Here is a 57,671-nt window from a genome sequence, read left to right on the forward strand (position 1 = left end):
CCCGGCAGGACGATGCCGTTCGGGCCCAGTACGGCCCCCGCGTCCAGTGTCACCTCGTCCATGCTCATCACACGATCATGGAACAGGTGGGTCTGCACCACACAACCGCGGTTCACCGTCGCGCCGTCGCCGAGGCGGACCAGGTCGTACTCGGGCAGCCAGTAGGTCTCCAACCAGACGCCCCGGCCGATCTTCGCACCGAGCGTGCGCAGCCACGCCGTGAGCAGCGGCGTGCCGGTCGCGAAACGGACCAGCCACGGCGCGGCCAGAACCTCGACGAACGTGTCGGCGAGCTCGTTGCGCCACACGAAGGAGGTCCACAGCGCGCGCTCGGCGACCCGGAAGCGTCCGACCAGCAGCCACTTCGCGGCCGTCGCGACGGCGGCTGCGGCGATCGCCGCACCCAGCAGCACCGGCCCGGCGGCGGCCGCCGCAGCCCACCAACCGGCAGCCCGCCAGATGAACACGAGTACGGCCAGGACACCGACCGCCAGGGCACCGGCGCACATCACCGGAACGATCCGGCACAGCTCGATCGCAGCCCGGGCCACCTTCAGCCGAACCGGCGGGTCGAAGGTGCGGCTGGTGTCGGCCGCCTCGACGGTCCGGCGGAGCGGCATCGGCGGCGCGCCGAGCCACGAGGAGCCCTTCTTCGCCTTGAACGGCGCCGACGACAACACCCCGACAAGCCCCCGCTTGGGCACCGAACGCCCGGGAGCCGCCATTCCGGAGTTGCCGAGGAATGCCTGCTTACCGATGCGGGCCGGGGCGACCCGCAGCCATCCATGGCTCAGCTCGTACGTGGCGACCATGGTGTCGTCGGCCAGGAAGGCCCCGTCGGCGACGGTGGTCATCGCCGGCACCGCGAGGACGGTGGACGCCTCCACCCCGCGCCCCACCTTCGCGCCCAGCAGCCGCAACCACACGGGCGTGAAGAGGCTGGCGTAGAGCGGGAACAACCCGACCCGGGCCATCCCCATCAGCCGTTCGGTTGCCCAGACCTGCCACGCCACCCGCCCCTGCACAGGGTGGTACCCGGCGCGCAGGCCGATGCTGAGCGCCCGGACGGCCCCGAGCACCAGTAGCGCGTAGCCCACGACGTAGGCGACAGCCGCTACCGCGACGGCGGCCAGCGCAGCGCCGAACGTCGGTCGGACGGCAAGCGTCCAGCCGAGCGGGGCGAGCGCCCCCAGCGCGGCGACGACCGGAACCAGCACCAGCAGTTGGGCTGTCACACCGTACGCGAGCGGCCAGAGGCGAGCCCTCATCCGTGATCGGAGGGGGCGCTGCCCGGGCCACTCGCTCGAGTCCTTGGCAGCGGCAGCGGCTGCGGCCGGTGAGCCGGCCCAGTGTTGGTTCGCCGGTACGGCTCCGGTCACCGTCGAGCCTGCGGCGACACGGGCGCCCTTGCCGATCCGAGCGCCCGGCATCAGGGTGCTGCGGGACCCGACCCGGGCGTCGGCACCGACACGAACCCTGCCGATGCGGACAACATCGCCGTCGACCCAGTGACCGGACAGGTCGACCTCCGGCTCGATGGCCGCCCCGCGGCCGAGCTTCAGCAGACCCGTCACCGGGGGCGCCGAGTGCAGGTCGACGTCGGCCCCGACCTGCGCGCCGAGGGCCCTGGCGTACGTGATCATCCAGGAGGCTCCGGCGACGCTGGTGGCGCCGGTCAGCTCGGCGAGGCGTTCGGCGGCCCACAGCCGCAGGTGCACGCCGCCACCGCGCGGGTAGCTGCCCGGGCGTACGCCGCGCAGCAGCAGTCGCGCTCCACCGGCGGCGACGGCGATCCGACCCAGTGGGCTGAACAGCACAAGCCAGCCCAGCACCACCCACCACCAGGACACAGTCGGTGCCCACGGTGCCGCAGCGAGTGGGGCAAAGACGTTGCCCAGGGCGGCCACGACGGTCAACCAGCGGAGCCCGACCAACGCGAGCATCGGCACCAGCATCGCGGCCTGGATCAGTCCGGAGCGCCTCGGCGTCGGGCGAACCTCCCGGCGCGTCGTCGCCGTCGTGTCGAGCGCGTCGAGCACCGCCGCGAGCCGCGACAGTTGTGGGTGGAGGTAGATGTCGGCCACCGAGACCCCGGGGTGCCGGCGCCGGATCCACGCGACCAGTTGCGCCGCGTTCAGGCTGCCACCGCCATGGGTGAAGAAGTCCGCGTCCGCCTCGGCGGGGCGTACGCCCAGGATCTCCGCCCAACCGCCGGCGAGCCATTCTTCCGTCGCGGTCAGCTGACCCGCGGCCTCCTCGACGGTGGCCAGTGGCCAGGGCAGCGCGGCGCGGTCCACCTTGCCGGACGTCCGGGTCGGCAGCGCGTCCACCACGGCCAGCAGCGGCACGAGCGCGGCGGGCAACTGCTCACGGATCAGCAGCGCCGCCGTCGCGGCATCGAAGGTGACGCCGTCGTGCGGAACCACGTAGCCCACGAGCAGTTGGTTACCGGCGGGAGTGCGCTGCACCGCCGCGGCGGCACCGGCGACGTCGGGCAACGCCTGCAGCGCGGCGTCGATCTCGCCCAGCTCGATCCGACGTCCGCCGAGCTTCACCTGTTCGTCGCCGCGGCCGACAAACAGCAGACCTTCCGGCTCCGCCCGGACGATGTCACCGCTGCGGTACGCCCGCTGCCAGCCGAGCGCCGGCAGCGGCGCGAACTTCTCGGCGTCCTTCCCCGGGTCCAGATAGCGGGCGAGTCCCACCCCGCCGATCACCAGTTCCCCGGTCTCGCCCATCGCCACCGGAGCGCCGGAGGCGTCGACCACGGCGAGTTCCCAGCCAGCCAGCGGCAGCCCGATGCGTACGGGTTCCTCGCCGGTCAATCGTGCGGCGCAGGCGACCACGGTCGCCTCGGTGGGTCCGTACGTGTTCCAGACCTCCCGGCCCTCGACGGCCAGGCGCTGTGCGAGCTCCGGCGGGCAGGCCTCCCCGCCAAAGATCAGCAGCCGGACCTCCTCCAGCGCCTCGACCGGCCACAGCGCAGCGAGCGTCGGCACCGTCGACACCACCGAGATCCGCTGCTCGGCCAACCACGGACCCAGGTCGACGCCACTGCGCACGAGCGACCGCGCCGCCGGCACCAGACATGCGCCGTGCCGCCACGCCAGCCACATCTCCTCGCACGACGCGTCGAACGCCACCGACAGGCCCGCCAGGACCCGATCCTGCGGACCGATCGACTCGCTGGCCTCGTCGACGAGGAACAACTGCGCCTCGGCGTCCACGAAAGCCGCCCCAGCGCCGTGGCTGACCGCGACGCCCTTCGGGGTGCCCGTCGAGCCGGAGGTGAAGATGATCCAGGCGTCGTCGTCCGGGCCGGGCCGACCGGTCCGACCGGTGGGCGTACGGCGCAGCGACACCGCCAGCCCGTCACCCAGGACCGCGACGACCCCCGCCTCGGCGAACACGAGCTCAATGCGTTCCTCAGGATCGTCCGCGTCGACCGGCACGTAGGCGGCCCCTGCGGCGAGAACGCCGAGGATCGCCAGGTACAGCTCGGCAGTGCCGGATGAAATCCGGACGCCCACTCGGTCGCCGACACCGATCCCATGTCCAGCAAGCGACATCCGTACGACCTCGACCGCGTCGGCCAGTTCGCGGTACGTCATAGTCGTGGCACCGTTGTCGAGAGCTGCGGCTTCGCCGTGCGCGCGCACGGAGTCGTCGAGAATGTCGATCAGCGTGCGGCGGGACGGGGCCGACGAGGAGCGGAACACCGCAGGGGCGACCGCCTCCGGCGAAATCGCATCCAGCTGTGGGTCAGTCAGCACAGGCACCGAGCGTTCACCATCTTCACCTAGCGGATCAGCGTCAACCAGGCGTGCGGCATGCGGATCCGCCCTGGGCGGCCCTCAACGCTACGTCGCAGCGGGCCGAAAGTGCGGGCGCAGCAAGGGATTCGTGTCCGCCGCCACAGCCATCGGGACTCGTGGCTATGGGGCCGTGTCGTCACTGCGGATCTGAACATCCCCACCGTTGTCGCGCAGATCCTCCGTGACGCGCTTCTCGGTCAGGGCGACGGCATCGGCGACGCGGTCGGCGAGTTCCTCCAGCGCGAACAGCGCGACGCGGATCCTGAGGTCCTGCGAGCAAATCCGGCCGTGAGGGCGCGGCCGAGGCAACGCTCAGCTCGGACGTGTGCGCGTCATGGTGCGGCGCCAGGCCGACTCGGAAGCCTGGCCGCGCGCGGCCACGGCGGACTAGCCCGCGGATTCGGTCGACCGACGCTCGGCAGTGATCCGGAGAAGTCCTTCGACGCCGCGAAGGAAGGTCTCGGACACCAACGCGGGGTCGAAGAGGCATCCGGCTGCCATGGCACCGTCGCGGAGCATGACGAAGTGACGCGCGGCGGACTCTGCCGTCTCCTCGTGGACCTGTGCCATCAGCGTGGTGAGCGTGTCCAGGAACCATTGCCGGTGGGCGATGATCTCCTGACGTACGGGATGTTCCGTGTCGGGATACTCCGCCGCAGCGTTGAGAAATGCGCATCCACGGAACCCCGGGGACTGGATGCGCTCGGCGATGGAGTTGGCAATGGCCAGGAGCGGGGCGACCGGTGGTGAATCGGTGGTGATGACCGCGTCGACCGCGCCGCGATCGATCTCATGGACCTCACGCAGGTAGGCGAGGATGAGATCGTCCTTGCTGGGGAAGTGCCGGTAGAAGGTGGCCCGGGTCACCTTCGCCTCGGCGATGATCCGATCGACGCCGACGGAATGGATGCCCTCCGAGTAGAAGATCCTCGTTGCCGTGCCAAGGAGCCGTTGGCGCGCCTCCGAGGGGCGGGCACCGGGTGTGGTCGTCGTCATACCCCCCATTCTAGCGGATAGAACGTTCGGTCTTAGGTAGATAGAACGTTCGGTATTGACGATTCGAGCCGAGCCTGTCATGCTCGACCAGACAGAACGATCGGTCTCTTCGTCCCCTCCGCTGAAAGGGTCACCCGTGACCACCATTGCTGCTTCGCCCGGCATCTCCCAGACTGCGGCCGCACTGCGGCGGCTGTACTTCGTCCGCTTCGCGTTCGCCATCGTGTGGGCACTCGTGACGATCGCCACCGCCAAGGAGATCGGTCCGCTCGCGGTGACGCTGTTCGTGCTCTACCCGCTGTTCGACGTGGGTGCCGCCATCTACGACCTTCGTTCGTCGCGGACCACCGGCTCGCCGGCCCTGCTGTACGTGAACGTCGTGGTGAGTCTGGTCGCGGCGGTCGGACTGGGAGTCGCAGGCGCGTCCGGTATCCCCGCCGTTCTGCGGGTGTGGGGCGCCTGGGCGATCGTCGCCGGTCTGGTCCAGTTGGTCGTCGGTGTCACCCGTCGGAAGATGGGCGGCCAGTGGCCGATGATCATCAGCGGCGGCATCTCGGTTCTGGCTGGTGGGTCCTTCATCGTCGGCGCTGCCGCGGATCACCCGTCGCTCACCAACGCTGCCGGCTACGCCATTCCCGGCGCCATCTTCTTCCTCATCGCGGCCATCCGTCTCGGCCGTACGGCCAAGGGCAACTGACATGACCGCCATCGAGTACGACGTTGTTGTGATCGGTGCCGGTCCGGTCGGGGAGAACGTTGCCGATCGGGTCGTCCGGGGCGGGCTGACCGCCGCGATTGTCGAGCGCGAGTTGGTCGGCGGTGAATGCTCGTACTGGGCCTGCATGCCGACCAAGGCGTTGCTGCGCAGCGCATCCGCGTTGCGGGCCGCTCGCCAACTGCCGGGTGCGCGAGAGGCGGTGACGGGAGACCTGGACGCGGCTGCGGTGCTGGGCCGGCGGGACTCCTTCGCGTCGCACTGGCAGGACGACGGGCAGGTGTCCTGGCTGGAGTCGGCTGGCATCGCACTGCACCGCGGTCAGGGGCGGATCAGTTCCGCCCGGGTCGTCGAGGTGACCGGCGTCGACGGTGTCACCACGACGCTGACCGCGCGGCACGCCGTGGTCGTCACGACCGGCAGCAGCGCCCTGTTGCCGGACATCCCGGGGCTGCGCGAGTCGGCGCCGTGGTCCAGCCGCGAGGCCGCCTCGGCCAGATCGGTTCCCCGTCGGCTCGCCATCATCGGCGGTGGCGTGGTGGCAGCCGAGATGGCGACCGCGTTCGCCGCACTCGGGTCATCGGTGACGGTGCTGGCTCGCGATGGTCTGCTGCCGTCGGCCGAGCCGTTCGCCGGTGAACTGGTCACCGAGTCGTTGCGCGAGGCCGGTGTGTCCGTACGCCTCGGCGCGGAGGCCGTCGCCGTCGACCGCGACGACAGCGGCGCTGTCCACATCAGGACCGCCTCCGGCGAGCGGGTCGAAGCTGACGAGGTGCTGGTGGCGGTCGGTCGTACACCGAACACTCAGGACATCGGCCTCGACCGGGTCGGGCTGGCGCCGGGCGCCTGGCTGGCGGTCGACGACACCTTGCGTGTCGTCGGCGGCGGCGAGTGGCTCTATGCGGCGGGCGACGTCAACCGGCGGGTGCTGTTGACCCATCAGGGCAAGTACCAGGCCCGGGCGGTGGGCGACGTGATCGTGGCCCGGGCGAAGGGTGCGAAGGTCGAGGACGGCCGGTGGGGCCGGCACGTGGCGACGGCCGACGAACGCGCGGTGCCACAGGTGGTCTTCACCGACCCGGAGATCGCGTCGGTGGGCCTGACCGCGGCTGCGGCCGAGGCGGCTGGGCTACGGATCCGCGTCGTGGACTACGACCTTGGAGCCGTGGCCGGAGCTTCCCTGCACGCCGATGGCTACCGGGGACACGCCCGGATGGTCGTCGACGAGGACCGCAAGGTGATCGTCGGCCTCACTCTCGCCGGCCCGGACGTCGCGGAGCTGATCCACGCCGCGACCATCGCCATCGTCGGCGAGGTCCCGCTGGACCGGCTCTGGCACGCGGTACCGGCCTACCCGACCGTCAGTGAGGTGTGGCTGCGGCTGTTGGAGACCTACGGCCGCTGAATTCAGATCCGCAGCGCTAGTTGTGACCCAATTCGAGGAGAGTGCCATGCCTACCAAGATCACAATCAACCCGCCGCCGCCCGTAGCAGCAGGCGCAGGTCGCGGGCCACGGCCGCCGCGGTGGTCTTGGCCGTGCCGGTGCCCAGATAGTACGGCCCGGAGTCGGTGGACCCTCCGTCCACGGCGATGACGTCGGCACCGAGTTCCGGCCCACGGTCGACGATCTCGGGCGGGAATCCCGAGCCGAGCATGCCGGAGGACACGAGAATTCGTACGCGGTCGCGGGTCACGGTTTCCTCATGTCGCGGGTACGAGCCGGTCATCCGACGGAGGTGGCCACGGCGCGGCCGGCCTGGCGGCCGGAGAAGAGACAGCCGCCCAGGAAGGTGCCTTCCAGCGCGCGGTAGCCGTGCATGCCGCCGCCGCCGAATCCACTGGCCTCGCCGGCGGCGTAGAGCCCGGGTACCGGCTGGCCGGCGTCGTCGAGCACCCGACCGTCGAGGTCGGTGTGCAGGCCGCCCAGGGTCTTGCGGGTGAGCACGTGCAGGCGTACGGCGATCAGCGGCCCGGCCTTCGGGTCGAGGATCCGGTGCGGCGCGGCGGTCCGCATGAGCCGGTCGCCCCGGTAGTTCCGGAAGTTGCGGATGGCGGCGATCTGCATGTCCTTGGTGAAGCTGTTGGTCAGTTGCCGGTCGCGTGCCTCGATGGTGCGCTGGATGTCGAGCGGGTCGAGCAGAGGCTCGTCGGTGAGCGCGTTCATGCCCTTCACCAGCTCGTCCAGCCGGTTGGCGACGACGAAGTCGGCACCCTGGCGCTTGAATGCCTCCACCGGTGCCGGTGCGCCGGCACGGAGGCGGCCGAGTACCTGTTTGACGCTGCGACCGGTCAGGTCCGGGTTCTGCTCGGAGCCGGAGAGCGCGAACTCCTTCTCGATGATCTTCTGGGTGAGGATGAACCAACTGTGGTCGTGGCCGGTGGTGCGCAGATGGGCGAGCGTGCCGAGGGTGTCGAATCCGGGGTAGAGCGGCACCGGCAGCCGTCGTCCGCGCGCGTCGAGCCAGACGGAGGACGGCCCGGGCAGGATCCGGATGCCGTGAGCGTCCCAGATCGGGTCCCAGTTCTGGATGCCCTCGACGTAGTGCCACATCCGATCAGGGTTGATCACGGCCCCGCCGGCGTCCTGCGTGATGCTCAGCATCCGGCCATCCACATGGGCGGGCACGCCGCTGATCATGTGGGTGGGCGGGGTGCCGAGCCGTGCCGGCCAGTTGCGGCGGACCAGGTCGTGGTTGCCGCCGATGCCGCCGGAGGTGACGATGACGGCCTGCGCGGTGTACGCGAAGTCGCCGATCTCCTCCCGCGAGCTGGCGGTGCCGCGGGCGGCCTCGCTGGGCTCCAGGACCCGGCCCGTGGCACCCACCACCGCGCCGTCGCTGACGGTCAGCGCGTCGACCCGGTGCCGGTAGGCGAACCGGACGAGGCCACGTGCGGCGGCCTCCCGGACGATCGCGATGAAGGGTTCGAGCAGGCCCGGTCCGGTACCCCAGGTGACGTGGAAGCGGGGCACCGAGTTGCCGTGTCCGGTGGCGTCGTAGCCCCCGCGCTCGGCCCAGCCGACGATGGGGAACATCTTGACGCCGAGGCCACGGAGCCAGGCGCGTTTCTCACCGGCGGCAAAGTTGACGTACGCCTCGGCCCAGCGCCGCGGCCACGCGTCCTCGGGGCGGTCGAAACCGGCGCTGCCCTGCCAGTCCTGCCAGGCGAGTTCGGTCGAGTCGCGGATCCCCATCCGGCGCTGCTCGGGCGAATCGACCAGGAACAGCCCGCCGAACGACCAGAACGCCTGGCCGCCGAGGCTCTGCTCGGGCTCCTGGTCGAGCAGCAGGACGGACCGGCCGGCGGTGACGAGTTCGGCGGTGGCCACCAGTCCGGCGAGGCCAGCGCCGATCACCATCACGTCCGCGTCCGCTGTTGTGGTGGTCATGCCGGCTCCTTCGGTTCGGTGAGCGAGTGGGCCGGCCGGCCGTCGAGGGCGGCGACGAGTTCCTTGGCGCCCTCCACCCCCGCGGCCAGCCGGGCCTCGGCAGTCTGCCCGGCCATGGGCGAGTAGACAGTGATGCCGGCCACCCCGCGCAGGATGCTGTCGGCGGGCAGCGGCTCCACGTCCACCACGTCGAGGGCTGCGCCTGCCAGCCGGCCGGACCGGACCGCCTCGACCAGGGCTGTCTCGTCGACGAGCGGCTCACGTGCGGTGTCGATCAGGTGCGCGCCCGGCTTCATCCGGGCAACGCCGCGCTGTCGATGAGATGGCGCGTGAGCGGGGTCAGTGCGGCGTGGACCGACACGAAGTCGCCGTCGCCGCCTGGCATGACGACCGCGGCTGAGATCCCGGCAAACCGGCTCACCAACCTCCCGCCGGGCGGCAGTGCCGTCGGAGGTCTCGGCAGCTCACGAGTCATGCCGAGCTGTCGACCCACCCGCTGTCCAGACTCTGTCCAGAGGTGTTCGCGAGGATTTCGCCGGCGGGTAACACCGTCCGCCTGAGCAGAGGAGGTCGACTATGTCGGTTCACGAGCTGAACGAACTGTTTGACATCGAGATCGAGGAAGCAGACGTCACCACCGACACGGTGGAGAACGGCGCTGCGGTGGTCCCGACGTTCGACCGGACGATCACGACCTGCGCCATCTGCTGAACCCCTCGGCTGGCCGGACGGCACAACGCCGTCCGGCCAGCCGTTCCAGCCCCGGGAAACCATGTGGACATCGTCTTCAGCTGCGCCGCGCAGTTCGTGGTGAGAGCTGCCGTACTGCCGCGACGCGCGGCTGAGAGAACCCGTGTGGCGCAGGTGGACGCGCGGGACCTGCTCGTCGACCCGGCGGCCGCGCCGATCGTGGAAGCCGTCACGCTCGCGAGCCGTTCCATGGCGGAGACCTTCGCGAAGGTCGGCGGCGGGCGGGATCTCGGGCAGCGCCGCACGGACCGGGCCGGCGAGTCGTTGACCCGGTATCTGCTGCGGATGGCGGGCCGGGCCACGCCGTTCGGACTCATGGCGGGGGTGGCCCTCGGCTCGTTCGGCGACGCGGTGTCGGCCTCGGTCGGCCGTGACCATCGCCGGCACGTGCGGCCCGACCACGGCTGGCTGGCCGCCCTCGTCGGCGATCTCGAACGAGATCCAGTCATCGTCGAGCGGTGCGTCGTCGTGGTGGACGACCTGGTGCGGGTTGAGGGCGATCTGGTCGTACAGCCGTTCGGCGCAGGCCGGTCGGGCGTCGTGCGCCGCACCTTACGCCGTACACGCCTGGTCGCGGCCATCCTGAAGCACGCCGCTTGCCCGGTCCTGGCGTCGACCATGGTCGATTGCCTGGTCGTAGAGTTTCCCGGCGCACCACGTGACCGCGTCCTGGCACTGGTCACCGACATGGTTGGTGCCGGCGTGCTGTTGACGCCGCTGGGGCGGACGCGTTCCCTGGACATGCTGGAAGCGGCACTGCCCGGTCACAAGACGGTCGAATCAGCCCGCCAGGCGATCACCGCCTACTCCGACGCGCCCGCGGCGGGCCGGCCGGCGGCGCTCGCCCAGACGCGGTGCCTGGCCGGCGAAGATGAGGCGATCCAGGTAGATCTCGGCTTGGACCTCGACGTGACACTGCCCCGCTCGGTCGCAGTCGAGGCCGAGCGCGCTGCCAGCGCTCTGCACCGTTTGGCGATTCCCGACACGCCTCGCTCTCGGGCCATGCAGGACTACCACGCCCGCTTCCTCGACCGGTACGGCCTCGGCCGTGCGGTGCCGCTGACCGAAGTGATCGACCCGGACCTTGGGATCGGCCTCCCCGACGGCCACAAGGACGACCCGCGGCTCCGTCGCCTCGACTTCGACGATGTCGCCCGGACCACCGTGCTCACCCGACTGCTCGTCGAGTCCACCCTGCACGGCGGTCGCGACGTGGTCCTCGACGATGACACGATCGACCAGCTGCACCGCCCGGGCGGGAGCACACCCGCATCGATCGACCTGTTCTGCGCTCTGGTGTCTCGCGACGCTGCGGCCCTACAGGCCGGCGACTTCGAGTTGATCATCTCGCCGCTCACCGGCACGCAGCAGGCCGGCGCCTCGCTCGGGCGCTTCGGTCATCTGTCCGGCCTCGGGACCGCCCTGACCGAGCTGGTACGCCCCGTCGGGGACCCGGACGCGACACTGCCCGTCGAACTCGTCCATTCGGTAATACCGCCCCGCTACGGCAACGTGCTGCCCTCGTCTCGCACGCTACCGACGGCCCTCGTCGTCGGGGTGGCGCCGATGTCGGACAACGACCTGCGTCTCAACGACGTGGCGATCGTCGCCGACGCCGAACGGCTGCGGTTGTACTCGTTGAGCCGCGGCCGCGAACTCGACGTGATCATCCCGCACGTGCTCGACACCGACACCTTCGCTCCGCAGGTCGTCCGGCTCCTGCGGGGCGTGACGTTCATGGGAGTGCGCACCTTCAAGGGGTGGAGCTGGGGTCCGCTCGTGAACGCGCCGTTCCTGCCGACCGTCCGCTACGGCCGCACGGTCCTCAGTCCCGCCCGGTGGCGGGCAACTCCCGAGGACCTCTCAGACGACGAAGCGTTGGCCGCGTGGCGTTCGCGGATCGGTGTGCCACGACACGTACGGCTGGCGTATGCCGACCATCGGATCGGGCTCGACCTCGAATCGCCAGTGCATCGGCGCCTGCTCCGCGCGGCCGCACGGTCATCGGCCGTGGACGTCTGCGCCGAACCACTTCCCGACCTGGACCATGGTTGGCTGCGGGGAGCCGACGGCGCGTACGAAAGCGAATTGGTGTTGTCGCTGCGCTCGCGCACGGCGGCCCGCGCGGCGGCCCTTCCTGGCCGTCCCGTCGTCGCCGACGTGCCCTCAGCTCTGCCCGGCGGTGAGTGGCTGTACGCGCGAATCCCCTGTGATACTCCGCGCCAACACCAATTCCTCACCCGTCATCTGCTGCCCTGGATCACCGCGGTGGCCGACCGGATCGACAGGTGGTTCTTCCTCCGGTACGTCGACGATCGTGACGCACCCGAGTTGCGGATCCGACTGCACGGCGAGCCCGGGGTGGTGCGCGGCGAGGTACTGCCCGCGCTGTACGAGTTGGCGACCGAGGTGGCCGCATCCGGGTTGGCTGGGGCGATGACGCTGGCGCCCTACCACCCGGAGGTCGGCCGTTACGGTGGCACCCTGCTGATGCCGCTCGCGGAGCGGGTCTTCGCCGCGGACAGCATGTTCGTACTGCACCGGTTGCAGGGTGCCGACGATCCGGTGCTGATCGCACGGGACCTGGTCGCGCTCGTCCGGTCATTCCACGGGTCCAGCACCATTGGCGACCAGTGGTTGCTGTCGCGATTCGCCGATGGTTACCCCGAGCGCCGCCTCTTCGCTCCGCATCGGGTCGCCGCGTTGAACGCCATCGGTCCCGACTGGCCCACACCCACGGACCCGATCGAACGGGAGTGGGCCGATCGCCTCGCCGCGTACGGCAGACATCTCGCGGCTGATCGTCGCGACACCGCGCTCGCCGCGCTGGCGCACATGCACTGCAACCGTCGGCTGGGAACCGAGCCGGACAGCGAGCACCTGGTGTACGCGCTCGCCAGCGGCGCCCTGCGTGCTCACCAGGCCCGCGCAAAGTCCCGACGATGAGCTGGCTCCAGGACATCACCTCGCGGTTGGCTGCCGCAGCGGCGGACCCCGAACCGCTCGCCGACGGCGGACGGCGGTGGCATCCGATGTCGATCGCCGACGGCTACGTCGGGCTCGCGCTGGTCTTCGCCGAAAGCGACGACCCGGCCGATCGCGCGACCGCGCACCGGTTGCTCCTGCGCGGCGTGCGCACCGCGCGTCCCGCCCACGAGAGCCTGTTCGATGGTCTGCCCGCGGTGGCGCTCGCCGGGCGAATGCTCGCCCGAACTCCCGGTGACTACGCGAAACTCCTCAGCTCGGCGGACAACGCAACCATCCGGATCGCCGAACGCCTGCTTGCGACCGAGGAGGAACGTCTCGCTTCGGGCCGCTCGGGCGTCCGAATGCATCACTATGACGTCAGCTTCGGCCTGGCGGGGTTGGGCCGGGTGTTGTTGGCGGACGTGGAACAGCACCGCGCCGTGCTGGAACGGACGCTGCGCTACCTGGTACGGCTCATCGAGCCCGTCACTCCTGGTCGCCGGCCGGTGCCCGGCTGGTGGACACCGGACCCGGCCGTTCTCAACGACCCCGTCGCCGCCGCGCGGGGACACCTCAATCCGGGACTGGCACACGGCATCGCCGGGCCTCTGGCGCTGCTGGCCCTCGCGGCGACGGCTGGCGTCGAGGTGACGGGGCAGCGCGTGGCGGTGGCCCGGATCGCCGAATGGCTGTTGGCCCGACGCGGCTACGACGAGTACGGCCCGTACTGGCCGGCGGTGGTGCCGCTGGAGTACGAGGAGCGTGGCTCGGTGCGCGGATTGCCACCGAGCCGAGTGGCCTGGTGCTACGGCGCACCGGGGATCGCGCGCGCCCTGCAACTGGCGGCACGCGTCTATGCGGAACCGGCCTGGGAGCGGGCTGCGTTGACCACCCTCACGGCGGCATTGGCCCGCCCCTGGTCCACGACCGGCATTCGCGACGCCTCCCTCTGCCACGGCTCTGCCGGAGTCCTGCACATCCTGAGTCTCGTGGCCCGCGACGCCGCCTCGCCCACAGCCATCGAGCCGCTGACCAGGCGAGTCCGTGCCCACCTGAACACCTTCGTCGACCCGGAGAGCAGATTCGACGTACGAACGGCTCCAGCGCACTGGGCCGGCGTGCTCGACGGCGCGGCCGGCGTCGCGCTCGTGCTCCGCGGTACACCTCCGGGGGCCACCACGCTCACCTGGGATGCGGCACTGCTGCTCACGTGATCGAAACGCTGGCGCTCGGCTTCTCGGCCCGACGAGTCGGCACGTCCTCTGGGCACGATGGCCAGACGCACCTGGTACGGCCCACGAAGGCCCTCAAGGACAGTCGGATCGGGGCCGAGGTGGGTAGGGTACCGGCCGTCCCCGACCGCATGGCATGACGTGAGTGACATCTACCGATCGAAGGATGCCCGGTATGAGTAGTCCACGCGAGACCTTCCTCCGACTCGTGAACGGTGTCTGCGACGGTCCGTACGAAGACCTGGCCGACCTGTACGGCGAACAGACCCATGTCACGCATCCGTTCCACCCGCTCGACCCGCCGCCGTTGCGGAGCCGCAGCGAACTGCACGAGCACTTCACCGCGGCGCCCCCGACCGACCGGACGTTGAACCGTAAGCCGGTCGACGTGCGGATTCACGAAACCGCAGACCCGGAGGTCATTGTCGCCGAGTTCGCCTATCAGGGGCATGTCGCCGAGACGGGGGAGGAATTCACGGTGCCGTGCGTCTTCGTGATGCGTATCCGCGATGGGCTCATCATCGAGTCCCGGGACTACATTGACCACCTCGCCAGCGCGCGGGCCTGGGGTCAACTCGACAGCCTTCTGACCGCACTACGTCCGCAGAAGTAGCAGCACCATCGAGGGCGCAGCCCGACCCTGACGGAGAGCATGTGCGGCTTGCCGCGCACGGTTCGCCGCTCGTCGCGGTAGCTCGCTGGACGTCACGCAGGCTGACCGTGGCTCGATCAGCGGCCGCTGGCCCAGGCCGCGGGACAGACCGACATGCGAATCGGCGGTGACCCCCGGGTGAGGGTCACCGCCGATTGCGAGGTCGAACCGGTCAGGCGGCCGAGCAGGCCGCGTCCAGCTCCTTGATGGCAGCTTCCAGGGCCTTCTTGCTGGGCTTGGCGTCGGCGGACGTGTTGTACGCGTCGCTCAGGCTCATCATCTCGTTCTGGATCTTCTCGGAGGCGGCGGTGACCGCCTGGTTGGCGCCAATCGCGTGCGCCAGGATCGCGACCGAGCCGGCGGCCCACTGGGCACTGACCGCGAAGTGTCCGGCCGGCGGGCCGATCTTCTCGGCCTTGGCGATCTTAGACGCGTTGTCCTTGATGTCCTTCTTGATGTCGGCGCAGGCCTTCACCGTGGCCGCGGTGTCGGCCGCGGTGCTGGCCGCGGTGGTGGCCGCACCGACGGTCGGGGTGGCGCTGGAGACCGCCGGTGACGGCGAGGTTGCGGCGTCCTGAGATTCCGGCTGCGGATCGCAGCCGGACGTCGCGATCATCGCCGCTACGGCCAAGCCGGTCAGGACGAGTCGAGTTCGGTTCATCGATGTTTCCCCCATGATCTTCGTGTTCGGCGCACGCTACCAGCGCAGGTCGAGCAGGTGGGATCAGTTGTTCGCCGTCGAGCACGCGCCTCGGTCTGGAGCCGGATACGAGGCGCATCGCGACTGTGGACGGCAGATGTCGCAGGCGGCGGCAGTCGGAGAACGGTGGTCTACAGTGCCGCAGCGCGTGCCCGGCGGCGGGATTTCCGGGACGGGGTGATGAATCGGTGGAATGGTCGGGTGTGAATCCGGCTCATCCGTCGCGCCGTACGAAGCCTTCGGTTGTCCACCGATCGATGGACAGTCGTTGACCGTCGAGCGGTCGTTCCGCAGGGAGGGCTGCGACTGGCACCGTCCACGCTATGACAGCGATTGCGCGGCATGCTCGACGCCGAGGAGGACCTGACGGTGGTCGGCGAGGCGTCGTCGGGGCCGAAGGGCGTGCGGCTCACCGTCGAGCAGCACCCGGACTTCGTGCTCATGGACCTGCGCATGCCGGGCGGTGACGGGGTCGAGGCCACCGGCCAGATCCTCACGCGTGTTCCCGGCGTCCGCGTGGTGGTGCTCACGACGTACGAGTCGGACCGGGACATCCTGCGGGCGATCGAGGCCGGCGCCAGCGGCTATCTCCTCAAGGACGCCACACCGGCGGAGCTGGCGGAGGCGGTCCGGGCTGCGGCCCGGGGCGAGACGGTGCTCGCGCCGAGCGTCGCCTCCACGCTCGTTCGGCAGGTGCGGCACCCCGCGCCGCCGGCCCTCTCGGCCCGCGAGACCGAGGTTCTGCGCCTGGTCGCGCGAGGGCTCACGAACGCCGACATCGGGCGAGCGCTCTACATCAGCGAGGCCACCGTGAAGACCTACCTACTCCGCGTCTTCGGCAAGCTGGACGTCGCCGACCGCACGGCCGCGGTCACCACGGCGCTGCGCCACGGTCTGATCTGACTCCGCAGGTATGCCTCAACGGCTTCACGGGGCGGCGGGGGTCCTGCCACCGGCGATAGGCGGTCCGACGGTTGTCCGGGACCTGTTCGGGACATGTTCGGGACTGTTCGGACCAGAAACGACGGCTCCGTCGCCTTGAGGTCGATATCCCGAGAGAGCTAGCTTCGGCCTTCATCGATGGGTGGTGTGGGGCGCGAAGGTTCTTTTCGCGCCACGGTCTGCCGCAACTGTCAGGCCGATCCCCGACGTCACGCCGCGACAATGACCTACGCGAGGGAGGATTCGCATGCTTGGCAAAGGACGCTGGTCTGGGCGCGGTCGCCGTCTGGGGTTGGCTTCCCTGCTCGTGAGTGTGTTGGTGATGGTGTCGTCCGGGCAGCCGGTCTATGCCGCCAACCTCGGCAGCGAGCCGACCCTGCCGTACGCGCAGCCGAACAACGCCAGTCTGCCCAGAGCAGGCTGCGACACGACCGCCACCGACCCGACGAGTCCGCCGGCCAGCAGTCCGGCGGCGGTGCAGGTGATCTACGCGTGGAACAACTCCACCGGGAACCAGTACGCGACGAACGTCGAGAATGCCGCCCGTGTCGTGGATCGCGTTGACTGGCTGCTCGACCAGGCCAGCAACTACGACCAGCACGTGAAGGTGAGCTGCCGGTCGACGACCACCAGCACGTACAACCAGTACGCGCAGGCGATGGTGACGCCGGTGAAGATCGACACCACGAACACCGACTACTGGTCGATCGCGAACGAGCTTTCGGCCAAGGGGTACGACGACAGCAACCGCTGGTATGTGGTCCTGACGGAGTTCCCCGCGCCGTCCGCGTCGGCGCACTGGTGTCCGAGCAGTGGCGGTAGCGGCTGTATCTCCGTCGTCGAGGCATGGGACAGTGGGGTCGTCGGGCACGAGATGGCGCACCTGCTCGGTGCCGGTCACGCCTACATGAGCGAGCACGTGTGGCAGGACTCCAACGGAAACTGGCAGGCCGAGCAGTACTGCCCCGACATCATGATGTGCGCTGGCGACTGGTGGGCCTTCGATATGGGCTACCGCCAGAACTACGACCCGAGCGAGACCAGCGCACGGTTCTATGTGGACAACTATCCGTCGACGACGACGAACAATGCGGCCGTCCACCCCCTGCTCACCTCGCCGGTGTGCTGCGACGTCGGTGCCAACAACGACCTGCTGACCGCGCAGGAACGGACCATCGAGGCGCAGGCGCCAGGCACCTCGAACCCCACCGGGTTCACCACCTCCGGATCGGGGGCAGCCATCTCGGTGACACCGCAGGGCTCGTATGCCGGCGTTTCCGCCCGCTACTTCGACAACCGTCGCTCGTTGCAGTTCGTCAGCTCACCGCAGTCGGCCGAGAAGTCGGTCATCGTGAGCCGTAGGCCGTCGGTGACGGCCGGGCACAACTACAAGTTCTTCGTCCGGCTACGTGCCGACTCCGGAACCGCCGCGCTGCGTATGCGGTGGTACAACTCCGCGGGCACGCTGCTGTCCACGTCGCCCAGCAGCCCGTTTGCCCTGACGTCGAACTGGTGGGAGTGGTCCCACGAGGCGGTCGCACCGCCGAACGCGGCCAGCGTGCAGATCTCCGTGGTGGCACCGGCCGGTGGCTCGCAACCCGCGACCCTGACCATGCACGTGGACACACTGCAACTGACCGACTGTAGCGCCAACCAGAACTCGCTGTGCCGCCCCACCACCTGATCCCACCTGGGTGATCCGGCCTTTCCCCACGTCACGCTCGCGTGACGTGGGGAAGGGTCTACGACCGCAGGCCTCGACGTCCCACTCGCCGGAGTCGACAGGGCGAGTCAGCTTCTTCGTACCGTGGCTCCGGCTCGAATCGCCCGCGGTATCTCGGCGACATGGTCGACACGATCTAGCAGCATGACAAGTTCGTCGCTGGACGCGGGGGAGTTCAACTCGACGTGGTAGGTGATGCCGCTCGATATCCACGTCTGCGTGTCGAAACCTCCCTCGGCCGATACGCGTGCCCCGTCGATCCGGATGCCGAGTTCGCCTGCCTCCCGGTATATGTCGTTCAGGACGCAGCCAGCCGCAGCGAGGTGCAACAGGTGAGCCCCGGTGAAGTCCGCCTCGACCGTGACGCCCTCGGGTGTCCAGCGGTGAGGGAACCGGATCGCATCACCGTCATCTGATCTGAACGAGCCGGCACTGACCACGACCGCGAAATGCTCCACCGGTTGCTCCTGTCCGCTGTGCCGGAACCGACCGGCTCATTGTTGTCCGCCGCTACCGCGTCATCACCGTCAGGGGGCCGAAGAGGCGATTCGGTCTCGCATCACGTGCGCGGGCAGCGACGCGTTCGCCGCTGCGGGCTCGGCCAGCTCGGCGTGGTCGAGCAGCTCGATGATTCGGTCCACCGGTACTAGGGGGCATGCCGCCATCGTGTGTCGTACCGCGGCGTCGGGGTCGTGGGTGAGTCGGTCGACGAGGATCGGATCCGCCTGTGGGTCGCGGGCGACGAGTCGTCGGACCGCTGGATCCTGGTCGTCGGCGAATCGGGCCAGTGCCGCGGGCGGCCAGGCGCGTCCGCCTAGGACGGGACGGCGGCAAGTTCCGCAGCGCCGAACGAGACAGCGAATCGCTTGCACCAGATGCTGACACTGCGGAACGCCGTCGGATCGACTCCAGCGGCCAACCGGTACACCTGATCGCCGTGGTTACCTTTCAGCTTGCCCAATTCCGCGTACTGGCCGTCGTCGAACACCCGCCAGCCGGCGGTGCCTGCACGGACCCGCTGATCGGACAACCACACCCGCAGGTCAGGGCCGTCGCTGGTGTCCAGCCCTTCGATTTCGAGCTGGTGGCTGCCGTCCGGGTTGCGGACCATCCGGACCGTGCCGCTGGTGTCGTGCTCGTGTGTGACGAACGTACCCTCGGCGAGGACAGTCGGCGAGGCCGGAATGTCCGCAGCTGGGGATGGAGATGGGGATCGGGACGGCTGCGGGACGGTGGAGAGGGTGTCCGCCACGACCGTGTCGGTGAACAACCGCCAAGGCTGGAACCAGTAGAAGGCTCCTGCGACACCGATGCCGAACGTGGCCACGACGATCCAGGTGACGGGAGTGCGGAGAAGACGGCGAGTCACTGTTCAAGTCAAGCCGCAGGACCTCGCTGTCGCCAGGCAGGACCGGATTACCGACTGCTTACGGCGAGCGAGGGGCATGACCACGAGGTGGAGCGACCGCACGGGCCGCCGGCGCTCAGGCGGCGGCCGGCTCCACCGGGGAGCCGGCCGCGGCATCGGGTGTACGCCTCTGGTCAAGCCGCCCACTCCTGCCGGCAAGATCACCCGAACAGGTTGCCGGTGATGTCGGCGTAGAAGAGGGCGGGGTCGCCGGAGAGGGAGGCCTTGACGTTGGCGGTGGGCTTGTCGGCGATCACTTCGATCCTGCCCGCTTCGAGTCCGTCGAGGGCCTGGGTGACCACCTCGTGGGGCGCGAGCTTGGGGATGTCGATGCCGGCCATCATGTCCGTGTCGGCGATCGCCAGCGCCAGGGCGGTGACCAGAGTCTTCTGGTCGGCCAGCTCGAGTCGGAGGCCGTTCGTCAGGGACCATTCTGCGGCCTTGGAGGCGGCGTAGCCGTTGCTGCCGGGAGAGAAGGTGTACCAGCTCAGCGCCGAGATGACGTTGAGGATGGCGCCACCGGCCAGCTTCGGCGCGAAGGCGCGGGTGACGTTGAGGGTGCCCCAGAAGTTGGTGTCGAAGTCTTTGCGGATGTTCTCCGTGGAGGGACCGAGCAGCGGGGCTTGTGTGGAGGTGCCGGCGTTGTTGACGAGGATGTCGAGGTCGCCCACCTGGGACGCCGCTGCCTCGATGGACGCCAGGTCCGTGATGTCCAACTGGAGGGGGACGGCACCGGGGATGTCGATGCTTTCCACGCGACGGGCGGTCGCATAGACGGTGGCGCCACGGGCGAGGAGTGCTTCGACGAAGGCCTTGCCGAGGCCGCGGTTGGCGCCGGTCACCAGAGCGGTTGAGCCGTTGATTCGCATACCCACACGCTAGAACCTCACGTTGACGTTAGAGGCAAATGCTGCGAGGTGGATCACGTCCACCTCATCCGCGGGGAGGCATCGCCCGACGCACTGATGCCCTGACCGCGACGCTCACTCCTTGACACCGATGTCGTCGATCGGAGGGGCGTTGAGCAGCCGTCGGACGGGCCAGACCGTGGCTGTCAACGCCAGCAGTGTCGTGCCCCCGAGCACCGCCACCCAACCGAGCGGCGGGACGTACGGGATCGGGCTGCCGGTCAGTCCGTTGACGATCGCGCTGAGGGTCAGCACCGCGATCGTCGCGCCGATCAGCACGGCGGTGCCGAGGAGCCCGGCCTGTTCGGCCTGGACCATTGCGCGAATCTGACCGCGGGTGACTCCGACCAGTTGCAGCAAGGCCAACTCGCGGCGGCGGGCCAGCGCGGCCATCACCATCGTGGTGGCCGCCGCCAGTGCCGCGTACCCCACCATCACGCCGATCAGCAGCCGGTTCAGCCAGGCGCCGAGCGCCAGATCGGTGCTGACCAGGCGCGTACGGGTGGCGGCGTCGAGCACCTGGGCGCCCGGTTGCCCGGCCGACCAGGTGGTCAACGCGGTGTCGGCCTCCGGGCCGGCGCTGACCAGGACCTCGTCGACGGTGTTCCCCGCCGTGTGCCCGGCGACCGTCTCGACAGCCAGTGTGACGTCGCCGAAGCCGAGGCCGCGGCCGTAGGTCGCGACGACGTCCAACGTGAAAGGCGTGCCGTCGCCGAGCCAGAGTTCGACCTGGTCGCCGATGTCCCAGCCGGACGAGGACGCCTGCATCGCGGACACGGCGACCGTGCCCGCGCGCAGGTCGGCGAGGTCACCCTCGCGCACGGCGAGGTCCATCGTCGACGTGATGCCCGCCGGGTCGACCGACCGGGCGCTGATCGGCTCGATGCCGTCCAGCGCCCGCACCACCGGTGCACACCGGTGGCCGCCTGCACCCCGGGCAACTCGCGGACCGTCCGCGCCGCGTCGGCCGGCAGCCCGGCCGAAGCCGACATCGACGTCGGCGAGCGCCGTCACCTGAGCGGGGCCGGCGTCGTACACGCGGGTGAGGTGTTCGACGCGTACCGCCGGTTGATCGGTCTGTCCCGGATAGTCCGGCATCCTGGTGGCCTTTCTCGGTGTCATCGGCAAGAACTGCGCGCACCAGAAACGCTATTGACCTGCACGAACGGCAACCATCCCGCGGGCTGGCGGATCCAGGTACAGCAGGCGCTACCGCTGCCCGCCCTCCGACAGAGAACCCGACCCGACGGCGCGCACCGAGAGCCAGCACCGCGAGGCCGGGGTAGCGGCGGAGGTGCAGCCTGCTGTACCAGGGTTGTCGAGCTGGCGGCATCGTCGCCGCCGCGTCGCCTGCCTAGCGTTGACGGCGTCGAGGAACGTTCGCCGAAGGAGGCAGTCATGACCGATCCGTACCGCATCACCGATGCCCCGGTCGCCGCGCCCAGGAAGCCGGGCGACCTGCTCCGCCCGCTGCTCTGGCTGGCGCTCTTCGTCAGCGCGGCGGCCAACATGGTGCTGTCGACCGCGGCGGACAACCCGTGGGTCAGCTCGGCGTTCGGTCTGGTGGCGGCGCTCTGCGCGGTCGCGCTGATCGTGCACCACCGCCGAGGCCGGCGAGCCGGCGAGGTGGATCAGAGGAGCCGGCCGTCGTGAGCGAGCAGGGCGATCTGGGTACGGTTGTCGAGATCCAGCTTGGTCAGGATGTGCGAGACGTGGGCCTTCACCGTCGTCACGCTCATCAGCAGTTCGCTGGCGATTTCGGCGTTTGACCGGCCCTGCGCGATAGCCAGCACGACGTCGCGTTCGCGGGGTGTGAGCAGGGCCAGCCGATCGTGCGCCCGCTCGTGGGACTCGGCCCCGGAGGCGACCCGCTGCATGAGGCGACGCGTCACGCCGGGGGACAGCATCGGGTTGCCGGCCGCGACCGCGCGTACCGCCTGGCTGATCTGCTCGGGCGGGGTGTCCTTGAGCAGGAAGCCGCTCGCGCCCGCCCGGAGGGCCCGCACCACGTGCTCGTCGGTGTCGAACGTGGTGAGCACGATGATCTCGGGCGGCCGGTGGCGGCGGCGGCGCAGACGCTCGGTGGCGGTGATGCCGTTGACGCCGGGCATCCTGATGTCCATCAGCACCACGTCGGGCAGGTGCCGGTCCACCGCCGTGATCGCCGCGGCGCCGTCGGCGGCCTCGCCCACCACGACGATCCCGTCGGCGCCGTCGAGCATCAGCGTGAGCATTCCCCGTACGAGAGGGTCGTCGTCGACGATGACGACCCGGATCGGGCCCGTCACGTCGGCCATGGCAGCCAGGCGGTGAGGTGGAACCGACCCGTGGCGTCGATGTGGTGGGTGACCCGACCGCCGGTGAGCTCGGCGCGTTCGGCGAGACCGATGAGGCCGGTGCCGGCACCGCCGATGACGCCACTGTCGGGCGTGGTCGGGTTGCTCACCGCGATGCTCAGGCCGGTGCCGGGCGCGCCGTCGAGCACCAGCCGGACCGGCTGGCCGGCCGCGTGCTTGCGGGCGTTCGTCAACGCCTCCTGCGCGATCCGGTACGCGGTGCGGCCGACCGTGGCAGGGATCTCGACCGGCGGCCCGAGCGGGTCGTCGACCACGATCTGTTGCCCGGCGGCCCGCGCCTCGTCGACCAGACGCGGCAGGTCGGCGAGGGTCTGCCCGGGTGGTGTGTCGGTCGGGGACTCGGCGTCGTCGCTGCGCAGCAGGGTGATGACCTCGCGCAGCTCGTCGAGGGCGTGGTGTGCGCTGGCCCGGATCACCCCGGCGGCGGCGCTGAGCCGTTCGGGCGGCGCGTCCGGCCGGTACTCCATCGCGCCGGCGGCCGCTGCCAGCAGGGACAGCCGGTGGGCCAACACGTCGTGCATCTCCCGTGCGATGCGGCTGCGCTCCGCGGCCCGTGCCTCGCCGACCCGCCGTTCCTGTTCCTGCTCGGCCCGCTGGGCCCGGTCCCGCAGGGCCGCCAGCAGGGCGTTGCGGGCCTGCGCCCAGGTGCCCCAGCCGAGCAGGGCCGCGTAGGCGATCGTCATCAGCACCAGCCGCCACCCGTACGGCAGGCTGGGCACCGGCCGCCAGAACGCCTGCACGGCCTCGCCCGTGACCCCGACCGCCGCCACCGTCACCGCGTGCCGAAACGGCCGGTTGCGGGCGGTGAACAACACCGCGAAGCTGGCTACCGGCGTGGCCACCGGGGACAGCGCGACGAGCAGGCCGGCCAGCACGCCACCGACCTGCGGATGGCGGAGGACCACCGGAACGAGGGCCAGGGCGGCCACCGCCAGCGCCACGTCGACGGCGGCCAGGCCGGCGGAGCTGGACCGGGTGGCGGACCACAGCATGGTCCCGACGAGGACGCCGACCGCCACGGTCGTCGCGGCCACCGGGACGGAACGCCACGTCGGCGGCCGCTCGACCTCGCACGTCGCGGCATCCACATCGCGCAGGCTACTGGGCTCGTGGCGGGCCGGACCACCTCCTTTGGTAGTACGCCGAGCCGCCGGGAGGCGTAGCCGCCGCGGCGTCTGGGACGACGCGTCGGGCCCGGCCCAGTCCGCAGACTCAGGCCATGACGAACAACCTTCTCCTGAACCGAGCCGCGGTGACGGCCAGCGCGATCGTGGTGGCGGTGGTCGAGTTCGCGCTCCTGCACTCGGTGGCCGGCGTCGACGTCGCGGTCACTTCCGGAAGCTCGACCCGACAGGTCACGGTGGCCGCTGTCGTCGTGGCCGCAGCGGTGGCGGCACTGGCCGGCTGGGCGCTGCTCGCGGCGCTGGAACGCGCCACCAACCGCTCCCGGGTCTGGTGGACCTCGATCGCGGTGGCCGTCCTGCTGCTGTCGCTCGTGGTCGGCCCGACCGGTGGTGTCGGTGCGGGAGCGAAGGCGACCCTCGCGCTGCTGCACCTGAGCGTCGGCCTCATCCTCATCCTCGGCCTGCCCCGGTCGCGCCCGGCGGGGGCGAACCGATGACCGCGCTGACCGTACGCAAGCAGGACGGGGTCTTCGTCCTCGACTCCGCGGCGAACGCCTCGCTGCGTACCGGCTGGACCTGGCGGTGCGGTGAGATCCGCACCGGCACCGGGCGCTGGACTGTCGAACCGACCGGCCGCCGACGCATCGGGTTCACCGCCCGGGGCGAGCACGGCGTCCCGGTACGGCTCGACCCGGGCCGGTCGCACGTGCCGGGGCCCGGCGGGGTGGCCCGCTGGATGCCCGGTCACGGTGGGGGTGAGCTGGTACGCGACGGACACCGCATCGCGGTACGCCTTCCCGGCCGATTCGGCGGGCCGATCCGTGTCGAGGTCACCGGTGACTGGGCCGAGCTGGAGCTGGTGGTGCTCACCGCCTGTTTCGCACTGATGAGTCGACGGCGGCGGCGCACCCTGATCATGATGGCGGCCGTCAGCGGGGGGAGTTGATGACCACCTCGCCGGCGGCGAGGGCGCGCTCAGACGATACGACGCACGATCCCACGGTGGCCGAGTGACAGGAGTAGGCCGGCGGCGGCCAGGGCGGCTCCGGCGGCGGCGGTGTACGCCGGGAGTTGGGTGGGGATGCCGAGGTAGACGGTGATGCCGAGGATGCGGGACAGGCCCCAGGGCAGCAGGGCGAGCTGGTCGTTCCACACCGTCAGCGCTCGTTCCAGGCCCACCACCGAGACCAGGGTGGACAGCACGCCGAGGGGCACACCCGTGGCGGTGAGGGTCAGCCCGACGGCGCTTCGACCGCGCAGCCCGTACCGGTCCCGCAGGACCACCGCGCTGACCACGAACAGCCAACAGAACGCGGCGAACGCGATGGTGACGTACGCGGCGCGCAGCCCGGGCACCGTCCAGAAGGCGAACCAGTATCCGCCTGGTCCGCGCCCGGCGAGCGCCGCCAGCAGCAGCACGCTGCGCAGCAGCGCGACGCCGCCGAGCGTGGCCCACAGGTGGAACGGGTCCCGCCGGCCGACGACGAGGCGTACGACGAGGGCGAACAGTGCCCACCCGCCGAGGGTGACAAGCAGGTGCGCCGGCGCGGCGAACCAGGTCAGCACGAGCCGGCTCGCCACCAGCACCACGGTCGGGACCAGCCACACCACCACCCGGTCCGCCCGTGTCGTGGGCGTCGGCAGCGTGGCGACCCGCCACGGCCGGAACGCGCCGAGCAGCAACCCGCGCGCGCCGGCCGCGCCGAACCCGCGACCGCGCAGGCCGAGCAGCAGCACCAGCAGGATCGACCCGAGCAGCGCCCGGGCCGCCCAGGCCATCGCCGGGTCCCGGTCGGCGCGTCGCGCCCCGATGTCCGCGGCGGTGAAGTTGTACGCGGGCAGGTCCAGGTCGGCGCCGTAGCGCTGCCGGTGTGCGTCGCGCGCATGGTGGTATGCCGTCGTCGCCATCCGCCAGTCGTGGCGGGCAGCCGGGGAACCGGTGTCCAGCCACTGCGCGTGCCGCAGCACCATGGTCCGGTACGCGCCAAGCGTCTCGAACAGGTCGACCTGGTAGTCGAGCGTCGCGGTGAAGCGTCCGCGCAGTTCGGCGTCCCGCCAGGTCGCCGGTTCGGTTGCGGCGACCAGATCGCGCATCTGTCGGGCCAGCAGGACGGCCTGCGTACCCTCCTCGATCGCCTCGTCGACGCGGCCGCCGGTCACCGCGTAGATGCTGTCCAGCGCGGCGGAGTCGCCGGTAGGGATGTCCCACTCGAAGATCCACATCATGGGCGGCGGTTCCAGCCCGAGCGCCCGCACCGACCGGTCCGCGTACGGACCGATGTAGAGGCCCTTCGTGACGGCTTGGCGGGACAGCGCCATGGCCCGCCCGATCGCGGCGACGGTGGCTGGGTCGCCGGAGAACGTGCGGTACGCCCAGTCCGCCGTGACCTGTGCCGGGTCGGCCTGCGGGTCCCAGGCCAGGCGGCCGACGGCGTACGTGTTGAGGTCGTAGAGCTGCCAGAACCCGGTGCGTAGGTACAGCGACATGGGCCCGGCGCGCAGTGGACCGCCGTCCTGGGTCCAGTTCCAGACACCCTCGACGTTCGGGTTGGCGGCAAGGAAGGCGCGCAGCGCTTCGCGGTGCAGCGGGCCGAGGTCGTTGGGCAACGAGCCGAACCCCTCGAACTCGCGCCGGGCCTGGAACTCGACGATGCGGCGGTGTCGGCCGCCCAGCAGGGTGGTGTTCAGCGGTAGGTGACTGTAGAAGTCGCCCAGGGTGTACTTGGTGGAGACGATCAGGTGCGGGTCGTCGAGCCCGCCGAGGACCCGCGCGTACGAATCCGGGTTGGTGTGCAGATCGCCGACGGCGCCGACGCCCACCGTCCAGGTGCGGAAGATGATGTCCTTCCCGGCTGTGCCCGCCGTGTCCAGCAGCGCCCGCAGCATCGCGCGCACGGACGCCTCCGTGGTGACCGCGAGCCGCGACGAGTAGTCCCAGCCGGTCCCGGCGTACACCTCGCCGCCCTCGCCGATGCGGACCATCAGGCCGTCGACGAACGGCATGCTCTCGAACAGCTCGGCCAGGCCGGCCTGGTAGACCGACCACAGCCGAGGGTCGGCCACGTCGAGGCCGCCGACCGTCCGCGTCAGGTACGCCTCCAGTGGAGGCGACACCGAGAGCATGTCGGTCAGCAGGAACACCCGAACGCCCATGTCCTCGGCGTACCGGAAGACGGGGCCGAACGCCGCGACCAGCGCCCGCGCGCGGTCGACGTGCGGGTCGCCGGGTGGATAGACCGCGTGCCCGTCACCAACCTCGGCGAACGTGACGTACTCGAGGAAGCCGGGTACGACGACTCCGTTGAAGCCCTGTGCCACCGAGTGGTCGACGAACTGCCGAAACTGTGCGTCGATGCGGGCCACCGCGCCCGCGTCCACCCACGGTGCGCGAGGCAGCACCGCCGACCCGACCACGTCGGTGTTCAATCCGTAGTCGTCGCCGGCGGCGAAGACGGCCGGTTCGGGCTCGCGCCCCACCGAACCGGCGTCGGTCAGCCGCAGCCCGAGCCGGGGGGTGACCACCCGACCCGCGTCCGCTGCGGGGATCGCGTCGGCACCGGAGCTGATCCGGTCGGCCAGCCGGTACATCCCGGCTGCCACGCCCGCGACGTCGCCGCCCTGGACGGTCAGCTCGGTGTCGCGCACGTCGAGCCGGTACGACTCGGGCGTCCCACCGAGGGCGGTCAGCACGCTCGCCCGCAGCGTGCGGACCGCCGACAGGTCCGGGGCCGCGCGGCGTGCCGTGCCGGTGCCCGGCGGGGCCGTCGCGGACCCGGCCGAGTTCGGTGCGGCCGGAACGAGCGCCGGCCGGGGCAGGCCGCGGCGAACGACCGCGTCGGCGACGGCGGCCGCGGCCTTCGTGAGGCGCGGCTCGTCGGGCACGACGATGGACGCCAACGGCGGGAGCGGCGCGGGCGTCCGCGTCGGCGCGGCGACAGCCTCCTCGCGCGGGACTACGGCGGGGGCGTGGCTCAACCCCAGCGTGTCGCCGAGCGCCCAGGCCATTGCCGCGCCGAGGGCCAACAGGACCACCGCGGCGACAAGCAGCGGGTACGGCCTGCGGGCCTGGACAACATGAGCCACGCCCGCATGCTAGTAGCCCGCCCGTGTTCGGCGAAGGAGCGGCGATCCGGTGACGTAGTTGGACGACGGTCAGCGCGATCGGCCCGGCCGGGTCGGGCTGACCGCCATGGGCGGCGGCGAGGAAGGCGCGGGCGAGGATCGCGTCCAGCGGTGCGCCAGGCCCTGTGTCAAAAGCCCCTGGCCGGCCTGCGGAGGCCGTGAGGACCGGCCGTTTCGGCCGTTGGTGAAACGCCGCTCGCGGCCCGTGGTCCGGCCGGATCGGAGCCGCCCGCTCCATTGAGCGTGATGCCTGTGGGTCATCAAGATGACTCACAGGCATCACGCTCATTGTGGTGTCCGCCGTTCGCCCCTCGGCTCGACCGAGGACCTTGCACACGGCCTAGCGGGCGAGCTCGTCCTCGACGAACGCGGGCCTCGCAAGCGTGATCGCCGGGATGGCCGCCACGAGGGCGACGGCGAGCAGGAACAGCAGCGGCAGGGTCCACCCGTCGCTCACGTCGTGCAGCAGACCGACCAGCAGCGGACCGAGTGCGCCGAACGCGTACGCGACCCCCTGGGCGAAGCCGCTCAGCGCGACGGTGCCGCCCTGCGTTCGGGTGCGGACGTTGATGAGCACGAGGCAGGCCGGGAACAGGATCGACCCCGAGCCGATGAGCAGCACCCAGAGCAGCGTGAGTGTCGCGGGCGCGAGCAGCAGGCCGAGGTAGCCGAGCACGAAGCTCGCGATACCGGCGGCGATCAGCCAGCCGACGTTGCGCAGTCGCGCGACGAGGAGGGGCGCGACGAGTGCGCCGGGCACGCTGACGATGCCGGTGACGGCGAGCAGCACACCGGCCTCGGTCGGCGTCGAGCCGGCGATGTCGCCGAGGATCTCGGGCAGCCAGGCGAAGGCCGCGTAGGTGCAGATCGTGCTGGTTGAGAACACGACGGTGATCGACAGGGCCACGCGTGACCGCCACAGTCGCGTGACGAGGGCGGCAGGCGAGGACTCGACGGCGACGGCATCCGAGAGTCGCTGGCGGCGCTCCCGCGCGATGATGACGAGCCAGGGAGCGAGCGCGACTACCGAGGTGACCGACCAGATGCCGAGCGAGAACCGCCAGCCGATCTGCTCGGCGACCGGAGCGGCGGCCGCGGCGGGCACGGCCGTGCTCACGCCCACGACGCAGACGTAGACGGCGGTCAGCAGCGCTACCCGGTCGGGGAAGTAGCGCCGCACGATCGGCGGCAGCAGCACGTTGCCGATGCCCGTACCGGCGAGCGCGACGACACTGCCGACGAGCAGCACCGCGAAGCCCGGGGCGAACGCGCGCACGAGATGGCCGAGGGTCATGAGCAGCAGCGCGAGCACGATGCCGCCGTCGAGGCCGAAGCCGCGGGCGACGCGCGGCGCGATGAACCCGGACGCCGCCAACAGGATCGGTGGCAACGTGCCGAGCAGCCCGACGCCGATGTCCGATATCGGGATGTCCCCCCGGATGTCGCCGAGGATCGGCGATATCGCCGCAACAGCCTGGCGCAGGGTGAGTGCGACGAGCACGATGCCCAGCAGCGCCGCTGTGCGTCCCGCCCACAGTGGGAGGGGGTGGTGCTCGGACATCCGGCGAGTCTAGTACCCCAGGCGGGGATCGTGATCATGGCGTGCTGGCTGCTCATCGCTCGGGCGCGGTGGCGGCGTCGGCGGATCGACCTGAGGAGGGCGGCGGGCCGGTCGACGCCCAAGGAGCCGTACGCTGAGGTGGTGATCGATTTTCGTGCGGCGGTTGAGGCAGGTGACGCCGATGCAATCGAGGCGACCCTGGCCGACACCGTGCTGTTTCGGAGCCCGGTGGCGTTCAAGCCCTATCCGGGCAAGGCGATCACCGCAGCGATCCTGCGGGGTGTGCTGCGGGTGTTCGAGGACTTCCGGTACGTCCGTGAGCTGAGCGGCGAGGGCGGTCGTGATCACGCGCTGGTCTTCGAGGCGCGGATCGGCGACGTCGCCGTCGAGGGTTGTGACTTCCTGCACCTGGACGAGAGCGGCTTGATCGACGAGTTCACGGTCATGGTTCGCCCGCTGTCCGCCGCGCAGGCCCTGGCCGCCGCGATGGCCGCGCAGTTCGAGCAGATCCAGCGTGAGGCGACCGCCGGCTAGCGCTTCGACCCCCGCCGACGTGAGCCGACCGAGCATAGGCATGGTCGGACGAACGATCATTCGGGGCGGATCCCCGCTCGGAGTCAGGACAGTCGTCTCCGGTCCCCGGTCCAGGCCGCTTCCAGGATCGCGGTCAGGCTGGCGGTGTCGGTCGGGCCCGGGTGGTTCTGGATCAGGCGGGTGACGCCACTGGCCATCTCCGCGAAGCGCGGCAGATCGTCGCGAGCCACGCCGATGTCCGCCAGAGTGGGAGGGATGCCGATGTCGGCAAGGAGCCCGTCGAGCCAGCTGAGGAACGCGTCCGCGGCCTCGGCGTCGGACGCGCCGGTCACGTCGAGCCCGCACACCCCGGCGAGGATGGCCAACCGGTCGCTGATGGCATCCCTGGCCGCGTCGAGAGCGTAGGGGAGTAGCAGCCCGACGCCCAGACCGTGCGGTGTGTGCGTGGCTGCGCCGATGGGGTACTGGAGAGCGTGTGGGGCCGCGTTGCCCGCGTGGGAGAAGGCGAGTCCGGCGAGCATCGACCCGTAGGACATGTCGGCGCGGGCGTCCGTGTCGTCTCCGTCCCGGACCGCGCGACGCAGGCTGCGGGCGATCCGCTCCGCGGCCAGGAGCGCGTAGTGGTCGGTGATCGGGTTGCGGCCGAGGAACACCTGCTCCACCGGGTCGCGCGGCCCGTGGGGCCGGGACCGCGCGGTGTAGCTCTCCACGGCGTGACAGAACGCGTCGATGCCGGAGTGGGCGGTGACGGTCGCCGGGCAGGTGTAGGTGAGTTCGGGGTCCACGATGGCGAAGTCGGGCACGATGTGGACGCTGGAGACCCCCACCTTCAGCTCGCGGTCCGGGTCGGTCAACACCGAGACGGGCGTGAGCTCGGAACCGGTGCCCGACGTCGTCGGGACCGCCACGAGCGGAAGCGTCGGCCCCGGCACCTTCGACTCGCCGTAGAAGTCGCGCGGCGTCCCACCGTGCCGTCGGATGACGCCAACGATCTTGGCGAGGTCGATCACCGTGCCACCCCCGATGGCGAGGATGACGTCGGCGTCCACCTCGGCGGCGGCCGAGACGGCACGGGCGACATCGGAGAGCGGCACGTCCGAGGTCGCCTCGGAGAACACCTCGACGACCGCGACCTTCTCCCGCACGGCGGCCACGATGTCGGCCACGCCCGGCTGCCCCAGGAGAACCTGGTCGGTCACGATGAGGACTCGCGAGCCACTCTCGGCGACCACCCGTGGGATGTTCTGTGCGACCCCTTCGCCCACTATCAGCTGGCGTGGCCCACGGACGGTCTCAAGCATGTCGGTGCCTCTCCAGAACGTCGACGGCGATGTACGGGGCGCAAGCCCGGGGCGGCAGGCCGGTCACGGCAGGTCGATCGCCGCGTAGGTGAGGTCGAGGTATTCGAGGATGCCCTCGTGCGAACCCTCCTTGCCGATCCCGGACTGCTTGACCCCTCCGAACGGAGCTGACGGGTCCGATATCAGGCCACGGTTGATGCCGAGCATCCCGGTCTGCAGGCCCTCGGCGAACCGGAGGGCTCGTTGGAGGTCGCGGGTGAAGACGTACCCGACCAGGCCGTGCTCGGTGTCGTTGGCCTTCGCCAGCACCTCGTCGTCGGACGTGAACGACATGATCGGCGCCACCGGACCGAAGATCTCGGTCTTGAGCATCCGCGCGTCGTCGGGTACGTCGACGAGGACCGTGGGCGGGTAGAAGTGGCCCGGCCCGTCCGGACGCTCGCCGCCCACCAGGACGCGGGCGCCGCGGTCGACCGCGTCGGCGACGAGCTCGTCGATCGTGGTGACCGAGGCGTCGTCGATCAACGCCCCGACGTCGACGCCGTCGTCGAGACCGTGGCCCACGGCAAGCGCGCCCATCCGCTCGGCGAAACGCGCCGTGAACTCCTCGCGCACCGACTCCTCGACGTAGATCCGGTTGGCCGCGATGCAGGACTCGCCGATGTTGCGCATCTTGGCCACCATCGCGCCGTCGAGCGCGACGTCCAGGTCGGCGTCCGCGCACACGATCAGGGCCGCGTTGCCACCCAGTTCCATCGAGGTACGCAGTACGTTGTCCGCGGCCTGCCGGAGCAGCACGCGTCCGACCTCGGTCGACCCGGTGAACGAGAGCTTGCGGGTCCGACTGTCGGCCAACAGCGCGGAGACGACCGTGCCGGAACGCTTGGTGGTCACGACGTTGACGACACCCGGGGGAACGCCTACCTCCTCCATGATGCGGGCCAGGAGCAGCATGGTGAGTGGCGTCTGGCCTGCTGGCTTGGTGATCGTCGTGCAGCCTGCGGCCAGCGCGGGAGCGATCTTGCGGGCGCCCATGGCCAACGGAAAGTTCCAGGGCGTCACGAAGACGCACGGTCCGACCGGCTTCGGCACGGTGAGGATGCGGTATCCACCTCCGGGAGCGGTGTTGTACCGGCCCTCGACGCGCACCGCCTCCTCCGCGAACCAACGGAAGAATTCGGCGCCGTAGGCCACCTCGGCCCGAGCCTCGGCGAGCGGCTTGCCCATTTCGAGCGTTATCAGCCGGGCGACCTCCTCGGATCGCTCGGTCAACGCCCGGTACGTCGCGGTCAACAACTCCGACCGTTTCCGTGGCGGGGTCGCGGCCCACTCCGTCATGGCCGTGCTCGCCGCGTCCAGGGCGGCGAGTCCGTCGACGACGTCGGCGTCCGCCACCTCGGCGATGGTCTTGCCGGTGGCCGGGTCTTCGACGGCGAAGGTGGCTCCGCTCGCGGCGTCGCGCCAGGCGTCGCCGATCCGGAGCCGCCGGTGCTCGGGGGCCAGGACGTTCATCGGGTCGTTCATTGCGTCGCCTCCTGTGCTCGTCTTGGCGATGCCGCGACTACCGCCCCGCCGCGGACAGCGACAGTCCGGTGTCCGCGTCGAACAGGTGCGCACGGTCCAGGTCGACCGTGACACGCAGGCGTTCGCCCGGCGTACCCGTGACGGTGGGCCGTGCCTTGACCTTGAGGATCGCCGTCCCCACCCGGACGTCGACAACCGTTCGGTCGCCGAGCGGCTCGAGCCCGTAGAGCTCTCCCGACAACGACGCGTCCCCGCGCTGCTCGACCGACAGGTCCTCCGCACGCAGGCCCAGCAGCAGCGGCCGACCGTCCTCGGCCGTGGTCCAGTGGGGTCGCGGCAGCGTCCAGCCCTCGGTACCGATCAGACGGTCTCCCTCGGCCTTACAGGCGAGCAGGCTGATCGGCGGGCTCCCGACGAATCCCGCGACCCACTGGTTGGCGGGACGCTCGTACACCTCGGTAGGCGTGCCGACCTGCTGCACCTTCCCCTCCTTGAGGACCGCCACCTGGTCGGCCATGGACAGCGCCTCGACCTGGTCGTTGGTCACGTAGACGAAGGTTGCCCCGAGGCTCCGGTGAATGCGGGTGAGTTCGGTGCGCATCTCGACGCGGAGCTTGAGGTCGAGGTTCGTCAGCGGCTCGTCCATGAGGAACGCGCGCGGGCGACGGACCAGCGCCCGGGCCAGGGCGACACGCTGCATCTCACCGCCCGACAACTGCGCCGGGCGACGCTGCAGAAGCCGTTCGATGTGCAGCAGGCTCGACATCTGCTCGACGGCAGCGGCGATCTCGCTCGACGAACAGCGGCGTGCCCGCAGCGGCGATGCGATGTTCTCGTACGCGGTGTGCCGCGGGTAGAGGGCGTAGCTCTGGAAGACCATGGCCAGGTCGCGTGCGGCCGGGGCGTCGCCGGTCGCGTCCCTGCCGTCCAGGTGCACCGACCCGGCGTCGAGCTTCTCCAGGCCCGCTATCGCTCGCAGGGTCGTCGTCTTGCCCGCCCCGGAGGGCCCGAGTACGACGAAGAACGAGCCGTCCGGCACGTCCAGGGTCACCCCGTCCAGGGCTTGGACCTTCCCGAAGGACTTGCGTAGCCCTTGCGCTGCAACGGTTCCCATCAGCCCACCAGCTCTTCCGTGCTCACGTCGTAGACAGCGGGGGTTCCACCGGTGTGCCGCAGTCCGACCTTCGCGTCGGCGGCGAAACGGACAGTCGGTGGCATCCGGACCCGTACGTCGCGCTGGCCGCCGTGGTCGACCACGTAGATGATCTCGTCGCCCAGCCACTCCACCGAGACCACCCGGGCCGGGATCGAGCCCTCCGCCCCTGGCGCGCTGACCTCCAGGGCCTCTGGCCGGACGCCGGCGACCAGGCGGCGGTCACGCGGCAGGCCCGGCGGCGGCGTGAGGACCAGTCCGCCCTGACTGTGCAGCGTGCCGTCGGCCACCTCCACGTCGATCAGGTTCATCGGCGGGGAGCCGATGAACGCGGCGCAGAAGAGACTCGCCGGGCGGTCGTAGACCTCCAGTGGCGTGCCGATCTGCTCCACGCGGCCCTTGTTGAGGATGGCGATCCGGTGACCGAGTGACATGGCCTCGACCTGGTCGTGGGTGACGTAGACCATCGTCGCGCCGAGTTCCCCTTGCAGGTGCTTGATCTCGGTGCGCATGTCGGCTCTCAGCTCGGCGTCCAGATTGGTGAGAGGCTCGTCCATGAGGAACGCGCGCGGTCGTCGCACCAGGGCGCGAGCAAGCGCGACGCGCTGCTGCTCGCCGCCGGACAGTTGGCGCGGTCGCCGGTCCAGAAGCGGACCGAGCCGCATCAGCCGGGCGGCCTCGTCGACCCGCTTCTGCACCTCCGACTTGGGTAGCCCCTCGGCCCGCAGTGGGAACGCCAGGTTGTCGCGCGTCCGGAGGTGCGGATAGAGAGCGTAGAACTGGAACACCATGGCGATGTCGCGCTCGGCGGGCGGCAGGTCGTTGACCAGCGTGTCGCCGATCCGGATGTCGCCGGTCGTCTGCCTCTCCAGGCCGGCGATGGCCCGCAGCGTGGTCGTCTTGCCGCAGCCCGAGGGGCCGAGCATCACGAACAGCTCGCCGTCCTCGATGGACAGGTCCACGTGGTCGACCGCGACCGTCCCGTCCGGGTAGCGCTTGTGCAGGGCCGTCACCTCGATGCCCGCCATCAGCGTCGCACCGCCCCGAGCGTCACACCGGCGACGAGGTGCTTGCGCACCAGGTACGCGAAGACGAGCACCGGCAGGGCGAACACCACCGAGGCGGCGGCGACGAGCCCCCAGTCCGTCGTGGTGCCGCCGATGAGGCCGGCGATGGCGGGTGGAGCCGTCCGCACGTCGTCGCTGGAGGTGAGGAAGGTGGCGAACACGAACTCGTTCCACGAGAAGATGAGCGCGAAGACCGCCGTCGCGGCGATGCCGGGTACGAGCAGGGGAAGGGTGAATCGCCAGAACGACTGCAAGCGGGTGTAGCCGTCGAGCATGGCGGCATCCTCGTACTCCGCGGGTACCTCGTCGACGAACCCCTTCATCATCCAGATCGTGAACGGCACGTTGAACGCGGTGTAGATGAGGATCAGACCGATCTTGTTGTCGATGAGCCCGACCTGGCGGTACATGAGGAAGATCGGGATCACGACCACGACCGGCGGCATGAAGCGGGTCGACAGGATGAAGAACAGCTGGTCCTTCTTGGCCTTCACGGCGAAGCGCGAGTAGGCCCAGGCCGCCGGCACACCCAGCACGGTGGCCAGCACCGTGGAGACCCCGGCGACCACGACGGAGTTGAGGAACGAGACGGACAGGGCCGAGCGACCGCCGTCCGGGTCGACGAACACGTCCCGGTAGTGATCCAGGGTGACCGTGAAGTCGAAGAACTTGGCCGGGATGGCGTAGACGTCCCGGTTCTCCTTGATGGACGTCTCGATCATCCAGAGCACCGGAAAGAGCATCACGACGGCCAGCGCGGTCAACAGCGCGACCTCCAGCACGGAGCGACCCCGGCTGCCAAGGCGCCGCGCGGGGGGAGTGTGACCCCGGGCGGGGCCCGTCGATACGGCCTCGTCGACGGAGACGGCCATCAGCCCTCCTTGAGCTTGTTCAGATAGCGCAGGTAGAACTGCGTGAGGACGATGACGACGAGGACCATGAGGATTCCGTACGCCGAGGCGGTTCCGGTGTTGAAGCCGAGGAACGCGACCTTGTAGATGTGGAACGACAAGGTCTCGGTGGAGACGCCCGGCCCTCCGTTGGTCAGGATGTAGACGAGGTCGAACAGCCGGAACGCCTCGATGGCCCGGAACATCACGGCGATGAGCAGCAGCGGCCACACCAGCGGAAGAGTGATGGTGCGGAACCGGAACCACTCGGACGCCCGGTCGATCGAGGCGGCCTCGTACAGGTACTTGGGCACGGCGGTGAGGCCCGCGAGCGCGATGAGCATGATGAACGGCGTCCATTGCCAGGTGTCGACGACGATCAGGGAGAGCAGTGCCGTTCGCTGTCGGGTGAGCCACTCCACCTGCCCCAGGCCGAGCGAGCCGAGCATGCTGTTGGTCACGCCGAACTGCGCGTCGAGCATGAATCGCCAGAACAGCCCGACCACGACCGGCGACAGCATCATCGGCACCAGGAACAGCGTGGTCAGCACTCCCCGCCCATGCGTACGCCGCGAGATCAGGTAGGCGATGCCGAATCCGAGGACGGTCTGCAGGCCGACCGCGCCGACCACGTAGATCAAGGTCGTCAAGGCCCTCGTGTGGACCTGGGCCGACGTCAGGATGGCGGTGTAGTTGCCGAACCCGATGAAGTCGGCGGGCCCCCCGCGGGTGGCCGAGTAGTCGGTGAAGGACAGGTACAACGCCCACAGCAACGGGAACACCGACATGGCCAGCAACAGCAGCATCGCGGGGGATATGAACGTCACGGCGAGCCAACGGTCGCTCAGCCGGCGGGACCGACCCCGCGCAGGTGGCGTCGTGGACGCCACCTGCGCAGGGCGATCGGTCGTCGAAGGGGCGACGTCACTCACAGTCCGCCGCCGCCCTTGCGGCCGCTCGAGTCGAGCACACCCTGCTGCTCCTTGGCGATGTCGTCGAGCGCATCCTTCGGCTTCTTCGCGCCGTTGAGGGCCGCGTTCACGTTGGTGTTTTCGATGTCGACGAGGCGCGCGTACTCGGGCACGTTCCACATGTCCCGCATCCGCGGCACCGAGTCGGCGTACACCTGGTTGAACGGCCCGGCGTTGAGGAACTCGGGCGACTGTAGGGCGTCCGTACGCGACGGCACACCGCCGGCCGCGGCCCACTTCTTCTGGATGTCGGCCCGCTCGAACCACTTCATGAAGTTCAGGGCCTCGGCCTGGTTGGCGGAGGACGAGTAGGCCGACACGTGCATCCCCATGCCGCCGAGCGGGACCAGGTTCGTCTTCTGGGTGGGCAGGGTGGCAAAGCCCAGCTTGTCGAGAATCTGCGCCCGCGTGGTGCCGAGCGTCGACTGCTTCGGGTCGAGCAGCCCGCCGCTCGCGGCGATCCAGTTGAACGCGATGCACGCCTTGCCCTGGGCGACGGCCGCGTTCACCTCGTCGATGAACCAGTTGCCGGAGCCCTTGGCGGTCAGCGGCTTCATCTTGTTGACCAGGACATCCATCGCCTCCTGGCCCGCCGCGTCGTTGAGGATGCCCTCGATCTTGCGGTTCTTGGCGTCCCAGAGGTTGCCGCCGTAGACGCCGTTGACCGTGTTGTAGGTGACGGCCGCGGCGTCGGAGCCGTTGGCCTGGTGGAAGGCCAGTCCGCTGACGCCGGGGTTGTCCGCCTGGCACTTCGCGGCGGCCGCGATCATCTGGTCCCAGGTCTGCGGCGGCTTGTCGCCGATCAGGTCCTTGCGGTAGATCATCGTCCAGGTGTCGCCGAGCAGCGGCAGGCCGTACAGGCTGGCGTTCTCGTCGCGCTTGCCGGTCTCCGCCTGGGGGAACTGGCCGTAGGCCGCCAGGAGGTACGGGTTGTAGGCGTTGACCTCGATGTTGTTCTTGACGAAGTCGGTGATGTCGAGGATGTTGCCGTTCGTCACGGCCTCGCCGATGTGCTGCGAGTCCAGGATCGCGATGTCGAAGTCGGTCTTGCGGGCGGCGAACTGGGTGAACATCGCGTCGTGCCAGTTCGCGTTCGGCACGGTGTTGACCTTGATGGTCGCGTTCGGCCGCTCCTTCTTGTACTCCGCGTTCGCGAAGTCCTCCAGTGCGTGGGCGGGCGGCCAGTCGAACCAGATGAAGCTGAGGGTCAGCGGGTCCTTGGTGAGTTCCGGGATGGTCGCCGGCGCCTTGGGAGCGCTCGCCTTCTCGTCGTCGTCCTTGCTGTCGCCGCAGGCCGCCATGGTCGTGGCCACGAGCAGCAGGGCAGCCGTCGCCAGCCGCACCTTCCGGCCGGGAGTGGGTGTTCGTCCTGTTCGCTTCGGAATCCGCATCGTCTCGCCTGCTCTCTGGGTGGGGACTTCTAGGCCTCGCTATGCGCTTCGCCGAGCAGTTGCTGGGTTGTCCAGGCGCGTTGCCGGGCCGTCGCGGAAGCCGGATGACCGACGTGGCGATGGCGGCCGTTCTGCGATGGTGGAGGATGAAGATCATCCGCCACTTTTCCTATACGATCCTGTGGGGGCGTCAGAATGCCGCAGCGTTGTGACTGATGTCAACAGGTTCCCGCAGGCGCAAGAGAGGACGTCAGGTCACGATGGACGACGATGCCATGATCGCGCGGGGCCGGAGGGCCACGCCGGGTGCGATGCCGCCGGGAAGATCTCGCGGCCGGCTTGCCGACGAGGTGTACGACACGCTGCTCGGACAGCTGATGTCACTACGGATCGAGCCCGGCTCGCGCGTCACGATCGACGTCCTGGCGCGGGAGCTGGGAGTGTCGCAGACGCCGATCCGAGACGCCCTCAACCGCATGGAGGCCGAGGGTCTGGTCGTGCGCGTGCCGCATGCCGGCTACCGCATCCCTCCCCAGATCACCCGCCAGCGATTCGAGGACATGCTCGAGGTGCGCCTGCTCCTCGAGCCGGCAGCGGCGCGCAGATCCGCCGAGCGCGCAACCTCCGAGCAGGTGGCCGGTCTGCGGCGGATGCTGGAGGAGATGGCGGAGCTGGAAGAGGGCAACGGGCTGCTGGCCTATGGTGCCTTCGGGCTCCGCGACGCCGCCTTCCACGATCTCGTCGCCCTGAGCGCGGAGAACCAGGTCATCCGTGAAGCGCTCGCTCGACTGCACAGCCATGTGCACCTCTTCCGGCTCCACCACGACACCCAGGTCACCCACCTGGCCATGGCCGAGCACGAGGAGGTCGTGGCCGCGATCGCCGCACGCGACCCCGACGGCGCGGCCTACGCGATGCGTCGGCACATCCTGCGGTCCGGCGAGCGTTTCCGGCGGATCTTCGACGAGGTCAGGAACGCGGAGGGAGTCAATGTGGAGGGTTGACGGGCGGGCTGCGTCGAGGAATGCTAACTCGATCAGATCGGATTGGATCTGATCCACCACACCCGTCCCCATACGCGAGGAGAAGCAGGTGCCCAGAGCGCTGCTCCTGACCGGCGACGCCGCCGAGGAACTCGACACCATGTATCCCTACTACCGCGTGCAGGAGGGCGGCTGGGACGTCGACGTCTCGTCACGGACGACGCGCGACGTGCAACTGGTCATCCACGAGTTCGACCCCAACTCCGACGCCTACGTCGAGAAGAACGGCCGGAAGCTGCCGGTCGACGTGCCCTGGGCCGAGGTCGACGTCGAGCGCTATGACGCCCTCATCATCCCCGGGGGACGTGCCCCCGAGTGGATCCGGGTCGACGCCGACGTCAGGCGCATCACCGAGCACTTCTTCGCGCGCAACCTCCCCATCGCGCTGGTGTGCCACGGCGCGCAGGTGCCAGCGGTGTACGGGCTGCTGAAGGGTCGGAAGACGGCCTGCTTCCCGCCCATCACCGGTGACATGGAGAACGCGGGCGCGACGGTCATCGACGCACCCGACGTCGTGGACGGCAACCTCGTCTCCTGCCGGGGGTGGCCCGACATGCCGCAGTTCGGCAGGGCGATGATGGAGGTCTTCACGAAGTCCGTCAGCTCCGCATCGGCATGAGTGCACCTGGCCTGCCCCGGTGACAGCGCTTCGGACCGTCACGGTCGACGGTTCCCCCGTACACGTCCTGGAGAGCGGCGCCGGGCCCACGGTGCTGATGCTGCACGGCTCCGGACCCGGCACGACCGGGTCCGGCGCCTGGGCGACGACGGCGCAGGCGCTGGGCGCGTCCTGGCACCTGGTGGCTCCTGACCAGGCGGGCTTCGGCCGTACGCCCGTCCCGGCGGGCTCCAGGGGTGGGTTGCGGCTGTGGACGGAGCAGGCCGCGCGCCTGATGGATGCTCTCGGCAGCGAGTCCTACGCGGTGGTGGGTCACTCCATGGGCGGTGCCGTGGCGCTGGCGTTGGCGGCCGCGCGCCCCGAGCAGGTCACCCGTGTCGTGGCGGTCTCGACGATGGGTGCCCCCGGAGCGCCGATGTCCGCCGATCTCGACGCGGTCTGGGCCGCCCCCGCCGGTCCGCTCGGGGCACGAGACATGCTGAGTCGCCTCGTCCGCGACCAGGCGCTCGTGACCGACGCGGCCGTCGAGGCCCGTGCGGCCGCGATGCGAGCGGGGGAGGCCGCATTCGCCGCACTGTTCCCTCCACCCAGGGCACGCTGGGTCGACGATCTCACCCTCTCGGCGCAGACGCTGGCGGCGATCCGCGCCCCCGTGCTGCTCGTGCATGGCGCCGAGGACCGCGTCACGCCCCTCGGTACGGCGACCCAGCCCCTGCTCGAACACCTGGCCGACGTCCGGCTGCACGTGTTCGGCCGATGTGGACACGTACCGGCGATCGAGCACCCGCACGAGTTCCGGCATCTGCTGTCGTGCTTCCTCCACCCGGTCCAGAGCCACTGATCGCGGTGTCAGGTTGCGCCTCCACTCCGGCTGCGGCGTCCTCGACGACCAGGCAGCGCTGCGGTGGGCTGCGCAGCAGGTCGGCCGCACGGCGACCCGGCCGCCGAGGCGGGAGCCCGGGATGACCGCAAGCATCGGCCACGACGTGACGATCGTCGACGCCTGCACTCGCCGAGGGCGAGGTGGCAGCCCTACCGCCGTGCTGATCGACGACGGTGCGCTCAGCGACAGCGCCCGGTGCGAGATCGTCCGGCGAGCCGGCACCTCGCACGCGGCGTTCGTCGACGCCGAGGCGGAAACCACGCCCACGGTGCGGTTCTTCACCGCCGGCGGTGAGCTCACCAACTGCGGCCACGGCACCATCGCCGCGCAGGCGGTCCTGCTGCACCGCCGCCCGGCCGCAGAACGCCACGCCCGTCAGCGGACCGGTGGCCGCACCTTCGACATCACCGCGATCCACCGCGACGACGGTATCGAGGTCTGGTTCGACCAGGGCGAGGTGCAACTCCGGGACTGCACTGCGGCAGGGCTCGGCCGCATCCTCGCCGCCCTCGGCATCAGATCGAACGACGTATCCACCGACGACTTCCCGTGCGTCGCCTCACCGGGAACACCACGCCTGCTCGTGCCGGTCACGACACTGCCGACCCTGCTCTCGATGCGGCCCGACCCAGGTCGACTCGCCGCCGAGTGCCGTCGCCTCGGCTACCTCGGTTGCTTCGTCTACACGCTCTCCCCGACCGGCGACGCTGCGGCCGCGCGCATGTTCGCGCCAGCGATCGGAGTCGGCGAGGACGTCGTCAACGCCAACAGCACCGGCTGCCTTGCCGCACACCTGGTCGCGACCAACCGCCCCAGCGGCATCGAAGTCGTGCAGGGGCACACCGCCGGTCGTCCCTCGTCGGTCTTCGCCACGGCCGCCGCCACCACGGACGGCATCTCCGCCAGAGTCGGCGGAATGGCCACCATCCGATCCAGTACCAACGGCGCAGCACACTGAGAAGCCACCGGCGGCATCTTTCCTGGGAATACCACTACTGACGTTTCCGGACGCTCTATCGCCGTGAAGCGCGTGGCCCTCGTTGGTCGAGATCAGTCGCCTATCAGACTTCTCGCTGGGATAACCGATCTCGTTCGTCAAAATCCGGTCATGCGAGAATTCACTCGCCGTACCGGGGCTGTCACTGACCGACACGTCCCATGGAAACGCGGACGCGAATTCTGTTCGTCATCGGTTTGCCGAACGGGGCCACACGCATCGCGGCCACTCGACCGGGTAGTGCACCAGCGGCACGAGGATGATCATCATGACCCAGACGACAACGAACAACAGCGCCCCGACCGAACCCGTTCCCGCACGCCATTCGCTCAGCCGGCAACTCTTCTGGCTGCTTCCCGTCGCCCTCGCCTCGGTGGGAATCTGCGTGTTGCTGTTCCAGAAAGAGGCGTGGGGTGCAAATGCCGCCGCCATCATCAGCGTTCCGATCAACATCGCGGCGATCGTGGTGACGATCCTGGTCGATCGGGGCGCCTTCAAGACCCCCGCCCTCCGCAGGCCACGTGGCAAGTCGTGGAGGATGAAGGTCGCTGTCTACTTCACCGCAGGTGCCCTCGTCCTCAGTGCCGCGTACTGGTGGTTTCAACGGGAGCCCGACCCGTTCGACTACCTGTCCGGTGAGGTCCGCATCGGTTACACCGCGTTCCAGTACGAGGGCTGGCACACCGAAGGCAACGCCCGGACCGGGTTCGATGTCGCCCTGGCCAACGAGATCCAGTCGCATTTCGAGGACGCTCACCTCACGTGGGTGGACCTGGGCACCCTGGACAACCGGATCAACGCGCTACGCGGGAAGTGGCGTGCTTCTGATCGGGGTCCGCTCCAGGAGCCTGTCAAGCTCGTGATCTCCAATTTCTCCATGACTCCGGCCCGGGCCCAGGCGATCGACTTCGCCGGCCCCTACTTCGTCGACACTCAAGGCTTTCTGAGCCGGAGCGATGCCGAGAACATCGCGGAAATTCCAATCGGCAAGGTGTGTGCCATCAAGGGCTCGACCACCTTGTGGAAGCTGGAGCAGATCAACTGGAATCCGGTCGAGGCGCAATCCATCGCCGAGTGTGTCAGCAAATTCACGAGCGCCAGGGTTGATGCGGTGTCGGGTGACCGTTCGGTCCTCGCCGGATACGCGCGAGCGGTAGGCGTGCAACCACCGATCTCCCTGGGGTACGGGCAGGAGAGATACGCCGTTGGTATACCGAACAACATGCCACGGCTCTGCAGGGAAATCAGCAAGGTGATCACCGACTACCTGGATTACAGCTGGCAGGACAACTTCAAAGCCACCCTCGCACCCCTGGGCCTGCCCGAGTCGTCACGACCGCAAGCCGTCGACCCCTGTCAACCGGCGGCGCCGTGGCTGGACCGGTAGCACCACCCCGCCGTGCGCCTGCCGTCGCTGATCGACGTCAGGCGAGCACGCCGTGATCCCGTGGAGTTTTCCGCCGCCGACCACGATCGAGCATCCGTACGAGTTCCGGCAACTGCGGTCGTGCTTCCTCGGCCAGGACCGAGGTCACCGAACGCTGTCCACAGCCCGTACCCGAGCGGACCAGCGCGTGGCAGACGTGACCTTGGCAGCGAACGCACGGCAGGTCACGGAGCTCAGGAAGCGTGCACGGCGGATCCCCGCGGAGGGCAGTTGTAGACAGCCTCGGACAGGAGCTTCAGGTGCGGCAGGTGACGTGCGGGCAGGACGAGCTGCAGGTCGGCGATGGCATTGACCCACTGAGCCTTCTGGTCCACGCTGACTCTGCCCCTGTTGGTCTCGATGAACTTCTGCGCGTCTTCGAACTGCCCGGTTGTGATGTCGTTGATCAGTTCGAGCAGATGCACGGTCACCGACACAGCGTCCGGTTCACCGCCGACCGCGGTGACCATCGCGGTCAGCCGGCCGGTGCTCAGGCCGCCATCGCCCGACGTCGCGAACTGCCCCGCGGCCTCCAGCCGCCCTACCGAGCCGAGCAACGTGGCTGGGCGATCCGCCTCGGTGGCGGCGGCGTAGTCGAAGGCGATGTCGGCGTGACCCGAAACGCCGAGATCCAGGACGGGAACGAACACACCCAGCGCCGGCTGATCAGGCACCCGTTGGACCATCCGCTCGACGTGCGCGCGGTTGGCGGCCATCTGCTCCGCCGACCAGCGCTCCCGCAGCCGGCCGAAGACGTCGCGGCTCGCCCGTAGATCGGCCGCCCAGATCAGCTCGCCGAGGTCGTCGTCGACCCGGGCGACGGCGTCCGTGGGGCGGGCCAGTGCGCCTGCGGCATCCAGGGCAGCGGCGGAAATACCCGGCCAGATCTCACCCGACGTGACGGTCTGGCCGTCGGGCCGTACGGTCGTGGCCTTCCACCGGTAATCGAGATGAACGTCGACGTCGCCGGTCTTTTCCAGCGTCGGGTGCAGCACCGCGGCGCCGTACCTCTCCACCACGTCGAGCACCGAGTCGATCGAGGCGAGGGTGACCACGAGCGGTAGCAGGTCACGCTGGGCGAGTTGCTCCAGGAGGTTGTTCAGGATGGCCAGCCCGGAGGCGAGCGCGGGCCGGCCGATCTGTGGACCGTCCAGCAGAATCACCGGGCGGTGTCCGGTGGCGGCGCCCTCCAGTTCCGCGAGCAGCGATGGTGACGCCGTCCCACCGTGCTCGGAGATGACGTAGAAGTCGCCATGCCTGGCGACGGTGTGGGGGAGCCGCAGCGACCACCGGGGCGCGGCGAGCGGGGCGGCCTCGACGACATCCAGCGCGTTCTGTGCCACCGTCGCGTCGGTGACCTGCTCAGCGGCCGCGTCGACGCCCGCGTCGCCAGCGACCGTCGGCAGCATGTCGGGAACCAACTCGGCCAGCTCGGCCACGATCGTGTCCAACGTCCGCTTCCGCTCGTACCACTCGCGCTGGGCCCGCACGTACCGGGCCCCAGCGGTGGTGTTGTGGGCGTCCGCGACCTCCTCCTCGGAGGGCCATGCGGGCACCGTCGCGGGCCCGATCTGCCCGGTATCGCGTCGCCGCTCCACCTCCGGGTCGAGTCGTTCCAACTCCAGCTGACGGCTGACCTGCTGCCATTGCTGGAACGCCTCATGCACGGCGAGCGCGGCCGAGTTCGCCTGGGACAGCCGGGCCAGCACCGTGGCGTCGTCACTGACACCGAGGTGCCGGGCGGCGTCCAGCAGATCCATCAGCACCTGCGTCGACTCGGGCAGAGTGACCTTCACCGCCGCGTAGCTGTCGCCCCAGGCGTGCGGAACCTTCGCCACGACGACGATTTCCTCGGTCCACTCGATCAGCGCGCCCGGCGGAGGCCCGTACGACAGGACGGTCTCGCTGGAGCCGCCGTGCGCCGCGCCGGCAGACGACCCCGCCGGCCCGCCACTCCACCACGCCGCCTCACCGCCCATCCGGTACGACGTCGGATCCCGCACGTCGGCGGCTCCGAACGCCTCGGCCACCCGCTCCCTGTCGGTCGGCGTCTGTCTGGGCGCCGAGTCCTGGGTGTTCGTGCCGACCTCGGCTGCGCCATCCTGCACGGCGCCGAACTGGTGGGCGCCGGCTCCGGCGACCGCGATGGAATCCACCCGGTTCGTGGCGGCGCTGACGCCGTCCATGCTGACCCGGAAGCGTCGTACGTCGCGGTAGTACGGCGGGACGACGTGTGCGAGCCGGGCGTGACCCACCCGGCTGTAGACCGTGAGAGTCAGGCGGCCCCCGGCGATGTGCGGATCCTCGATCGGGATCTCGATGGGGATGGCGATCCGCCGACGGGTCATTCCCCACAGCGCGGTCTGTCCGAGCGCGGTGACCAGCTGATGAGCGGTGCTCCCACCGAGCCTGGTAACCCGGCCGGGGGCGCCGGCGAGGTGCAGTGCCCGCGCCGCCGCGGCCTGAGTCAGAGCCGCCCCGCGGAAATCGACCACCTGGTACTGCTCCGGAAGCGTCATCGGGGTGCGTTCCCCGGGGATCAGCACTGCCGTCCCTGCCTGCCAGCGCAGCAGTTCCGCCTGTGCGGGTGCGCGCGGCAGGGCCACGATGGTGGGATCCGGCAGCGGCCACTGCGGTGCGGCCACCGTTGTCAGGTGGCTGGCGAACTTCTCGACCTTCAGGTCATGCCCGATCCGTAGTACGCCCAACTGCTTGCCGGCGTGATAGGCGCGAAGCTCGATAGTGACCCGTTGACGTAGCTCGGCCCACGGACCGACCAGTTCGACGATGGTCAGATGCTGGTCGGTGCGGGACTCCATCTGGTTCACGCTGGTCGAGGCACCACTCAACCCGCCGACGTCGCCCGTGCCGCTCCGCTCGCCCTCTCCTCCACCCTGGCCCCCGGGCTGAAATCCGTACAGGCCGGTTCGGCTGTGGGCGACGGTGGACAGCTTGCTGTGCGTGTAGGCGCCGGCCACGTCCATCTCGTGATTTCGCTGATTCGCCAGGACCCGGTGGACCGACGGCTCGGTCACCGACCCGTCGTCATCCGACGCCAGCACCTGCACCAGCACCTGCACGTGGTCGCGGCCGACCACGCCCGGGTAGGTGAGCAGGACGGAGATGGAGCCGTCGGTGGCCGCTCCCCAGTGGCCGGCCATGAATTCGACGCTCGTCTCGTCCAACACCGCCGACGTGTTCGTCAGGCCGGCCTCGTCGTCCTGGATGACCCGGAGCCCGTCGCCCCACTCGACGAACTGCGGGAGATGAAGCCCGCGTAGCCATCTGATGATCGTGGCGCCCAGCGGCGGGAGGTCCACGTTCCGGCCCGCACCGAGGTTGCGGGGCGGCGCCGGAAGTGGCCCCGCGGGCAGGGTGAATGGTGGTTGGAACTCGCTGTTCGCCAACAGCGGCGCCCGCAGTGCCGGTTCGCTGGCGGTAGCCGTTCGCGGCCGGTCGAGAACGCCGCTGTGTCGGGCGTTGTCCTCCATGACCATGCCGTGCGCGGCACCGCCGACGATCAGGCGGCTGGCCGCGTACCGCTTCGACGGCCCGATTGCCTGCGGGTTGATCAGCACGGCATGCACGACGAACCGGACCCGCGCCACCAGCGGCACCGCCAATCCGGCCCCGGGGTCCCACGAGTCGACGCGTTCCACTCCGGCGCTGAACGCCACCGCCTTGGCGCGGGTGCGTCGCTTGGTCACTCGCCGGACCGCCTGGCCTCCGAGGGAACTGGTGCCCACCTCCCCACTGCCGCCCACGCCGGCGGAGGCGGCGAGTTCACCCCCTGTCATACGGGACGCGCTGACACTGGTCAGACCGGTGACACTGTGCTCGCCACCGTGGTTCACCACGCCCAGAGGACCCGGGCGGGCCTGGTCGACGACCGCCTGGAGAAAGACCGCGCCGTGGACCGTCGGGCTTCCGATGATCTCGCCGAGGTCGTGCAGACGGATCGCCCGGCGGGAGATGCTGGGCAGGATGGCTGCCAACCGGTCCGGGTTGACCTGCCGGTGCAGCTGCAGGTGCGACTGACTGCCCGGCGTGATGACGCCTACGCGGGTGCCCCGCTCGTACGCGCCGTCCTCGACCATCAGCCGGCGAGCTTCCACAACGGCTTGCTGGATCGCCAGCACCAGTTCCTCGGAACCGTGTACGTAGGAGACGCTGTCCCAGTCGAGGACGCGGTGGCCATCCACGTGCAGTTCGGCGACCTGGCCGGCCAGCTCCTGCGGCGTCAGCGTGAGGTCGCTGATCGCCGGCGTCGGTAGCGAAGGCTCCGTGGCCAGGTGGGCGTGGTCGACGCCCACCGTCAGATCCTTGGAGACGGTGAACGCCAGCCACTGCTGGAAGGTCCCCAGATCACCCTGGACCAGCGACCGCGTGCCGGGCGTGCTGTCCCTTGATCGGCGCCACAGGTTTCGGAGCGCGCCGGTCGCCTCGTCGAGCGCGTGCAGCTCGACGGTGAACCGGAGTTCGTCGGCGAAGAGGGCCTGCGCGTTGTCGCCCAGATCCAGCCACACCTCCTCGCTGCCGCTGCCCAGTTGAGTTCGGCGACGTCTCACGTATCGGGCGCGGACACCCGAGTGGACGACCCGGGCGGCCCGGACGTCGAGGTCCGGGCCGAGACTCGTGGACATGTCCGTGACGACACGGGTTCCGGCCTCCATGGCGTAACGTCGGCGCACCGGGGTCTGGGGAAGCTTGCGCGCCCGGTGGAGCACGCTCCGCGACGGCGGAGTCGGCTTGGGTGTCTCCGTTGCGATCTTCGCGTCCGCCGACTCCTCCACGATCGTGTCGAGGTGCTCCTCGGCAGGATCCTGGGCGGTACGGTTCTCATCCCGCACGCCGAGGTATTCCGGCTCGTCGTCCGGCCGGACCCGTTCTGCCCGGATCATCAGGGTCAGATTGAGTCGCCGACCGCTCTTCGGCAACTCCAGTCGAATCACGACCTGGCCGGCGGTGAGGCTGAGGAATTCGGCGGCGAGGCGACTCGATCCGCTTTCGACGGCGAGGCTCTCCTCGTTGACCAGGGCGTCCATCACCTGCTGGATGATCGCCTTCTTGGTTCGCGGCGCGTTCCAGTCCGGCAGCACGGCGCGTACGTCGGCGTTCTCGGGCAGCGCGAGGATCCGCCGTACCTCCCCCCCGACGCGGTCTGCGATCATCTCGGCGCCGAAGATGGTGGCTTGGCCGGTCCGTAGGCGGCCGCCCTCCCACATGTATTTCTGCAGGTGCCGGATCTCGCTACGCTCCACCATGGTCCGCAGCCGGGCGATCATCTGTGTGTCCGGTCGCTGCGCCCCCACGAGGACGCTCGGATCGGCCGCGGGCATGCGGTCCGCTGTCGCCACACCCTCGGTGACGGAGGTGGGCGTTGCGGCGGTAACCGCCCGGTACACGCCGGCGGGCACCTCTTCGAGCGCTGTGACGGTCAGCGTCTGGCTCGGGGGCGTCTTCCCACGGGTGACCCAGAAGCGGAGTCCAGCCCGGTACGTGGCCCGGGAGAGTGTCATGTCGTAGCTGGTCTCGACCAACACCGTCGGAACCGTGAGTTCCTGTCCCACCCGGGCGTTGGTCATCAGCGACGAGACGGTGGTGGCGGTGCTGGCACGGGTGAACGTCGCGGGCGCCACGTTCACCCGTGTGAAGGGAAGCCGGATTCCGATCGCCGGCCGCAGGCGTAGACCGGAGGTCGTCTCGCTGGTTCCGTTGGACTCGGCGAGGAACGTGGGCTGTTGTCGCAGTCGGGCGTCGCCGTTCGGTGTGCCGAGCAGGCGCATCGAGGTCAGGCGAGGCTTCGCGGCCAGGCCAGCGGCGGCGGCAGGCATACCGATCCACTCCCGGCTCGCCACGGTCTGCGGTGCCCGGGTGCCGATGAGCAGCCGGATCAGTTCGGACGGGGACCACTTGTCGCGGACCGCCTGCCGCGTCCTGCTGCCCGGCTCGACCACCGGTACGTCGTGCAACAGGTCGACCGCGTGCTGGGCGGCGTTGCCGTCGCCCACCACCTGCAGCGGGAACCGGTTCGACGACAACAACGCCCGGCCCCCGTCATCCAGGGTGAGCGTCGAGGCGTCCTGATCCGCGAGTTCCATCAGCGCGAATCTCCTGGTGATCCGGAACCAGTGGGGCCCCAGATCCTCGTCGACCGGCGTCGCGGTCGGCTGATCCAGCCGCAGGCGGAGAGTCACTCCGGCGGCTGTCAGGTAGGCCTCGGAGTCTCCGTACACCACCTGGTAGTCGACAGCGGTGCCCGACGTGCCGCCGCTCTGGCTGGGCCGGGCGTCGAAGACGCCGGCCGACAGCGACACGGGAACCCCCGCCACCTCGAACGGCACCGTCGCGTGCCACAGCCCACGCTGTCGAGACTGCCGGTTCCGGTCGCTGGTCACCCGGTCCCGGCGGGACTGGGTCATCTGGTTGCCCTGCTCTCGACGAACCTCGTCAGTGATCACCGGCGTGGGCACCAACTCGACCCAGACCGTTCGGTACTGCTTCCGGCGCCACCAGGATCTCCCCGCGACCTGGAGGTCGAACGCGCGGTGGGAGTGCAGGAAGGTGGCCGGCTGCTCACCCAATGCCCGCAGCAGCGGGTCGTTCTCCGTCACGCGCAGTCCGAGTCTCGTCAACGCGTCGGTGGCCGCCCTCGTCAGTCCCGTGGACCAGGCCTCCGGGTCGGCAGGCGTGGCCGGGGTGGTGAGCAACTGTGGGATGCGCGCGACGACCTTCCGGACCCTGCCCGCCGTCTCCGCGTCGACCTTCTCGACCGACGACCAGATCGGATCGGGCCCGGGCGGTGCGCCGTCGGAGACCGTGCCCACCTGCGCGCCGACCAGGTCGCCCGGCGGGGTGGCGACCTCGCCGACGGCGGCCGGCGCTCGGGTCGGCGGTGTCGGTGTGAGGTGGGGGCGGCCCAGCGCCGGCATGTCGTCGGCGAACGCGCGAGCCGGCAGACCAGGACGCGTGCTAACCATTGTGGCCGGTCGTCGTTTCGTGCGGACCGGATCGAGTTGAGCCTCCGCGGGCCTGCGGCCCCGGTCCGGCTGCCGGCCCGGCTCGAGCGCGTCGCGCCCGGTCGGTGGGACAGTCAGCAGCGCCTCGTAAGTGGTCGGCCGGCCCTCCGGACCCAGCAGCAGCACGTGGGCGCCCGGCGTGGCCAGTGCCTGGGCCCAGGCGTCCGCGCCCACGCCCGGGGCAGCGGCGGGCCGGAGCATCGATCCGGCCACGCCGGGGTCGACGTACCGGGGCACGACCACGCCATCGCGGTCCTCGGTGACCAGCCAGAACACCCGGTCCGGCTCGTCCGGCACCCGAAACAGGGCACTCGATCCTGGCGCCCGGTGGACTGCCCGGTAGATCAGCTCGGCGTCGCCCACCGGGGTGAACGTGCCATCCAACGCGGTCGCCAGCCCGGCGGGATCGGGCCGAACGAGGAAGTCGGCGGGGATGGGCCCGTTCGCGACCCGACCGTGCAGGACAGCGAAGACGGCGAGGGCGGCGACGAGGCGGTCCGGGGCGCTCATCGTCGATGGTGTTCCCGAGGGCTCCACAGTGGCTATCCATCGTGCCAGCCGGGACACCGACGGCCCCGGGGTCGACGTCCGCGCGACAAGTGCCTCCACTCCCGCGGACCGCAGGATCTCCCAGCCGCGCTCGGAGAGACCTGCCGGGTCTTCCGGGGCTTGTGTCCGGAGCAATGGCGGTACCGGGCCGGCGGGGACCTCGACCACCCTCCCTGCGGTGTCCGGTCCGGCCAGGCCGACACCCTGCAACGTCTCCAGATGCGCGTTGAGCAGGAGCGTCAGCTCCGTCCGGGCTATCCGAACTGCCCTGCGCTCCCGGTACCGCCGCCGCGCTGGCGGACGTTGGCCGTCGTCGGACGGGTGTAGTGACGTCCAGGCAGCCCGGAGGCCCCCACCCGGCGTGGTCGGTCGGATCGCCTCCCAGGCGAGGGTCGCGGCTACGCCCGCCAGCGCGTCGGACCACTCGGGCGACGGCGGCGCCACGGAATCGTCATGGGTGGTCGTAGCGGTGCTGACCGCCGCGACGGGGTACGGCGTGGCGACGTTCGTCGGCCGGGCCGCCGAATGGTCGGTGGCGAGATGATGAGCCGGTGTCACCAGGACGTACTGCGCAGTGCCCGGAGCGGCGCGGAGACCCTGGTCGTCGATCCGAACGACCCGATCGCTGTCGCTACCGGCGACCGCCGCGGCGGGCAGGCGTACGGGCAGACCGAGCGCGTCCGCACGGGCGATCACTCCGGCCAGGTCCAGACCGGCCGAGGTCGCCGCCGACGGCGCTTCCACCATCTGCGCGACGACCGCTGGCGGCTGCGCCATCAGCGCGGCCAACGCTGCGGGGGACGTGAGCACGTCCGGAGCCACGTGGACCAGGTGCACACCCGGCAGCCGCTCAGCGGCGAGGACCTCGTCCGGCACCGGACCGGAGTCCAGGCTGAGGTATTGGCCCGATGGGACCCAGGTGGTGCTGAATTCGGGACACACCATGCCTGTAGCTGCCACGACCACCTCCTGGCCGGGAGGTTAACGGCTCATCTTTTCGATCTCATGACGGAGTTCGGGCGAGGCGGACCCGGCCAGGCGGCCGCCCTGGCGATCATCGACGACGATCGCTACTATCCGACATGGCTGAATTACTGAGCGTCAATAGGTGCTGGTAGCGGGCCCCGGACGCCGGCGATCCGACGTCGCCACGAATCGGGCACGGGCCTGTGGATCGCGCCGCCTCGACGAAGGGAAGCCGGATGACCGAGAGCGCGCAGACCACCGAGAGTCGAACCGTTCCGCCCGCGCGGGCGTACCCGTTCAGTGTGCCCGACCGCCTCGTCGTCGATCCCACCTACGGCGAGCTGCGCGAGACAGAGCCGATGACCCGGGTCAAGCTCCCCTACGGCGAGGAGGCGTGGCTCGCGACCCGGTACGAGGACGTCCGTACGGTCCTCGGCGACGTGCGGTTCGGCCGGGCCCCGGCCGTCCAGCGCGACGAGCCCAGGCTCACCCAGCGCCAGCAGTACAGCGGCATGCTGACCATGGACCCGCCCGACCACACCCGGCTGCGCCGACTGGTGGCGAAGGCGTTCACGGCGCGTCGGGTGGAGGCGCTACGACCCCGGGCGCAGGAGATCGCGAACGCGCTGGTGGACGACATGGTCCAGCTCGGGCCACCGGCCGACCTGGTGGAGCACGTCGCCACGCCGCTGCCGATCCAGGTGATCTGCGAGCTGCTCGGGGTCCCGTACGCCGACCGCGACCGTTTCCACACCTGGTCGGAGGCGATCGTCTCGACCACGTCGCTGCCCCTGGAGACGATCCAGGAATACCTGAACAGTCTCTGGGGCTACATCGGTGGTCTGGTCGCCGAGCGCCGCCGCGACCCGGGGATCGACGACCTGCTCGGAGCGTTGGTGCGGGCCCGCGACGAGAATCAGGATCGGCTCAGCGAGACCGAGCTGGTGGAGTTGGCCGGAGGTCTGCTCGCGGCCGGCCACGAGACCACGGTGACCCAGATCCCCAACTTCGTCTACGTCCTGCTGCACAATCCGGACCAGCTCGCTCGGCTGCGGGCCGATCCGTCGCTGGTCCCGGCCGCGGTCGAGGAGTTGTTGCGGTACGTGCCGCTCGGTGTCGGTTCGTCCTTCGCCCGGTACGCCAAGGAGGACGTCGAGGTCGGCGGGGTGCTGGTCAAGGCCGGTGAGCCGGTTCTCGGCTCACTGTCCTCGGCGAATCGGGACAGCACCGTCTTCGCCGACCCGGACCGCTTGGATTTCGGCCGCGAGCACAATCCGCACCTGGGCTTCGGGCACGGCGTACACCACTGCGTCGGCGCGCAGCTGGCCCGCATGGAGTTGCAGGTCGCCGTCGCCACCCTCGTGACCCGTCTGCCCGGACTGCGGCTCGCCGTACCGGAGGCCGAGCTGGAGTGGAAGCGCGGCATGTTGGTGCGGGGTCTGCTCGGCATGCCGGTGGCGTGGTGAGCACCGCCTGGCGGATCGGGGTGGACGCGGGTCGCTGCATCGGCACGAGCATCTGCGCCGGTACCGCGCCCGAGTACTTCCGCCTGGTCGGTGGCCTGTCCGCGCCGTTGGCCGACGTCGTCGACCCGGCCGAGGTCGTCCTCGACGCGGCCGACTCGTGCCCGGTGGAGGCGATCACGGTCCGCGACGCCACCGACGACCGGCTGCTCGCGCCGGGGGAGTGACCCGAGATCGATCGTGGCAGGAGCGGGGCCTCGGCGCAGGCGTTGGCATTGCCGCAGGTGCCGCCTATGGTGGGGACATGTCCCTCGTGACGTTCCGCTCTCCTGCCGTCACCGGTGTGGCGGCAATCGCGGCTGCCCACGAGGCGACGGCGGCGTTGCCGATGGTGGGGTTGCGGGTGCCCGTTGTCCGGGTGCACATCACGCCCACGTCCCGGCTGTCGAGCCCGGAGCGTACCGGCCGAGGCCCCCCGCGGAATCGTTGCAGCACGAAACGACCGCCAGGGCGAAGCTTCCAAGCTTCGGCCCTTTTCTTTTTCCCCGAAGGCAGAGGTAGACCATGAGCGTCGATCATCGAACTGTGAACCAGGGCTGGCTGGCTGATCTACGAGCCTCCCTGGCCGAAGACTTTGCCACGCAGACGGCTCGGCTGCGGGAACTGACCGAGCTCAACGCGGACACCGGCGACCCGAGCGAGGCCCACAACCGGGCCGCACTGCTGATGGCCACCCGCCGCAACATCGAGCAGATCACCGCCGCGCTGAGCCGCATCAGCGACGGCACCTACGGTGCCTGCACGAAGTGTCGCCAGAACATCCCTGCTGAGCGGCTCGAAATCCTCCCGCACGCGCAGTACTGCGTGTCCTGCCAGGCGAAGCAGAACGGCTGACCTGCGGTGGGGCTGCCGTGCCGCGCCGGGCACGGCAGCCCCACCGGGCCGTCACGCAGGAGCTGACTCCGCCACGGTGACGACGTCGAGGATTCCCAGGAATCCGGCAGGGGTCACGGCCTCGGAGCGGGTCAGGGTCAGGGAGCAGGTGGCGTCCGGGTCGTCAGGTGACTCGTACACGAGATCTCGCCGGCCGCCCGGATGGTGCGTGACCACGCCCACGCGGCGGCCGTCGGCGGTGGTGAACATGCGGCGTACCCCGATGCCGGGCAGCGGGGTCAGTTCGACAATCATGGGTACTCCAGCGAGCAGGACGGCACATTCGCGCAGCGGGCACGGTGACAGCGCGGCCGGCCATGGCGGCTGGCCGGGCGGCACCAGAAGGACCGGCGCGTGCCGAGGCGAGTGGATCAGGCGAGGCCCAGCGCACGGCGCGGGGGAGCACGATCCGCAGACCAGGCGGGCACACAACCGGGGGTCGCCCGCCGTGCGGAACGGAACACGATGCACAGCCCGATCGACCGGGTAGCCGAGAGCACCAGTACGAGCACGGCGAGCAGCAGCATCGTCGGCAGCGGCGCCCGCTCGCCGACGCGGCGAGGGCTGCGTCGATCGTGCATGCCCAAACCATAGCCGTCGCCCAGAGTGTGGACCACGTCCGTGAACCAGCGACGGCGCTCTACACTCCACCCTCGTGCCGACCACGACGACGACGCCGACCAGGTGCCCGGCCTGTGCTGGCGAGCTGGTCCTGCTGGATGCGCTGACGCAGGCCTGGTGCCCTGCGTGTCTCTGGAACCTGGACGTGTACGACCCCGCCCTGTCTCCGTGGCGCGGCACGACGGTTGTCGGACGGTGGGGGTTCCGGCGCGGGCTGGAGGTGGACCGGGCGACGCAGCGGGACCTGCTGGCCGACCCGGACGCGCGCCCGACTGGGACGTCGCCGGGTGAGGCCTGGCTGTTGGCGGTCTCCGTGGCGCTGGGCCTGCTGGGCGTGGCGGCGGTGGGCTACCTCGTCTGGCTCGTCGTGGCGAGCGGCCTGCCGCCGGGGGTGCGGCTGGCTCTGGCGGTCCCCGCTGTGCTCGTCCTGCTGCTGGTCAAGCCGTCGTTCGGGCGGGTGCCCAGGCACGGCGTGATCGCCGAGGGCGACGCCCCGCAGTTGCACCGTCTGGTCCGGGAGGTCGCGGATGCCGCCGGCACACCGGTTCCCGACGTGATCTGTGCGGACTTCGGCATCAACGCCGGTGTGGCGCGGCTGGGCTGGCGCCAGCGGTCGGTGCTCGTGATCGGGATTCCCCTGTGGGTGATGCTGTCGCGGCCGGCCCGGCTTGCGCTTCTGGCCCACGAACTGGGTCACCTCGCCAACGGCGATCCACTGCGGGTACGCAGGACCCTGCTGGCGAGAACGTTCGGTGCCCGGGCGGTAGCCGCGACCGGCGGGCGGAACCCGTGGCGGCGGGCCATTCACTCGACCGAATCGCTGGCCGTGGAGGGAGGCGCCGGCGTCGTCCTCTTCGGGATGATCGTCCATGGGATCGTCGCCCTGGTGAACGTCGCCGGCGCGACCGCGCAGCTGCTCGTCGACAGCGTGGCGATGCCCGACAGCCGCCGCGCCGAATATCGGGCCGATCTGGTGGCCCGCCGCGTCGCCGGCAGCGCGGCCTTCCTCCGGTCCTGCGAGACGGTCCTGGTCGCCGACCGCATCTGGCAGGACCTGTGGCATCTCGCGCCGCGCATCGACGCCGAGCAACTGGAGGCCATGGCCGCCGAGGCCCAGCAGCGCCTGGCTCCTGAGGTGCCGCTGGCCCGCCAGGTCAGCCGGCGAACCACCGATCTGTGGAGCACCCACCCCGGCGAAGACCAGCGGATGCGGCTGATCGAGGCTCTGCCCGAGGTTGACGGGGCCCTCGGTGTCGACGACATCCGTTGGCCGGAGGTCGACGCCGAACTCGCGCCCTGGCGGCGTACCGCACACAACGTCCTGCTGGGCACCCGGGACCGGTTCTGACGAGCACGCGTCACCAGGGCAGGCCCGGACGGCCCGCGCCGAGCCTGTCGTAACTACCCGGTCCGCAGCACGGCGAAGCGGAAGCCGACGCCGCGCATCGTGACGATCCAGTCGTCGTGGCCGAGTTTGCGTCGGAGGCTGCCGACGTGTGTGTCGACCGTGCGACTGCGCCGGTTCCACGGGTCGGCCCAGACCCGGGCCATGATCTCGTCGCGGGGAACGACCGTGCCGGCCCGGGCGACCAGAAGTTGCAGCAGATCGAACTCCTTGCCGGTCAGACCGAGGTCGCGGTCGCCGATGCGTGCCTGCCGGGTCACCGGGTCGAGACGCAGCCGCTGATCGGGAACGGTGAGCGGAACCGGTCCGGCTCCGCTCATACTGGCGCTGGCGCGGCGGACGATGGCCTCCACCCGCGCGACCAGCTCGCGGAATCCGTACGGCTTGTCGATGCAGTCGTCGGCGCCCGCCCGCAGCGCCCCGACCCGGGTGGCCTCGGTGCGATCGCTGCTCAGCGCCAGCATGGGCACATCGCTGGCGGCTCGGATGTCCGCGCACAGCCGCAGGCCGTCCCGGTCCGGCAGGTCGAGGTCGAGCACGACGACGTCGGCCCGGCGCGAATCTCGTACGGTTTCGGTGCCGGTCGTGACGCGGTGCACGTCATACCCCTGCCGGCGCAGGCTGTGGGCCATGCCGGGGGCCTCGGCCCGCTCGGCGAGAAGCACCCGCATGCTCGCTCCCTTGCCTCGTCGTGCGGTGTCGTTCCGGGGAAATAGTGTCACCGCAGCTTCGGGCCAACACATACTTTGCAAAGGTCTGACACAGATTTGGGCCGGAACTTCTCCGCCTTGACGGGCTACCCGTGGGTGAGCATTATGGAGAGTACCGCCAACCCTTTCCGACGCAATCATGCGCGCTTCGGCTGCGCCCGTAAATTGCTCGATGCAGAGACGCGGAATTCCCTGAGAAAGGACTGTGCCGATGCTGCGCAAGATTCTTGTCGCGAATCGCGGTGAGATCGCCGTCCGGGTGCTGCGGGCCTGCCGGGACGCCGGCCGTACGGGGGTCGCCGTCTACGCCGACCCCGACCGCGACGCTCCGCACGTGCGCTGCGCCGACGAGGCGTACGTGCTGCGCGGGGACGTCCCGGCCACCACCTATCTCGACGCCGACAAGATCCTCGCCGTCGCGCGGGAGTGCGACGCCGACGCCGTCCATCCCGGATACGGGTTCCTGTCCGAGAACGCGGACTTCGCCCAGGCCGTGGTGGACGCCGGGCTGACCTGGATCGGCCCACCGCCCGAGGCGATTCGCCGGCTCGGCGACAAGGTGACCGCGCGGCAGGTCGCGCAACAGGTCGGGGCCCCGCTGGTGGCGGGCACCCCAGGCCCGGTGACCGGCGTCGACGACGTGCTGCGGTTCGCCACCGAGCACGGGCTGCCGATCGCGGTGAAGGCGGCCTTCGGCGGCGGCGGTCGTGGCCTCAAGGTGGCGCACACGCTAAACGAGGTACCCGAGCTGTACGAGTCGGCGGTTCGTGAGGCCGTCGTCGCGTTCGGGCGCGGGGAGTGCTTCGTCGAACGTTATCTGCCCCGGCCCCGGCACGTGGAGACCC

At 70.1% G+C, this 57,671-nt stretch carries 47 protein-coding genes (2 of these 47 cut by a window edge); 22 read left to right on the plus strand and 25 right to left on the minus strand.

Going from position 1 to position 57,671, the window contains the following annotated elements; all coding sequences use genetic code 11:
- A protein-coding gene (locus ABZU91_RS08365; RefSeq protein WP_355235870.1) for a Pls/PosA family non-ribosomal peptide synthetase crosses the window boundary here: on the minus strand, nucleotides 1-3,779 show its 5' portion. 133 nt of this gene lie to the left of the window's left edge; only the first 3,779 of its 3,912 coding nucleotides appear in the window; the start codon lies at nucleotides 3,777-3,779; its stop codon lies off the left edge, out of view.
- Nucleotides 3,780-4,202: 423 nt separating this feature from the next.
- On the minus strand, nucleotides 4,203-4,811 hold the full coding sequence (locus ABZU91_RS08370; protein WP_355235873.1) for a TetR/AcrR family transcriptional regulator: 609 nt from the start codon (nucleotides 4,809-4,811) through the stop codon (nucleotides 4,203-4,205).
- 136 nt (nucleotides 4,812-4,947) lie between these two features.
- Between ABZU91_RS08370 and ABZU91_RS08375 the strand changes: the two genes are divergently transcribed.
- The gene (locus ABZU91_RS08375; protein WP_355235876.1) at nucleotides 4,948-5,508 is read left to right on the plus strand and encodes a hypothetical protein; all 561 of its coding nucleotides are present in this window, start codon (nucleotides 4,948-4,950) and stop codon (nucleotides 5,506-5,508) included.
- A gap of 1 nt (nucleotide 5,509) precedes the next feature.
- Nucleotides 5,510-6,931, plus strand: a complete 1,422-nt coding sequence (locus ABZU91_RS08380) for an NAD(P)/FAD-dependent oxidoreductase (protein WP_355235879.1) — start codon at nucleotides 5,510-5,512, stop codon at nucleotides 6,929-6,931.
- A gap of 65 nt (nucleotides 6,932-6,996) precedes the next feature.
- Here ABZU91_RS08380 and ABZU91_RS08385 read toward each other — a convergent pair whose 3' ends face one another.
- The 3 genes from ABZU91_RS08385 to ABZU91_RS08395 are packed head-to-tail and all read right to left on the minus strand — an operon-like array spanning nucleotide 6,997 to nucleotide 9,211.
- Entirely contained in the window at nucleotides 6,997-7,221 is a 225-nt protein-coding gene (locus tag ABZU91_RS08385; protein WP_355235882.1) for a hypothetical protein, read from the minus strand.
- Nucleotides 7,222-7,250: 29 nt separating this feature from the next.
- Entirely contained in the window at nucleotides 7,251-8,915 is a 1,665-nt protein-coding gene (locus tag ABZU91_RS08390) for an FAD-binding dehydrogenase (protein WP_355235885.1), read from the minus strand.
- Complete coding sequence (locus ABZU91_RS08395) at nucleotides 8,912-9,211, minus strand: NAD(P)-dependent oxidoreductase (RefSeq protein WP_355235888.1); 300 nt, start codon at nucleotides 9,209-9,211, stop codon at nucleotides 8,912-8,914. The genes ABZU91_RS08390 and ABZU91_RS08395 overlap by 4 nt, the downstream gene beginning before the upstream one ends.
- 280 nt (nucleotides 9,212-9,491) lie before the next feature.
- Between ABZU91_RS08395 and ABZU91_RS08400 the strand changes: the two genes are divergently transcribed.
- From ABZU91_RS08400 to ABZU91_RS08415, 4 genes are all read left to right on the plus strand, one after another.
- On the plus strand, nucleotides 9,492-9,626 hold the full coding sequence (locus ABZU91_RS08400; RefSeq protein WP_355235891.1) for a hypothetical protein: 135 nt from the start codon (nucleotides 9,492-9,494) through the stop codon (nucleotides 9,624-9,626).
- A 144-nt stretch (nucleotides 9,627-9,770) separates the two neighbouring features.
- Nucleotides 9,771-12,611 carry a lantibiotic dehydratase gene (locus ABZU91_RS08405; protein ID WP_355235894.1) on the plus strand — a complete coding sequence of 947 codons (2,841 nt, stop codon included), beginning with the start codon at nucleotides 9,771-9,773 and terminating at the stop codon, nucleotides 12,609-12,611.
- Complete coding sequence (locus tag ABZU91_RS08410) at nucleotides 12,608-13,846, plus strand: lanthionine synthetase C family protein (protein ID WP_355235896.1); 1,239 nt, start codon at nucleotides 12,608-12,610, stop codon at nucleotides 13,844-13,846. Before ABZU91_RS08405 ends, ABZU91_RS08410 begins: the two co-directional genes overlap by 4 nt.
- 193 nt (nucleotides 13,847-14,039) lie before the next feature.
- Entirely contained in the window at nucleotides 14,040-14,477 is a 438-nt protein-coding gene (locus tag ABZU91_RS08415; RefSeq protein ID WP_355235899.1) for a nuclear transport factor 2 family protein, read from the plus strand.
- A 211-nt stretch (nucleotides 14,478-14,688) separates the two neighbouring features.
- Here ABZU91_RS08415 and ABZU91_RS08420 read toward each other — a convergent pair whose 3' ends face one another.
- Nucleotides 14,689-15,177 carry a hypothetical protein gene (locus tag ABZU91_RS08420; RefSeq protein WP_355235902.1) on the minus strand — a complete coding sequence of 163 codons (489 nt, stop codon included), beginning with the start codon at nucleotides 15,175-15,177 and terminating at the stop codon, nucleotides 14,689-14,691.
- 381 nt (nucleotides 15,178-15,558) lie between these two features.
- On the opposite strand from ABZU91_RS08420, the gene ABZU91_RS08425 reads away from it, so the two are divergent.
- Together ABZU91_RS08425 and ABZU91_RS08430 are read left to right on the plus strand one after the other, a co-directional pair.
- Nucleotides 15,559-16,119: a response regulator transcription factor gene (locus tag ABZU91_RS08425; protein WP_355235904.1), complete on the plus strand. Its 561-nt coding sequence runs from the start codon at nucleotides 15,559-15,561 to the stop codon at nucleotides 16,117-16,119.
- A 346-nt stretch (nucleotides 16,120-16,465) separates the two neighbouring features.
- On the plus strand, nucleotides 16,466-17,842 hold the full coding sequence (locus tag ABZU91_RS08430) for a hypothetical protein (protein ID WP_355235907.1): 1,377 nt from the start codon (nucleotides 16,466-16,468) through the stop codon (nucleotides 17,840-17,842).
- Nucleotides 17,843-17,949: 107 nt separating this feature from the next.
- Here ABZU91_RS08430 and ABZU91_RS08435 read toward each other — a convergent pair whose 3' ends face one another.
- The 4 genes from ABZU91_RS08435 to ABZU91_RS08450 all read right to left on the minus strand — a co-directional run bounded on the left by ABZU91_RS08435 (nucleotide 17,950) and on the right by ABZU91_RS08450 (nucleotide 21,319).
- Complete coding sequence (locus ABZU91_RS08435) at nucleotides 17,950-18,339, minus strand: OsmC family protein (RefSeq protein ID WP_355235910.1); 390 nt, start codon at nucleotides 18,337-18,339, stop codon at nucleotides 17,950-17,952.
- A 356-nt stretch (nucleotides 18,340-18,695) separates the two neighbouring features.
- Entirely contained in the window at nucleotides 18,696-19,250 is a 555-nt protein-coding gene (locus ABZU91_RS08440; RefSeq protein ID WP_355235913.1) for a DM13 domain-containing protein, read from the minus strand.
- Between the two features lie 200 nt (nucleotides 19,251-19,450).
- Nucleotides 19,451-20,158, minus strand: a complete 708-nt coding sequence (locus tag ABZU91_RS08445) for an SDR family oxidoreductase (protein ID WP_355235916.1) — start codon at nucleotides 20,156-20,158, stop codon at nucleotides 19,451-19,453.
- A gap of 114 nt (nucleotides 20,159-20,272) precedes the next feature.
- Complete coding sequence (locus ABZU91_RS08450; protein ID WP_355235918.1) at nucleotides 20,273-21,319, minus strand: ABC transporter permease; 1,047 nt, start codon at nucleotides 21,317-21,319, stop codon at nucleotides 20,273-20,275.
- Nucleotides 21,320-21,595: 276 nt separating this feature from the next.
- Here ABZU91_RS08450 and ABZU91_RS08455 point away from each other — a divergent pair, with 276 nt between their 5' ends.
- On the plus strand, nucleotides 21,596-21,850 hold the full coding sequence (locus ABZU91_RS08455) for a hypothetical protein (RefSeq protein ID WP_355235921.1): 255 nt from the start codon (nucleotides 21,596-21,598) through the stop codon (nucleotides 21,848-21,850).
- Here ABZU91_RS08455 and ABZU91_RS08460 read toward each other — a convergent pair.
- Together ABZU91_RS08460 and ABZU91_RS08465 are read right to left on the minus strand one after the other, a co-directional pair.
- Nucleotides 21,829-22,494, minus strand: a complete 666-nt coding sequence (locus tag ABZU91_RS08460; RefSeq protein WP_355235923.1) for a response regulator transcription factor — start codon at nucleotides 22,492-22,494, stop codon at nucleotides 21,829-21,831. The genes ABZU91_RS08455 and ABZU91_RS08460 overlap by 22 nt on opposite strands.
- On the minus strand, nucleotides 22,482-23,642 hold the full coding sequence (locus ABZU91_RS08465; protein ID WP_355235926.1) for a histidine kinase: 1,161 nt from the start codon (nucleotides 23,640-23,642) through the stop codon (nucleotides 22,482-22,484). The genes ABZU91_RS08460 and ABZU91_RS08465 overlap by 13 nt, the downstream gene beginning before the upstream one ends.
- Nucleotides 23,643-23,773: 131 nt before the next feature.
- Between ABZU91_RS08465 and ABZU91_RS08470 the strand changes: the two genes are divergently transcribed.
- Nucleotides 23,774-24,175 (plus strand): DUF6069 family protein, encoded by a 402-nt coding sequence (locus ABZU91_RS08470; RefSeq protein ID WP_355235929.1) that lies wholly within the window; start codon nucleotides 23,774-23,776, stop codon nucleotides 24,173-24,175.
- Complete coding sequence (locus ABZU91_RS08475; protein WP_355235932.1) at nucleotides 24,172-24,624, plus strand: hypothetical protein; 453 nt, start codon at nucleotides 24,172-24,174, stop codon at nucleotides 24,622-24,624. The genes ABZU91_RS08470 and ABZU91_RS08475 overlap by 4 nt, the downstream gene beginning before the upstream one ends.
- Before the next feature lie 29 nt (nucleotides 24,625-24,653).
- Here the strand turns inward: ABZU91_RS08475 and ABZU91_RS08480 are convergent, their stop codons facing one another.
- Together ABZU91_RS08480 and ABZU91_RS08485 are read right to left on the minus strand one after the other, a co-directional pair.
- Nucleotides 24,654-27,761 (minus strand): hypothetical protein, encoded by a 3,108-nt coding sequence (locus ABZU91_RS08480; RefSeq protein ID WP_355235935.1) that lies wholly within the window; start codon nucleotides 27,759-27,761, stop codon nucleotides 24,654-24,656.
- 379 nt (nucleotides 27,762-28,140) lie between these two features.
- Nucleotides 28,141-29,361: an MFS transporter gene (locus ABZU91_RS08485; RefSeq protein ID WP_355235938.1), complete on the minus strand. Its 1,221-nt coding sequence runs from the start codon at nucleotides 29,359-29,361 to the stop codon at nucleotides 28,141-28,143.
- 141 nt (nucleotides 29,362-29,502) lie between these two features.
- On the opposite strand from ABZU91_RS08485, the gene ABZU91_RS08490 reads away from it, so the two are divergent.
- Nucleotides 29,503-29,895, plus strand: a complete 393-nt coding sequence (locus ABZU91_RS08490; RefSeq protein ID WP_355235941.1) for a nuclear transport factor 2 family protein — start codon at nucleotides 29,503-29,505, stop codon at nucleotides 29,893-29,895.
- An 83-nt stretch (nucleotides 29,896-29,978) separates the two neighbouring features.
- Here the strand turns inward: ABZU91_RS08490 and ABZU91_RS08495 are convergent, their stop codons facing one another.
- The 7 genes from ABZU91_RS08495 to ABZU91_RS08525 form a co-directional block, all read right to left on the minus strand.
- The gene (locus tag ABZU91_RS08495) at nucleotides 29,979-31,127 is read right to left on the minus strand and encodes an iron-containing alcohol dehydrogenase (protein WP_355235944.1); all 1,149 of its coding nucleotides are present in this window, start codon (nucleotides 31,125-31,127) and stop codon (nucleotides 29,979-29,981) included.
- 132 nt (nucleotides 31,128-31,259) lie between these two features.
- Complete coding sequence (locus tag ABZU91_RS08500; RefSeq protein WP_355235947.1) at nucleotides 31,260-32,720, minus strand: NAD-dependent succinate-semialdehyde dehydrogenase; 1,461 nt, start codon at nucleotides 32,718-32,720, stop codon at nucleotides 31,260-31,262.
- Nucleotides 32,721-32,757: 37 nt separating this feature from the next.
- Complete coding sequence (locus ABZU91_RS08505; protein WP_355235949.1) at nucleotides 32,758-33,834, minus strand: ABC transporter ATP-binding protein; 1,077 nt, start codon at nucleotides 33,832-33,834, stop codon at nucleotides 32,758-32,760.
- The gene (locus ABZU91_RS08510; protein WP_355235952.1) at nucleotides 33,834-34,901 is read right to left on the minus strand and encodes an ATP-binding cassette domain-containing protein; all 1,068 of its coding nucleotides are present in this window, start codon (nucleotides 34,899-34,901) and stop codon (nucleotides 33,834-33,836) included. The genes ABZU91_RS08505 and ABZU91_RS08510 overlap by 1 nt, the downstream gene beginning before the upstream one ends.
- A complete protein-coding gene (locus tag ABZU91_RS08515; RefSeq protein ID WP_355235955.1) occupies nucleotides 34,901-35,812 on the minus strand; it encodes a carbohydrate ABC transporter permease in 912 nt (303 codons plus the stop codon). Before ABZU91_RS08515 ends, ABZU91_RS08510 begins: the two co-directional genes overlap by 1 nt.
- Nucleotides 35,812-36,657, minus strand: a complete 846-nt coding sequence (locus ABZU91_RS08520) for a sugar ABC transporter permease (protein ID WP_355235958.1) — start codon at nucleotides 36,655-36,657, stop codon at nucleotides 35,812-35,814. Before ABZU91_RS08520 ends, ABZU91_RS08515 begins: the two co-directional genes overlap by 1 nt.
- 101 nt (nucleotides 36,658-36,758) lie before the next feature.
- On the minus strand, nucleotides 36,759-38,114 hold the full coding sequence (locus ABZU91_RS08525) for an extracellular solute-binding protein (protein WP_355235961.1): 1,356 nt from the start codon (nucleotides 38,112-38,114) through the stop codon (nucleotides 36,759-36,761).
- A 338-nt stretch (nucleotides 38,115-38,452) separates the two neighbouring features.
- Here ABZU91_RS08525 and ABZU91_RS08530 point away from each other — a divergent pair, with 338 nt between their 5' ends.
- The 5 genes from ABZU91_RS08530 to ABZU91_RS08550 all read left to right on the plus strand — a co-directional run bounded on the left by ABZU91_RS08530 (nucleotide 38,453) and on the right by ABZU91_RS08550 (nucleotide 43,121).
- Nucleotides 38,453-39,196 (plus strand): GntR family transcriptional regulator, encoded by a 744-nt coding sequence (locus ABZU91_RS08530; RefSeq protein ID WP_355235964.1) that lies wholly within the window; start codon nucleotides 38,453-38,455, stop codon nucleotides 39,194-39,196.
- Between the two features lie 88 nt (nucleotides 39,197-39,284).
- Nucleotides 39,285-39,854 (plus strand): DJ-1/PfpI family protein, encoded by a 570-nt coding sequence (locus ABZU91_RS08535; protein ID WP_355235967.1) that lies wholly within the window; start codon nucleotides 39,285-39,287, stop codon nucleotides 39,852-39,854.
- 19 nt (nucleotides 39,855-39,873) lie between these two features.
- Nucleotides 39,874-40,695: an alpha/beta hydrolase gene (locus tag ABZU91_RS08540; RefSeq protein ID WP_355235970.1), complete on the plus strand. Its 822-nt coding sequence runs from the start codon at nucleotides 39,874-39,876 to the stop codon at nucleotides 40,693-40,695.
- 121 nt (nucleotides 40,696-40,816) lie between these two features.
- Nucleotides 40,817-41,695, plus strand: a complete 879-nt coding sequence (locus tag ABZU91_RS08545; RefSeq protein WP_355235973.1) for a PhzF family phenazine biosynthesis isomerase — start codon at nucleotides 40,817-40,819, stop codon at nucleotides 41,693-41,695.
- A gap of 307 nt (nucleotides 41,696-42,002) precedes the next feature.
- Nucleotides 42,003-43,121 carry a transporter substrate-binding domain-containing protein gene (locus ABZU91_RS08550; RefSeq protein ID WP_355235976.1) on the plus strand — a complete coding sequence of 373 codons (1,119 nt, stop codon included), beginning with the start codon at nucleotides 42,003-42,005 and terminating at the stop codon, nucleotides 43,119-43,121.
- A gap of 233 nt (nucleotides 43,122-43,354) precedes the next feature.
- Here ABZU91_RS08550 and ABZU91_RS08555 read toward each other — a convergent pair whose 3' ends face one another.
- Complete coding sequence (locus ABZU91_RS08555) at nucleotides 43,355-51,688, minus strand: hypothetical protein (protein ID WP_355235979.1); 8,334 nt, start codon at nucleotides 51,686-51,688, stop codon at nucleotides 43,355-43,357.
- 242 nt (nucleotides 51,689-51,930) lie between these two features.
- On the opposite strand from ABZU91_RS08555, the gene ABZU91_RS08560 reads away from it, so the two are divergent.
- The 3 genes from ABZU91_RS08560 to ABZU91_RS08570 all read left to right on the plus strand — a co-directional run bounded on the left by ABZU91_RS08560 (nucleotide 51,931) and on the right by ABZU91_RS08570 (nucleotide 54,051).
- A complete protein-coding gene (locus ABZU91_RS08560; protein WP_355235982.1) occupies nucleotides 51,931-53,160 on the plus strand; it encodes a cytochrome P450 in 1,230 nt (409 codons plus the stop codon).
- On the plus strand, nucleotides 53,157-53,384 hold the full coding sequence (locus tag ABZU91_RS08565) for a ferredoxin (protein WP_355235985.1): 228 nt from the start codon (nucleotides 53,157-53,159) through the stop codon (nucleotides 53,382-53,384). Before ABZU91_RS08560 ends, ABZU91_RS08565 begins: the two co-directional genes overlap by 4 nt.
- A 337-nt stretch (nucleotides 53,385-53,721) precedes the next feature.
- Entirely contained in the window at nucleotides 53,722-54,051 is a 330-nt protein-coding gene (locus ABZU91_RS08570; protein ID WP_355235988.1) for a TraR/DksA C4-type zinc finger protein, read from the plus strand.
- Nucleotides 54,052-54,102: 51 nt separating this feature from the next.
- Here the strand turns inward: ABZU91_RS08570 and ABZU91_RS08575 are convergent, their stop codons facing one another.
- On the minus strand, nucleotides 54,103-54,345 hold the full coding sequence (locus tag ABZU91_RS08575) for a potassium transporter TrkA (protein WP_355235991.1): 243 nt from the start codon (nucleotides 54,343-54,345) through the stop codon (nucleotides 54,103-54,105).
- Nucleotides 54,346-54,461: 116 nt separating this feature from the next.
- On the minus strand, nucleotides 54,462-54,671 hold the full coding sequence (locus ABZU91_RS08580; RefSeq protein WP_355235993.1) for a hypothetical protein: 210 nt from the start codon (nucleotides 54,669-54,671) through the stop codon (nucleotides 54,462-54,464).
- 74 nt (nucleotides 54,672-54,745) lie between these two features.
- On the opposite strand from ABZU91_RS08580, the gene ABZU91_RS08585 reads away from it, so the two are divergent.
- Nucleotides 54,746-56,059 carry a M48 family metallopeptidase gene (locus tag ABZU91_RS08585; RefSeq protein ID WP_355235996.1) on the plus strand — a complete coding sequence of 438 codons (1,314 nt, stop codon included), beginning with the start codon at nucleotides 54,746-54,748 and terminating at the stop codon, nucleotides 56,057-56,059.
- Nucleotides 56,060-56,112: 53 nt separating this feature from the next.
- Here ABZU91_RS08585 and ABZU91_RS08590 read toward each other — a convergent pair whose 3' ends face one another.
- A complete protein-coding gene (locus tag ABZU91_RS08590) occupies nucleotides 56,113-56,787 on the minus strand; it encodes a response regulator transcription factor (RefSeq protein ID WP_355235999.1) in 675 nt (224 codons plus the stop codon).
- 253 nt (nucleotides 56,788-57,040) lie between these two features.
- On the opposite strand from ABZU91_RS08590, the gene ABZU91_RS08595 reads away from it, so the two are divergent.
- Nucleotides 57,041-57,671, plus strand: partial view of a biotin carboxylase N-terminal domain-containing protein gene (locus ABZU91_RS08595; RefSeq protein WP_355236345.1) — the 5' portion only. 1,133 nt of this gene lie beyond the right edge of the window; the window shows 631 of its 1,764 coding nt (coding positions 1-631); its start codon is at nucleotides 57,041-57,043; its stop codon lies beyond the right edge, outside the window.

Source organism: Micromonospora sp. NPDC005174 (assembly GCF_040608495.1).
In the GTDB taxonomy this organism is placed as follows: Bacteria; Actinomycetota; Actinomycetes; order Mycobacteriales; family Micromonosporaceae; genus Micromonospora.

Coding starts and splice junctions, on each gene's coding strand:
- ABZU91_RS08370 (WP_355235873.1), bottom strand. CDS start 4,811: ATGACGACGACCACACCCGGTGCCCGCCCCTCGGAGGCGCGCCAACGG.
- ABZU91_RS08380 (WP_355235879.1), top strand. CDS start 5,510: ATGACCGCCATCGAGTACGACGTTGTTGTGATCGGTGCCGGTCCGGTC.
- ABZU91_RS08390 (WP_355235885.1), bottom strand. CDS start 8,915: ATGACCACCACAACAGCGGACGCGGACGTGATGGTGATCGGCGCTGGC.
- ABZU91_RS08395 (WP_355235888.1), bottom strand. CDS start 9,211: ATGAAGCCGGGCGCGCACCTGATCGACACCGCACGTGAGCCGCTCGTC.
- ABZU91_RS08400 (WP_355235891.1), top strand. CDS start 9,492: ATGTCGGTTCACGAGCTGAACGAACTGTTTGACATCGAGATCGAGGAA.
- ABZU91_RS08410 (WP_355235896.1), top strand. CDS start 12,608: ATGAGCTGGCTCCAGGACATCACCTCGCGGTTGGCTGCCGCAGCGGCG.
- ABZU91_RS08415 (WP_355235899.1), top strand. CDS start 14,040: ATGAGTAGTCCACGCGAGACCTTCCTCCGACTCGTGAACGGTGTCTGC.
- ABZU91_RS08420 (WP_355235902.1), bottom strand. CDS start 15,177: ATGAACCGAACTCGACTCGTCCTGACCGGCTTGGCCGTAGCGGCGATG.
- ABZU91_RS08425 (WP_355235904.1), top strand. CDS start 15,559: ATGCTCGACGCCGAGGAGGACCTGACGGTGGTCGGCGAGGCGTCGTCG.
- ABZU91_RS08445 (WP_355235916.1), bottom strand. CDS start 20,158: ATGCGAATCAACGGCTCAACCGCTCTGGTGACCGGCGCCAACCGCGGC.
- ABZU91_RS08450 (WP_355235918.1), bottom strand. CDS start 21,319: ATGACACCGAGAAAGGCCACCAGGATGCCGGACTATCCGGGACAGACC.
- ABZU91_RS08455 (WP_355235921.1), top strand. CDS start 21,596: ATGACCGATCCGTACCGCATCACCGATGCCCCGGTCGCCGCGCCCAGG.
- ABZU91_RS08460 (WP_355235923.1), bottom strand. CDS start 22,494: ATGGCCGACGTGACGGGCCCGATCCGGGTCGTCATCGTCGACGACGAC.
- ABZU91_RS08470 (WP_355235929.1), top strand. CDS start 23,774: ATGACGAACAACCTTCTCCTGAACCGAGCCGCGGTGACGGCCAGCGCG.
- ABZU91_RS08475 (WP_355235932.1), top strand. CDS start 24,172: ATGACCGCGCTGACCGTACGCAAGCAGGACGGGGTCTTCGTCCTCGAC.
- ABZU91_RS08485 (WP_355235938.1), bottom strand. CDS start 29,361: ATGTCCGAGCACCACCCCCTCCCACTGTGGGCGGGACGCACAGCGGCG.
- ABZU91_RS08500 (WP_355235947.1), bottom strand. CDS start 32,720: ATGAACGACCCGATGAACGTCCTGGCCCCCGAGCACCGGCGGCTCCGG.
- ABZU91_RS08505 (WP_355235949.1), bottom strand. CDS start 33,834: ATGGGAACCGTTGCAGCGCAAGGGCTACGCAAGTCCTTCGGGAAGGTC.
- ABZU91_RS08510 (WP_355235952.1), bottom strand. CDS start 34,901: ATGGCGGGCATCGAGGTGACGGCCCTGCACAAGCGCTACCCGGACGGG.
- ABZU91_RS08515 (WP_355235955.1), bottom strand. CDS start 35,812: ATGGCCGTCTCCGTCGACGAGGCCGTATCGACGGGCCCCGCCCGGGGT.
- ABZU91_RS08530 (WP_355235964.1), top strand. CDS start 38,453: ATGGACGACGATGCCATGATCGCGCGGGGCCGGAGGGCCACGCCGGGT.
- ABZU91_RS08545 (WP_355235973.1), top strand. CDS start 40,817: ATGACCGCAAGCATCGGCCACGACGTGACGATCGTCGACGCCTGCACT.
- ABZU91_RS08550 (WP_355235976.1), top strand. CDS start 42,003: ATGACCCAGACGACAACGAACAACAGCGCCCCGACCGAACCCGTTCCC.
- ABZU91_RS08560 (WP_355235982.1), top strand. CDS start 51,931: ATGACCGAGAGCGCGCAGACCACCGAGAGTCGAACCGTTCCGCCCGCG.
- ABZU91_RS08570 (WP_355235988.1), top strand. CDS start 53,722: ATGAGCGTCGATCATCGAACTGTGAACCAGGGCTGGCTGGCTGATCTA.
- ABZU91_RS08575 (WP_355235991.1), bottom strand. CDS start 54,345: ATGATTGTCGAACTGACCCCGCTGCCCGGCATCGGGGTACGCCGCATG.
- ABZU91_RS08580 (WP_355235993.1), bottom strand. CDS start 54,671: ATGCACGATCGACGCAGCCCTCGCCGCGTCGGCGAGCGGGCGCCGCTG.
- ABZU91_RS08590 (WP_355235999.1), bottom strand. CDS start 56,787: ATGCGGGTGCTTCTCGCCGAGCGGGCCGAGGCCCCCGGCATGGCCCAC.